The organism is Modestobacter sp. SYSU DS0904, from assembly GCF_054051115.1.
Genome location: NZ_JBJHAQ010000016.1, coordinates 1 through 57,671 on the forward strand (window position 1 = coordinate 1; position 57,671 = coordinate 57,671).

Annotated in this window: 45 protein-coding genes and 1 pseudogene (1 of these 46 running past the window's edge); 19 read left to right on the forward strand and 27 right to left on the reverse strand. The window is 75.0% G+C overall.

The window, feature by feature from the left end; all coding sequences use genetic code 11:
- Positions 1-316: pseudogene (locus ACI79U_RS12040) on the reverse strand (hypothetical protein); the annotation flags it as partial.
- Between the two features lie 148 nt (positions 317-464).
- Between ACI79U_RS12040 and ACI79U_RS12045 the strand changes: the two are divergent.
- Positions 465-845 (forward strand): hypothetical protein, encoded by a 381-nt coding sequence (locus tag ACI79U_RS12045; RefSeq protein ID WP_457066905.1) that lies wholly within the window; start codon positions 465-467, stop codon positions 843-845.
- Between the two features lie 4 nt (positions 846-849).
- Here the strand turns inward: ACI79U_RS12045 and ACI79U_RS12050 are convergent, their stop codons facing one another.
- From ACI79U_RS12050 to ACI79U_RS12095, 10 genes are all read right to left on the reverse strand, one after another.
- Positions 850-1,953 carry a methionine synthase gene (locus ACI79U_RS12050; RefSeq protein ID WP_457066908.1) on the reverse strand — a complete coding sequence of 368 codons (1,104 nt, stop codon included), beginning with the start codon at positions 1,951-1,953 and terminating at the stop codon, positions 850-852.
- A 45-nt stretch (positions 1,954-1,998) separates the two neighbouring features.
- Positions 1,999-3,072: a tRNA 2-thiouridine(34) synthase MnmA gene (mnmA, locus tag ACI79U_RS12055; protein ID WP_457066911.1), complete on the reverse strand. Its 1,074-nt coding sequence runs from the start codon at positions 3,070-3,072 to the stop codon at positions 1,999-2,001.
- Between the two features lie 2 nt (positions 3,073-3,074).
- Complete coding sequence (locus ACI79U_RS12060) at positions 3,075-4,265, reverse strand: cysteine desulfurase family protein (RefSeq protein ID WP_457066914.1); 1,191 nt, start codon at positions 4,263-4,265, stop codon at positions 3,075-3,077.
- Between the two features lie 195 nt (positions 4,266-4,460).
- Positions 4,461-5,423, reverse strand: coding sequence for an electron transfer flavoprotein subunit alpha/FixB family protein (locus tag ACI79U_RS12065; RefSeq protein WP_457066917.1), 963 nt, complete (start codon positions 5,421-5,423; stop codon positions 4,461-4,463).
- A 31-nt stretch (positions 5,424-5,454) separates the two neighbouring features.
- Positions 5,455-6,234, reverse strand: coding sequence for an electron transfer flavoprotein subunit beta/FixA family protein (locus ACI79U_RS12070; protein WP_457066920.1), 780 nt, complete (start codon positions 6,232-6,234; stop codon positions 5,455-5,457).
- A 105-nt stretch (positions 6,235-6,339) separates the two neighbouring features.
- The gene (cds1, locus tag ACI79U_RS12075) at positions 6,340-7,443 is read right to left on the reverse strand and encodes an L-cysteine desulfhydrase Cds1 (RefSeq protein WP_457066923.1); all 1,104 of its coding nucleotides are present in this window, start codon (positions 7,441-7,443) and stop codon (positions 6,340-6,342) included.
- On the reverse strand, positions 7,440-8,225 hold the full coding sequence (locus tag ACI79U_RS12080; protein ID WP_457066926.1) for an enoyl-CoA hydratase/isomerase family protein: 786 nt from the start codon (positions 8,223-8,225) through the stop codon (positions 7,440-7,442). Before ACI79U_RS12080 ends, cds1 begins: the two co-directional genes overlap by 4 nt.
- A gap of 82 nt (positions 8,226-8,307) precedes the next feature.
- Positions 8,308-9,861, reverse strand: a complete 1,554-nt coding sequence (locus ACI79U_RS12085; protein WP_457066929.1) for an NAD(P)/FAD-dependent oxidoreductase — start codon at positions 9,859-9,861, stop codon at positions 8,308-8,310.
- Positions 9,862-9,991: 130 nt separating this feature from the next.
- A complete protein-coding gene (locus ACI79U_RS12090; protein WP_457066932.1) occupies positions 9,992-11,677 on the reverse strand; it encodes a hypothetical protein in 1,686 nt (561 codons plus the stop codon).
- A gap of 15 nt (positions 11,678-11,692) precedes the next feature.
- On the reverse strand, positions 11,693-12,493 hold the full coding sequence (locus ACI79U_RS12095) for an ABC transporter ATP-binding protein (protein WP_457066935.1): 801 nt from the start codon (positions 12,491-12,493) through the stop codon (positions 11,693-11,695).
- Positions 12,494-12,555: 62 nt separating this feature from the next.
- Here ACI79U_RS12095 and glgX point away from each other — a divergent pair, with 62 nt between their 5' ends.
- Complete coding sequence (glgX, locus tag ACI79U_RS12100) at positions 12,556-14,724, forward strand: glycogen debranching protein GlgX (protein WP_457066938.1); 2,169 nt, start codon at positions 12,556-12,558, stop codon at positions 14,722-14,724.
- Between the two features lie 171 nt (positions 14,725-14,895).
- Here the strand turns inward: glgX and ACI79U_RS12105 are convergent, their stop codons facing one another.
- The 5 genes from ACI79U_RS12105 to ACI79U_RS12125 form a co-directional block, all read right to left on the reverse strand.
- Positions 14,896-15,867 (reverse strand): FHA domain-containing protein, encoded by a 972-nt coding sequence (locus ACI79U_RS12105; RefSeq protein ID WP_457066941.1) that lies wholly within the window; start codon positions 15,865-15,867, stop codon positions 14,896-14,898.
- A gap of 214 nt (positions 15,868-16,081) precedes the next feature.
- On the reverse strand, positions 16,082-18,631 hold the full coding sequence (gene glgP, locus ACI79U_RS12110; RefSeq protein WP_457066944.1) for an alpha-glucan family phosphorylase: 2,550 nt from the start codon (positions 18,629-18,631) through the stop codon (positions 16,082-16,084).
- 53 nt (positions 18,632-18,684) lie between these two features.
- A complete protein-coding gene (locus ACI79U_RS12115; RefSeq protein WP_457066947.1) occupies positions 18,685-19,806 on the reverse strand; it encodes an ABC transporter ATP-binding protein in 1,122 nt (373 codons plus the stop codon).
- The gene (locus tag ACI79U_RS12120; protein ID WP_457066950.1) at positions 19,799-21,358 is read right to left on the reverse strand and encodes an ABC transporter permease; all 1,560 of its coding nucleotides are present in this window, start codon (positions 21,356-21,358) and stop codon (positions 19,799-19,801) included. Before ACI79U_RS12120 ends, ACI79U_RS12115 begins: the two co-directional genes overlap by 8 nt.
- 65 nt (positions 21,359-21,423) lie before the next feature.
- Positions 21,424-22,563 carry an extracellular solute-binding protein gene (locus ACI79U_RS12125; protein ID WP_457066953.1) on the reverse strand — a complete coding sequence of 380 codons (1,140 nt, stop codon included), beginning with the start codon at positions 22,561-22,563 and terminating at the stop codon, positions 21,424-21,426.
- A 162-nt stretch (positions 22,564-22,725) separates the two neighbouring features.
- On the opposite strand from ACI79U_RS12125, the gene ACI79U_RS12130 reads away from it, so the two are divergent.
- The 5 genes from ACI79U_RS12130 (at position 22,726) to ACI79U_RS12150 (ending at position 32,771) form a co-directional block, all read left to right on the forward strand.
- Entirely contained in the window at positions 22,726-24,732 is a 2,007-nt protein-coding gene (locus ACI79U_RS12130) for an alpha-1,4-glucan--maltose-1-phosphate maltosyltransferase (protein ID WP_457066956.1), read from the forward strand.
- 99 nt (positions 24,733-24,831) lie between these two features.
- Positions 24,832-26,694 (forward strand): maltose alpha-D-glucosyltransferase, encoded by a 1,863-nt coding sequence (treS, locus tag ACI79U_RS12135; protein WP_457066959.1) that lies wholly within the window; start codon positions 24,832-24,834, stop codon positions 26,692-26,694.
- Positions 26,694-28,064, forward strand: a complete 1,371-nt coding sequence (locus ACI79U_RS12140; RefSeq protein WP_457066962.1) for a maltokinase N-terminal cap-like domain-containing protein — start codon at positions 26,694-26,696, stop codon at positions 28,062-28,064. The genes treS and ACI79U_RS12140 overlap by 1 nt, the downstream gene beginning before the upstream one ends.
- A gap of 57 nt (positions 28,065-28,121) precedes the next feature.
- The gene (gene glgB, locus ACI79U_RS12145; RefSeq protein WP_457066965.1) at positions 28,122-31,268 is read left to right on the forward strand and encodes a 1,4-alpha-glucan branching protein GlgB; all 3,147 of its coding nucleotides are present in this window, start codon (positions 28,122-28,124) and stop codon (positions 31,266-31,268) included.
- Positions 31,269-31,337: 69 nt separating this feature from the next.
- Entirely contained in the window at positions 31,338-32,771 is a 1,434-nt protein-coding gene (locus tag ACI79U_RS12150; RefSeq protein ID WP_457066968.1) for a neutral zinc metallopeptidase, read from the forward strand.
- Positions 32,772-32,822: 51 nt separating this feature from the next.
- On the opposite strand, the gene ACI79U_RS12155 is transcribed toward ACI79U_RS12150, so the two are convergent.
- From ACI79U_RS12155 to ACI79U_RS12170, 4 genes are all read right to left on the reverse strand, one after another.
- The gene (locus ACI79U_RS12155; protein WP_457066971.1) at positions 32,823-33,803 is read right to left on the reverse strand and encodes a tetratricopeptide repeat protein; all 981 of its coding nucleotides are present in this window, start codon (positions 33,801-33,803) and stop codon (positions 32,823-32,825) included.
- Between the two features lie 240 nt (positions 33,804-34,043).
- Positions 34,044-35,735, reverse strand: a complete 1,692-nt coding sequence (locus tag ACI79U_RS12160) for an acyl-CoA mutase large subunit family protein (protein ID WP_457066975.1) — start codon at positions 35,733-35,735, stop codon at positions 34,044-34,046.
- Between the two features lie 49 nt (positions 35,736-35,784).
- Complete coding sequence (locus tag ACI79U_RS12165) at positions 35,785-36,294, reverse strand: MarR family winged helix-turn-helix transcriptional regulator (RefSeq protein ID WP_457066978.1); 510 nt, start codon at positions 36,292-36,294, stop codon at positions 35,785-35,787.
- A gap of 302 nt (positions 36,295-36,596) precedes the next feature.
- Entirely contained in the window at positions 36,597-36,806 is a 210-nt protein-coding gene (locus tag ACI79U_RS12170) for a hypothetical protein (RefSeq protein ID WP_457066981.1), read from the reverse strand.
- Between the two features lie 218 nt (positions 36,807-37,024).
- Here ACI79U_RS12170 and ACI79U_RS12175 point away from each other — a divergent pair, with 218 nt between their 5' ends.
- Positions 37,025-37,342, forward strand: coding sequence for an endonuclease domain-containing protein (locus tag ACI79U_RS12175; protein WP_457066984.1), 318 nt, complete (start codon positions 37,025-37,027; stop codon positions 37,340-37,342).
- A 65-nt stretch (positions 37,343-37,407) separates the two neighbouring features.
- On the opposite strand, the gene ACI79U_RS12180 is transcribed toward ACI79U_RS12175, so the two are convergent.
- From ACI79U_RS12180 to ACI79U_RS12190, 3 genes are read right to left on the reverse strand one after another with little or no spacing between them, the layout of a single operon-like run.
- Positions 37,408-38,880 carry a phytoene desaturase family protein gene (locus ACI79U_RS12180; RefSeq protein WP_457066987.1) on the reverse strand — a complete coding sequence of 491 codons (1,473 nt, stop codon included), beginning with the start codon at positions 38,878-38,880 and terminating at the stop codon, positions 37,408-37,410.
- Between the two features lie 23 nt (positions 38,881-38,903).
- Entirely contained in the window at positions 38,904-39,944 is a 1,041-nt protein-coding gene (gene meaB / locus ACI79U_RS12185; protein ID WP_457066990.1) for a methylmalonyl Co-A mutase-associated GTPase MeaB, read from the reverse strand.
- On the reverse strand, positions 39,941-41,146 hold the full coding sequence (locus ACI79U_RS12190) for an acetyl-CoA C-acetyltransferase (protein ID WP_457066993.1): 1,206 nt from the start codon (positions 41,144-41,146) through the stop codon (positions 39,941-39,943). The genes meaB and ACI79U_RS12190 overlap by 4 nt, the downstream gene beginning before the upstream one ends.
- Before the next feature lie 207 nt (positions 41,147-41,353).
- Between ACI79U_RS12190 and mce the strand changes: the two genes are divergently transcribed.
- The 6 genes from mce to ACI79U_RS12220 all read left to right on the forward strand — a co-directional run bounded on the left by mce (position 41,354) and on the right by ACI79U_RS12220 (position 48,333).
- Positions 41,354-41,818 (forward strand): methylmalonyl-CoA epimerase, encoded by a 465-nt coding sequence (mce, locus tag ACI79U_RS12195; RefSeq protein WP_457066996.1) that lies wholly within the window; start codon positions 41,354-41,356, stop codon positions 41,816-41,818.
- 90 nt (positions 41,819-41,908) lie between these two features.
- Complete coding sequence (ccrA, locus tag ACI79U_RS12200) at positions 41,909-43,240, forward strand: crotonyl-CoA carboxylase/reductase (protein WP_457066999.1); 1,332 nt, start codon at positions 41,909-41,911, stop codon at positions 43,238-43,240.
- A gap of 113 nt (positions 43,241-43,353) precedes the next feature.
- Complete coding sequence (locus tag ACI79U_RS12205) at positions 43,354-44,715, forward strand: hypothetical protein (RefSeq protein WP_457067002.1); 1,362 nt, start codon at positions 43,354-43,356, stop codon at positions 44,713-44,715.
- Between the two features lie 58 nt (positions 44,716-44,773).
- On the forward strand, positions 44,774-46,675 hold the full coding sequence (locus ACI79U_RS12210) for a hypothetical protein (protein WP_457067005.1): 1,902 nt from the start codon (positions 44,774-44,776) through the stop codon (positions 46,673-46,675).
- A gap of 120 nt (positions 46,676-46,795) precedes the next feature.
- On the forward strand, positions 46,796-47,686 hold the full coding sequence (locus tag ACI79U_RS12215; protein WP_457067008.1) for a DUF4397 domain-containing protein: 891 nt from the start codon (positions 46,796-46,798) through the stop codon (positions 47,684-47,686).
- A gap of 11 nt (positions 47,687-47,697) precedes the next feature.
- Complete coding sequence (locus tag ACI79U_RS12220; protein WP_457067011.1) at positions 47,698-48,333, forward strand: class F sortase; 636 nt, start codon at positions 47,698-47,700, stop codon at positions 48,331-48,333.
- A gap of 9 nt (positions 48,334-48,342) precedes the next feature.
- Here the strand turns inward: ACI79U_RS12220 and ACI79U_RS12225 are convergent, their stop codons facing one another.
- The 3 genes from ACI79U_RS12225 to nucS form a co-directional block, all read right to left on the reverse strand.
- Positions 48,343-48,579 (reverse strand): hypothetical protein, encoded by a 237-nt coding sequence (locus ACI79U_RS12225; RefSeq protein ID WP_457067014.1) that lies wholly within the window; start codon positions 48,577-48,579, stop codon positions 48,343-48,345.
- Between the two features lie 106 nt (positions 48,580-48,685).
- Complete coding sequence (locus ACI79U_RS12230; protein WP_457067017.1) at positions 48,686-50,467, reverse strand: 3-hydroxyacyl-CoA dehydrogenase family protein; 1,782 nt, start codon at positions 50,465-50,467, stop codon at positions 48,686-48,688.
- A gap of 89 nt (positions 50,468-50,556) precedes the next feature.
- A complete protein-coding gene (nucS, locus tag ACI79U_RS12235) occupies positions 50,557-51,228 on the reverse strand; it encodes an endonuclease NucS (RefSeq protein WP_457067020.1) in 672 nt (223 codons plus the stop codon).
- Between the two features lie 58 nt (positions 51,229-51,286).
- Here nucS and ACI79U_RS12240 point away from each other — a divergent pair, with 58 nt between their 5' ends.
- The 5 genes from ACI79U_RS12240 (at position 51,287) to ACI79U_RS12260 (ending at position 56,081) form a co-directional block, all read left to right on the forward strand.
- Positions 51,287-52,174 (forward strand): hypothetical protein, encoded by an 888-nt coding sequence (locus ACI79U_RS12240; RefSeq protein ID WP_457067023.1) that lies wholly within the window; start codon positions 51,287-51,289, stop codon positions 52,172-52,174.
- A gap of 73 nt (positions 52,175-52,247) precedes the next feature.
- Positions 52,248-52,976, forward strand: coding sequence for a hypothetical protein (locus ACI79U_RS12245; RefSeq protein WP_457067026.1), 729 nt, complete (start codon positions 52,248-52,250; stop codon positions 52,974-52,976).
- An 18-nt stretch (positions 52,977-52,994) separates the two neighbouring features.
- Entirely contained in the window at positions 52,995-53,726 is a 732-nt protein-coding gene (locus tag ACI79U_RS12250) for a YqjF family protein (protein WP_457067028.1), read from the forward strand.
- A gap of 68 nt (positions 53,727-53,794) precedes the next feature.
- Positions 53,795-54,973 (forward strand): sensor domain-containing phosphodiesterase, encoded by a 1,179-nt coding sequence (locus tag ACI79U_RS12255; RefSeq protein WP_457067031.1) that lies wholly within the window; start codon positions 53,795-53,797, stop codon positions 54,971-54,973.
- Positions 54,974-55,052: 79 nt separating this feature from the next.
- Positions 55,053-56,081 carry a Gfo/Idh/MocA family protein gene (locus ACI79U_RS12260; RefSeq protein ID WP_457067033.1) on the forward strand — a complete coding sequence of 343 codons (1,029 nt, stop codon included), beginning with the start codon at positions 55,053-55,055 and terminating at the stop codon, positions 56,079-56,081.
- Here ACI79U_RS12260 and ACI79U_RS12265 read toward each other — a convergent pair.
- A protein-coding gene (locus ACI79U_RS12265) for a methylmalonyl-CoA mutase family protein (RefSeq protein WP_457067036.1) crosses the window boundary here: on the reverse strand, positions 56,078-57,671 show its 3' portion. The gene runs 422 nt beyond the window's last position; the window shows 1,594 of its 2,016 coding nt (coding positions 423-2,016); the start codon falls outside the window, past its right edge — the gene reads right to left on this strand; the stop codon is at positions 56,078-56,080. The genes ACI79U_RS12260 and ACI79U_RS12265 overlap by 4 nt on opposite strands.

The window sequence follows — 57,671 nt, forward strand, 5'->3', positions numbered from 1 at the left end:
CGATCCGCGACGCCTCGGCCGGCGCCACCCGCACGTGCCCGATCAACCACGACCGCATGCTCTTCAGCGCATCCCGCTCACACGCCTGCGTGCTCTCCGCATGCCGCACCGTGCGGGTCAGCTCGGCATCCAGCCGGTTCCGGGCGGCCACCAGCACCGCCGTCCGATCCAGCACCGCCCGGTCGGACAATCCGTGCAACCCCGGACCAGCCAGCGCATCCAGCGCCGCGGTCAGCTCGTCCAGCCCCGCCGCCGGCAACTCGGCGACCACGTTCGGCGTAGGGGCATCCAGCGTCAAAGAGTCGCGCACGGACACCTCCCGTCATTCGAATGTGTGTTCGAAGTCTAGCGGCACTCGAGGTGTCAGACCAGTCGAATCCCCAGGTCAGACGCTTGTCCACAGATGCGACGCGGACCTTGACGGTGGACGGGCGAGCCGTTCCCCACCGGGCCACCATGGACCCGTGGACGAGCAGTTGACCCGGGCGCTGGCCCGCGTGCTGGCCGACCTGTCGGCGACCGGGGCACCCGTGCCGCGCATCGAGGCCCGTGACTGGCCGGACGACCCCGGCCGGGCCGGCGCGATGCTGTGGAGCGCCGACGGGAGCGGCCAGGGGGTCGCCGTCAGCCTCGGTCAGCCGTACGACCAGCAGGTGGCCGAGGTGGCCGACACCGTGCAGGAGTGGGCCATCGAGGCGCTGTGGGCCTCTCGGCCGACGAACTGGCCGCCCTGCCCGCGGCACCCGGCCACGCACCCGCTCGCCGCCACGCTGCGGGACGGCGAGGCGGTGTGGGCCTGCCCGCGCGACGGCGTCGCCGTGTCCGCCGTCGGTGCGCTCGGCTGAGGGCTCAGTCGGGCAGCAGGAACCTCGCCGCTTCGCGCACGTGACCCATCGCCGTCCGGGCGTAGGCCGGGCTGGCCCCGGCCAGGCCGCAGGACGGCGTCAGGGTCACGGCCTCGTGCAGGTGCTCGACCGGGAAGCCCAGCTCCCGCCACCACGACTGCACCCGGCTGGCGGTCACCTTCGGCGCTCCCAGCGTCGCGTCGGTCCCCGGCACGACCCCGACGAGCAGGTGCGTGCCCGCCTCGACCGCGGTGCCGATGTCGTCGAGGTCCTGCACCATCCCGAGGTCGAACGAGACGGCGGCGGCACCGGCGGCGCGGAAGAGCTCCAGCGGCGCCCGGTTGGCGCAGCAGTGCACGACCACGGGTACCGCGATGCGGCCCACCACGTCGGCGAGCTCCTCCTCGACCACCTGCGCCTCGACCGCGGCCAGCTTGCCGAACCCGCTGACCGTGGGCAGCCCGCCGAGCAGCACGGCGGGTACCGAGGGCTCGTCGAGCTGGACGACGACCGAGGCACCGGGCACCCGGCCGGACACCTCGGCGACGTGCGCGGCGATGCCCTCGGCCAGTGACTGGGCCAGGTCACGCCGGGCCCCGGCGTCGACGACGGCACGGTCACCCCGGGTGCGCTCCAGCCCGGCGGCCAGCGTCCAGGGGCCGGTCACCTGCACCTTGAAGGGGCCGGTGTAGCGGTCGGCGACCTCGTGGAGGGCATCGAGGTCGCGGGCGAGCATCTCCCGCGCCCGGCGCTGGTCGTTCCCGGGGCGCGGCACCAGCCGCCAGCCGGCCGGGGTGAGGTCGACGGCGAGGTCGACCAGCAGACCGGCGGAGCGGCCGATCATGTCCGCCCCGGCACCGCGCCCGGGCAGCTCGGGCAGGTGCGGGAAGTCCGGCAGCTCCCCGAGCGCCACCCGCATCGCCTCGACCGGATCCGTGCCCGGCAGCGACCCGACCCCCGAGGCAGGCCCCCAGGCCGCGGGACCCGCCCCTGCGGCCTGGTCCCCGCCACCGTCCTGGGCGTCCGGAGGGCGGGGTCCTTCTTCAGTCGGCGAGGCCACGCCGCCGACCGTAGCCCGCCCGCGTCCTGGCCCACCGGCCGCCACCACGGCGGGCGCCGACCCGGCCCGCGCGCCGCGCGGGGACGGGCCTGGTCACCCCGCGAGGGAGACGGCGGCCTGGCCGAGCACCCGGTCACCACGGGCCGGGTCCGGCTCGTAGAGCACCGCCGACTGGCCCGGCGCGACGCCGCGCTGGGGGCGCCCGAGCTCGATCCGCAGCCCGCCGTCGTCGGCCGCGGAGACCGAGCAGGGCACGGGTGCGCCGTGGGCGCGCAGCTGGACCTCCGCGGTGAGCGGCAGCGTGGGAACGGCCCCGGTCCACGTCGGCGCCCCGGTGCGCACCTCGCCGACCTCCGCCTGCTCGGCGGTGCCGACGGTCACCGTGCGGCTGACCGGCTCGATGCCCAGCACGTAGCGCGGCCGCTGGTCGCCGGTGGAGATCCCCAGCCCGCGCCGCTGCCCGACGGTGAACCCGTAGGCGCCGGCGTGGGTGCCGACGGTCTGCCCCGTCAGCGCGTCGACCACCGGCCCGGGCTGCTCCCCCAGCCGGCGGGCGAGGAAGCCGCGGGTGTCGCCGTCGGCGATGAAGCAGATGTCGTGCGAGTCGGGCTTGGCGGCCACCGCGTAGCCCCGCTCGGCGGCCAGCTCGCGCACCCGCTCCTTGGTCATGCCGCCCAGCGGGAAGGCGGCGCCGGCCAGCTGCCCGGCGGTCAGCACGCCCAGCACGTAGGACTGGTCCTTCGCCGCGTCCACCGAGCGGCGCAGCTCGCCGTCGGCCAGCCGGGCGTGGTGCCCGGTGACGACGGCGTCGAAGCCCAGTGCCTGCGACCGGTCGAGCACCGCGGAGAACTTGATCTTCTCGTTGCAGCGCAGGCAGGGGTTGGGCGTGCGACCGGCGGCGTACTCGGCGACGAAGTCCTCGACGACGTCCTCACGGAACCGCTCGGCCAGGTCCCACACGTAGAACGGGATGCCGAGGGCGTCGGCGACCCGCCGGGCGTCGTGCGCGTCCTCGACGCTGCAGCACCCCCGCGACCCGCTGCGCAGCTGCTGGCGGTCCGGGGACAGCGCCAGGTGCACCCCGGTGACGTCGTGCCCGGCCTCGACCGCCAGCGCGGCGGCGACCGCCGAGTCCACCCCGCCGCTCATCGCGGCGATGACCCGCACGGTCAGTGCCGCCCGGTGCCGGCCCGGCGGGCCCGCTCGACGACCGGCGCGACCACCTCGAGCACCGCGTCGACGTCGCCGTCGGTGGAGGTGTGGCCGAGGCTGAAGCGCAGCGAGCTACGGGCCCGCGCGGCGTCCGCCCCGGTGGCGAGCAGAACGTGGCTCGGGCGCGCGACGCCGGCGCTGCACGCCGACCCGGTCGAGCACTCGATGCCGCGCGCGTCGAGCAGCATCAGCAGCGCGTCGCCCTCCGCGCCGGGGAAGGACAGGTGCGCGTTGCCGGGCAGCCGGCCCGGCCCACCCGCCACGACGTCGTCCAGCAGCGGCCCGTTGAGCTGCGCGTCGGGCACCTGGGCGACGACGCCGGCCACCAGCCGGTCGCGCAGCGCGGCGATCCGCGCGCCGCGCTCGACCCGGTCTGCGACGGCCAGCTGCGTCGCGGTGGCGAGCCCGACGATCGCGGCGACGTCGAGGGTGCCCGACCGCACGTCGCGCTCCTGGCCCCCGCCGTGCAGCAAGGGGGTGCACTCGGCGTCGCGGCGCAGCAGCAGCGCGCCGGCGCCCATCGGCCCGCCCAGCTTGTGCCCGGTCATGGTCAGCGCGTCGACGCCGCTGGCGGTGAAGTCCACGGCCAGCTGGCCGACGGCCTGCACCGCGTCGGTGTGCAGGGGGACGCCGACGGCGTGCGCCACCTCGGCCAGCGCGGCGACGTCGCTGACCGCACCGATCTCGTTGTTGGCCCACATGACGCTGACCAGCGCCACGTCGGTGCCCGCGCCGAGCGCGTCGGCCAGCGCCTCGGGGGTGATCCGGCCGCTGGGCTCGACGCGCAGCCAGGTGACCTCGGCGCCGTCGTGCTTCTCCAGCCACTCCACGCTGTCCAGGACGGCGTGGTGCTCGGCCGGGCTGGCCACGATCCGGCGGCGCCGGTCGTCGGTGCCCCGCCGCGCCCAGTACAGGCCCTTGACGGCGAGGTTGTCGCCCTCGGTGCCACCGGCGGTAAACAGCACCTCCGAGGGGCGCGCGCCCAGGGCCGCGGCGAGCTGCTCGCGCGACTGCTCGGCCACCCGCCGGGCCTCCCGCCCGCTGGCGTGCAGCGAGGAGGCGTTGCCGACCCGGCCCAGCTGCGCGGCCATCGCCTCGACGGCCGCCGGCACCATCGGGGTGGTGGCGGCGTGGTCCAGGTAGGTCATGGCTGGTCCAGGTAGGTCATGGCACCGGCAAGCGTAGGCGCCGCTGGACGGCCCCGGTCGCCGGGCGCCCGGCTGGTGGAAGCGCACGCGTCGGGCACCGACCCGGGGTCGGTGCCCGACGGCACGCAACATGCTGGAGCGGCCTCGCTCAGCGGCTCGCCGCGAGCTCGCGAGGGGCGAGGAGAGCGAGGTCCTTCACTTGCGGGCGGCGATCTGCTCGGTCGCCGCGGGGACGACGGTGTTCAGGTCACCGACCACCCCGAAGTCGGCCAGCTCGAAGATCGGCGCCTCGGGGTCCTTGTTGACCGCGACGATCGTCTTCGACGTCTGCATCCCGGCCCGGTGCTGGATCGCCCCGGAGATGCCCACCGCGATGTACAGCTGCGGGGAGATGGTCTTGCCGGTCTGCCCCACCTGGAAGGTGTGCGGGTAGAAGCCGGAGTCGACCGCCGCGCGCGAGGCACCCACGGCGCCGCCGAGGGCGTCGGCGAGCCCCTCGATGACGGCGAAGTTCTCCGCGCTGGCCACCCCGCGGCCACCGGAGACGACGATCGACGCCTCGGTGAGCTCCGGGCGGCTGCTCTTCTGCTCCACCACCCGCTCGACCACGCGGGTCTGCCGGGCCTGCTCGGAGACCGAGACCGCGACGGCCTCCTCGGTGCCGGCCGCGGGGGCGGGCTCGGCGGTGACCGAGTTGCCGCGCAGGGTGTAGATCGGCGTCCCGACCGTCACCTTCGAGTGCACGACCGTCGCCCCGGCGAAGGCCACCTGGGTGGCGGTGCCGTCGGCGGCGATCTCGGTGACGTCGGTGAGGAAGCCACTGCCGGTCTTGATGGCCAGCCGGCCGGCGATCTCCTTGCCCTCCGACGACGACGGGATCACCACCGCCGCCGGCTGCTTCTCCGCGACCAGCTGGGCGAGCACCTCGGCCTTCGGGGCGACCAGGTAGTCGTCGACGTCGTCGGACTCGGCGACGTAGACCTTCGCCGCGCCGTACTCGGCCAGCTGCTCGCGCACCGACGCGGCGGTGCCGGGGGCGCCGAGCACCACCGCCGAGGGCTCGCCGAGCGCGCGGGCGGCGGTCAGCGCCTCGAGCGTCGTCTTGCGCGCACCACCACCGGCCGGGTTCAGCTCGGCCAGGACCAGGACCTCTGCCATGTTCCGCTGCTCCTCTTCCTCGGGGTCCGGCTCAGACGATCTTCTGCTCGGCGAGGAAGCCGACCAGCTTGTCGGCGCCGTCGCCCTCGTCGGCGACCTTCACGCCCTCGCCCTTGGGCGGGCGGCCGGCGAAGTCGACGACGGCGCTGGTGGCGGTGGCCAGGCCGACGGTCGCCGGGTCGATGCCCAGATCGGCGAGGGTCAGCGTCTCCACCGGCTTCTTCTTGGCCGCCATGATCCCCTTGAACGAGGGGTACCGGGGCTCGTTGATCGTGTCCCAGGTGGAGACGATCGCCGGCAGCTGCGCCTCCAGGGCCCAGTAGCCGCCGTCGGTCTGCCGCTCGACCCGGGCCGTCGTGCCCTCCACGGTCAGCTTGCGGGCGCCGGACAGCTGCGGGATGCCCAGCCGCTCGGACAGCAGCGCGGGCATGACCGAGACCTGGCCGTCGGTCGACTCGGCACCGCAGAGCACCAGGTCGTACTGCAGCCGGGACAGCGCGGCGGCGAGCACGGCGCTGGTCTGCGGGGCGCAGGCGCCGTGCATCCCCGGGTCGCTGACGTGCACGGCCTTGTCGGCGCCCATCGACAGCGCCTTGCGGATCGCGTCGGTGGCGGTGTCTGGGCCGACGGTCAGCACGGTCACCTCGCCGCCGTGCGCCTCCTTGAGGGTCAGCGCCTCCTCGATGGCGTACTCGTCCATCTCGTTGATGACGTTGTCGGCGGTGGCCCGGGCGACGGTGTTGTCCGCCGGGTCCAGCTTCCGCTCGCTGCCGGAGTCGGGGACCTGCTTGACCAGAACGACGATGTCCATCGTCAGACGACCTCCGCGGTGCTTCGTCGGGGCGCGGGCGGGGCCCGCCTCGCGCCGATCATCGAGGTTACTCACCGGTAACGACGCCGGGGAGGGTGGGCCCCGTCACGTCGGAGGGTGCCACTCCCCCGTCGCGGCGAAGTGCTCGAGGGTCCGGGTGCACGGTCCGAGGTCCAGTCCGCGCTCGGCCACCCACGTGTCGGAGTGGTAGGTGTCGGCGTAGCGCTCGCCGCCGTCGCACAGCAGCGTGACGACGCTGCCGGTGCGGCCCGCGGCCAGCATCTCCGCCACCAGGCCGAAGGCGCCCCACAGGTTGGTGCCGGTCGAGCCGCCCGCCCGCCGTCCGGTGACCCGCTGGAGGTGCCGCATCGCCGCGAGCGAGCCCTCGTCGGGCACGCACACCATCCGGTCGACGATCGTCGGCACGAACGACGGCTCCACCCGCGGGCGGCCGATCCCCTCGATCCGCGACCCGCGCGCGGTGGCGGCCGGGTCGCCGTCCCGCCAGCCGGCGAAGAACGCCGACCCCTCGGGGTCGACGACGGCCAGCCGGGTGGGCAGCCGGCGGTAGCGCACGTACCGGCCGATCGTGGCGCTCGTGCCGCCGGTCCCCGCGCCGACGACCACCCACTCCGGCACCGGGTGGCGCTCCCGGGCCAGCTGGTCGAACACCGACTCGGCGATGTTGTTGTTGCCCCGCCAGTCGGTGGCCCGCTCGGCGTTGGTGAACTGGTCCAGGTAGTGGCCGCCGGTCTCCGCGGCGATCCGGCGCGCCTCGTCGTAGACGCTGCCGGCGTCGGCGACCAGGTGGCACCGGCCGCCGTGGAACTCGATCAGCGCGATCTTCTCCGGGCTGGTGGCCGCGGGCATGACCGCGACGAAGGGCAGCCCGAGCATCCGCGCGAAGTAGGCCTCGCTGACCGCGGTCGACCCGCTGGAGGCCTCCACCACGGTGCTGCCCTCGTGCAGCTGTCCGGAGCAGAGCGCGTAGAGGAACAGCGATCGCGCCAGCCGGTGCTTGAGGCTGCCGGTGGGGTGGGTCGACTCGTCCTTGAGGTACAGGTCGATGCCCCACTCCGGGGGCAGCGGGAAGACCAGCAGGTGGGTGTCTGCGCTGCGGTGCGCGTCGGCCTCCACCAGCGCCACCGCGCGCTCGACCCAGGCCCGGCCGGTGGGGTCGGAGCGGTCGAGGTCGACGGGGACGGTCACCGGCCGGTGAAGGTGGCCTTGCCCGGGCCGTGCTCGAGGAACGAGCGCATCCCGGTCTTCTGGTCCTCGGTGTCGAACAGCTCGGCGAACAGCCGGCTCTCCAGCTCCAGCCCGGCGGCGAGGGAGCCGTCGAGCCCCTCGTCGATCGCGCGCTTGGCCGCGGCCAGCGCCAGCGGCGGGCCGGCGGCGAACTTGCGGGCCATCGCCAGGGCGGTGGCGTACACGTCGTCGTCCGGGACGACGGCGTCGGCCAGCCCCATCTCCAGCGCCTCCTCGGCGCCCACGTGCCGGCCGGTGAAGACCAGGTCCTTGGCCTTGGCCGGGCCGACCAGCCGGGCCAGCCGCTGGGTGCCGCCGACACCCGGGATCACCCCGAGCTGGATCTCCGGCTGCCCCACCTTGGCGCCGCGGCCCATGATCCGGAAGTCGGCGCACAGCGCCAGCTCGTAGCCGCCGCCGAGGGCGTAGCCGGTGATCGCGGCGATCACCGGCTTCGGGATGCGGGCGACCGTGGTGAACGAGTTGGTCAGCTCGCGGCCCCAGGCGACCATGCTCGCGCCGGTCAGCTGCGACATCGCCTTGATGTCGGCCCCGGCGGCGAACACCCGCTCGCCGCCGTAGAGCACCACGGCCCGCACGTCGGGGCGCTCCCCGGCCTCCAGGGCCGCGGCCCGCACCTCCCAGTGCAGCTGCTCGTCGATCGCGTTCATCTTCGGCCGGTCCAGCCGGATCGTGCCGATCGGGCCGTCGACCTGCAGGGTCACGAACTCGGGCGCTGCCATGGGAACCTCCGGGCGTCGGTGGGCGAGGTCGTCGGGGGGAGAGGTCGTCCCCGCACCCTAGGGGTCCGGCGGCCCCGGCCGGTCAGGCGGCGAGGGGTGCCCGCCGCGGCCGGACCGGTGCGGCGCGGCCGGTGCCCCCCGCGGCGCGGGTCCCGCCGGTCGAGGAGCCGCCGGCCCCGTCCCGGTCGGCCCCACCCTGCCCGCCCTCGTGGTAGTCCTCCTCCACGTTGACCGACCAGACGTCGTGGCCGGCCCCGTCCAGGATGTTCTCCACCGTGAGCAGCGCGGTGACCATCGAGTGGTCGGCGTTGTTGTAGCGGTGCATGCCGTTGCGGCCGACCGGGTGCACGTTGGGCGTGGCGTCGGCGAGCCACCGGCGGATCACCTCGACCTGCCGGTCGTAGCCCTCGTCGTACACCGGGTAGGCCTTCGGCATCCGGACGACGTAGCCCCGCTCCACGGCCGCCGCGGGCACCAGGCCCAACCGGTCCAGCTCCGCCGTGGCCAGGCGCACCAGGTCGTCGTCGCCGGACTCCCACAGGTCGTCGCCCTCGTCGACGAAGTACTCCAGCCCCAGGCAGGTGCGGCCGTCCTTGACCAGGTGGGGCGACCAGCTGCCGAAGTTCTGGATCCGGCCCACCCGGACGTCGGGCTCGTGGACGTAGATCCAGTTGTCCGGGAAGCCGTGCTCCTCGGGGACCACCAGCGCCACCGTGAGGAAGTCCCGGTGGGACAGCGCCCGGGCCGCCGTCTGCACCGGCGCCGGCGCCGGTGGGGTCATCGCGAGCACCAGCTCGGGCAGCGGCATGGAGCTGATCACCTCGTCGACCGGGTGGACCGAGACGGTGCCGGCCCCGGGCCGACCGGTCGTGACGTCGACGGCGACGACGCCGGAGGCGTCCCGGCGCAGCCCGGTGACGGCCGCCCCGAGGACCACGTCGCCGCCGGCGGCCCGGACCTGCTCGGTGGCCCGCTCCCACATCAGCCCCGGCCCGGTCTTCGGGTACTGGAATCGGTCGATGAGCGTGGTGACCTCGGTCTGCCCCGCCCGCGGGAAGAGCGCGTTGCGGATCGCGGTCCCCAGCGACAGGTTCTTGATCCGCTGGGCGGCCCAGTCGGCCTGGATCTCGGTGGCCGGCATCCCCCACACCTTCTCGGTGTAGGTCTTGAAGAAGATCCGGTAGAGCCGTGCCCCGAACCGCGCCGACACCCACCCCTCGAAGTGCGACTGGTCCCGCGGCGGGCGCACCCGCGCCCTCAGGTAGGACGCGACGCTGCGCACCGCCTCCACCACACCCAGGTTGACCAGCGCGTTCACCGGCCGGAGCGGGTAGTCGAAGAGCTTGCCGTCGTAGAGGATGCGGGACATCCGCGGCCGGGAGAGGAAGTCCTCGTCCGGCAGCACGTCGTGCCACCACCGCTCGACCGCGGGGACCTTGGTGAAGAAGCGGTGGCCACCGATGTCGAACCGCCACCCCTCCCGCTCGACGGTCCGGCTGATCCCACCGACGACCGTGTCGGACTCGTAGACGGTCGTCCGGACACCTCGCCGGGTGAGCTCGTGGGCAGCGGTCAGACCAGCCGGGCCGGCGCCGATGACGACGACCTCGGGGTGGGGCGCGGGAGCGGTGGGCACGGGGACCTCCCAGGACGGTCCGCCGCCCCGGCGGTGTCGCGGGGCCTGGTCGGAGAGTGCGGAGCGACCCCGCGTGCGGGCGGTGGCCGACCTGTTCCCCCCGATCATCCGGGTCCGCCGCCGGCGCCGCTCAACCGGCAGGCGTGTCCCCCGCGCGCCACACCGAGACGAGGCCGTCCGGTGTGGAGTCGGCCACTTTCCGGAACCCCTCGCGCAGGTCCGCCATGACCTCCACCGCGGCCGGATCGGTGCGCACCCGCTCGGCGGCGTCGTCCCAGCCGACGACCAGGACGTGGTCCAGCCGGCCCGCCGCGGCGGCCAGGTCGACCTGCGGCGGGACGTCCTCCAGGCCGTCCAGCCCCGGGTCGAGAGCGCTGCGCACCGAGGGTTCGGGGAACCGCACCTGGAAGTAGGGGAAGACGGCCTCGTAGTGCCCCACGTCCACCCCGCCGGCGCGGACGGCGATCCTGCTGGAGAGGTGCCGCAGCGGATCCGGACCGGACTCCAGCGGGGCCAGCTGCGCCTCGTAGCGGTCGAACCACAGCACCGCGAAGGTCGAGCCGAGCGGCAGGTCCTCCGCCGCGGAGAGCACCTCCGCGGCGACGCGCTGGTCGTGCGCCTGGGTGGGGAGCCGCACCAGCACCAGCGCGGTGGCCGCCAGGACGAACCCCACGGCCACCGCGGCCCGCACGGCCCGGTGCACCGGCGGGCGGGTGGCGCAGAAGAGCACCAGCAGCAGCGGCGGGAACCAGGCCAGCCGGTCGGGCAGGAAGCCGTACTCGGTGCCCAGCCGCGTCGGCGAGAGGAGGAACGCGGCCGCGGCCAGCACCGTGCCCGCACCGAGCACCCGCCGGTCGGCGCGGGCCAGCCCCTCCGGTGCCCGGCCGGCGCCGGTCCGCCGGGGCGCCAGCGCGACCACCAGCAGCACCCCGAGCAGGACCGCGACGGCCACCGAGGGGACGAGCTCCCAGCGGCTGCCGACGACCAGCGGCCGGTAGAGCGAGAGCAGCCAGCCCAGCCGTTCCCACGACGGCTCACCGACCGCGCCGCCGGGCCGGCCGGCGCTGCTGGCCGCGTAGCCGGCGCTGAGCAGCACGGTGGGGGCCAGCGCCAGGACCGGCGCGACGAGGTGCCGCCGCAGGGCCGCCCCGAGGGGCTCCCCCGCCCACCGCTCGGCGATCAACCGCCCGGCCGCCAGCCCCAGGACGCCGGTGGTCGCGACCAGCCACGGCATCAGGTGCGCCGACCAGGTGAGCAGGGCCACCCCGCTCAGCGCGACCGCCCGCCCGGCCGACCAGCCGGCCCGGGCGCGCAGCGACAGCCCGAGGACCACCAGGGCCAGCGCGACCCCCCAGCAGAAGTTGTAGAACCCGTAGGCGACCAGCTCACCGCCGGCCAGCGGCAGGGCAGCCACCGCCAGCCACCCGCTCCGGCGGTCGACACCGCGGAGCGCGTACCCGAGCCCGGCCACCAGCAGGAGCACCAGCCCGGCCACCACGACCTTCTCGGCGACGTCCGGCGGCACCACGGCCAGCAGCCCGCGCAGCACCAGGGTGGTGAGCATGTTGGGCACCGGGGTGAGGTCGACCGCGTAGTGCCTGCGCAGCAGCTCCCCGAGCGCGTCGTCGTCGCCGTGCTGCTGGAGCACCCACGCCCCGGCGACGTGCGCCGGGCCGTCCTGGGTGAGCACGACCGGCCAGAGGACGACCGGCGCCAGCTGGATCGCGACCCCCAGCGCCAGCAGCCAGCCGAGGGGACCGACCCGGCGGCGGCCGGTGACCCGCGGCGCGGTGTCGGCGCGTGTCGAACCGCTCACCGGTGACCGCGGGGGTCAGGCAGCGCGGCGGGCGGCGAACCGGCCGCGGTCCAGCTGGACGTCGAGCCCGACGCCGAAGGCCTCCGACAGCAGCGGCGCGGTGAGCACCTCGGCCATCGGGCCGGCGGCGACCACCTCCCCCGCGCGCAGCAGCAGCGCGTGGGTGTAGCCGGGTGGGATCTCCTCGACGTGGTGGGTGACCAGCACCTGGGCCGGGGCGTAGTGGTCGCGGGCCAGGCCGGTGAGCCGGGTGACCAGGTCCTCGCGGCCGCCCAGGTCCAGCCCGGCGCCCGGCTCGTCGAGCAGCAGCAGCTCGGGGTCGGTCATCAGCGCCCGGGCGATCTGGGTGCGCTTGCGCTCACCCTCGCTGAGGGTGCCGAAGGGCCGGTGCGCCATCGGGGCGATGCCCCACTGCTGCATGAGCATCGCCGCGCGGGTCAGGTCGTGGACGTCGTAGCGCTCGCGCCACCGGCCCACCACCGCGTAGCCGGCGCTGACCACCACGTCCCCGACCCGCTCGCCCGGGGAGATCCGCTGGGCGAGGGCGGCGCTGGTCAGCCCGATCCGCGGGCGCAGCTCGAAGACGTCGACGGCGCCCAGGGTCTCCCCCAGCACCTGCACCTCACCGCGGGTCGGGTGCATCTGCGCACCCGCCAGCTGCAGCAGCGTCGTCTTCCCCGCCCCGTTGGGGCCCAGCAGCACCCAGCGCTCGTCGGCCCGGACGGTCCAGTCGACCGCGCGCAACAGGTGCGCCTGGCCTCGGACGACGTCCACACCCCGGATCTCGACGACGGGCTCGCTCTCCACGGAGACCATCCAACCAACCCGCCGGGCGTCGCGACGACCGGGCCGGGGCCGTGTCGGGCACCATGCTCGGGGTGAGCGGTCAGACGGGGGCACGGTGGTCCGGCGGTGCGGCGGAGGTGTGGCCGGGCAGGCCGGCCCCGCTCGGGGCGCACTGGGACGGCACGGGGACCAACTTCGCCCTGTGGTCGGCGGGCGCGTCGGGGGTCGACCTGTGCCTGTTCGACGCCGACGGCACCGAGCACCGGCAGCGGCTGCGGGAGACCACCCACCAGGTGTGGCACGGGCGCGTGCCCGGCGTCGGCCCCGGGCAGCGCTACGGCTACCGGGTGCACGGGCCGCACGACCCGGCGTCCGGCGCCCGGTACAACCCCGCCAAGCTGCTGCTGGACCCCTACACCCGGGCGGTCGACGGTGAGCTGGTCCTCGACGACGCCCTGTTCGGGCACGACCGGCACGACCCGAACCTGGCCGACCCGCGGGACTCCGCGCCGTTCGTGCCGCGCGGCGTGGTCACCCACGACTCGTTCCCGTGGGACGGCGACACCCGGCCGGACACCCCCTGGTCGGACACCCTGATCTACGAGGTGCACGTCAAGGGCGCCACCCAGCTGCACCCCGACGTCCCCCCGGCGCTGCGCGGCACCTACGCGGGCCTGGCCCACCCGGCCTTCGTCGAGCACCTGGTCTCCCTCGGCGTCACCGCGGTGGAGCTGCTGCCGGTGCACCACTTCGTCAGCGAGCCGCACCTGCTGCGGCGCGGCCTGACCAACCACTGGGGCTACAACACGCTGGGCTACTTCGCCCCGCACGCCGCCTACAGCTCGGTGGGCTCGCGCGGCGGGCAGGTCACCGAGTTCAAGGCGATGGTCAAGGCCCTGCACGCCGCGGGCATCGAGGTGATCCTCGACGTCGTCTACAACCACACCGCCGAGGGCGACCACACCGGCCCGACGCTGTCGTTCAAGGGCATCGACAACGCCGGCTACTACCGGCTCGGCGGCTTCGGTCTCGGTGACGACCTGTCCCGCTACACCGACTACACCGGCTGCGGGAACACCCTCGACGTCCGTCGTCCGGCCGTGCTGGGCCTGCTGATGGACTCGCTGCGCTACTGGGTCACCGAGATGCACGTCGACGGCTTCCGCTTCGACCTCGCCTCGGCGCTGGCCCGCTCGATGCACGACGTCGACCGGCTGTCGGCGTTCTTCGACGTCGTGCACCAGGACCCGGTGGTCAGCACCGTCAAGCTGATCGCCGAGCCCTGGGACATCGGCGAGGGCGGCTACCAGGTGGGCAACTTCCCGCCGCCGTGGACCGAGTGGAACGGCAAGTACCGCGACACCGTGCGCGACGTGTGGTCCGGCGCACGGGTCGGCGTCCGGGACCTCGCCTACCGGCTCACCGGCTCCTCCGACCTGTACCGCTCCGACGGCCGCCGCCCGTTCGCCTCGGTCAACTTCGTCACCGCCCACGACGGCTTCACCATCGCCGACCTGGTCACCTATGAGACGAAGCGGAACGAGGCCAACGGCGAGGGGAACCGGGACGGCGAGAGCCACAACCGGAACTGGAACACCGGCGTGGAGGGCCCCACCGACGACCCGGCGGTCACCGAGCTGCGCGGCCGGCAGATCCGCAACCACCTGGCCACCCTGCTGCTGTCCACCGGCGTGCCGATGCTCACCGCCGGTGACGAGCTGGGCCGCACCCAGCGCGGCAACAACAACGCCTACTGCCAGGACAACGAGATCTCCTGGATCGACTGGGGCGCGATCGACGCCGACCTGTGGTCGTTCGTCGCGCACGCGGTCGGCCTGCGGCGGGCGCACCCGGCGCTGCGCCAGGAGGCGTTCTTCGAGGGCGCCGAGGTGGCCGGCACCGGCGGCACCCGGGACCTGGCCTGGTTCTCCCCCGCCGGCACCCAGCTGACCAGCGGCGACTGGTTCGACACCGGGCTGCAGACGGTGGGCATGTACCTCGACGGCCGGGGCCTGCGGCACCGCGACCAGCGCGGCCGCCCGGTGGTCGACGACTCGTGGTTGATCTGGCTGCACGCCGGCGCCGACGCGGTCGACGTCGTCCTGCCGGGCGCCCCGTGGAGCGACGGCTACGAGCTGCTGCTGGCGACCGAGTACCCGACCGGCCAGCCCCCGCGGCCGACCGCGGTGGCCCCGGGCCCGGTGCAGCTGCCCGGCCGCTCGGTGTGGGCGCTGCGCGTGCTGCGCACACCGCGACCCTGACGGGCCGCACCGCGATCAAGAGCCGTCCCCGGCTCCGCTGAGCCGTTTCGTCGCTCGGTCGCGGGACCCTCCGGCCCCACTCCTCACGATCCCCAGCGGTGACCTGCTCCGGGACGTGACACGGCCCCGTCCCCCAACAGGAGGACGGGGCCGTGGGGGCGTGCGGCTGGGTTACTCCGCGGCCTGCTCGAAGGTGATGACGGTCCAGCCCAGCAGCAGGCGGTCGCCGTCGGCGAGCACGTGCGGCACACCCGGCTCGAGCTGGGTCCACTCGGTGGCCTCGGGGCCGGCGACGTGGGTGCCGTTGAGCGAGCCCAGGTCGATCAGCGACACCTCGCGGCCGGCACGCTGGATGGCGGCGTGCGCGGAGGAGAGCACGTTCTGCGTGTCGGCGATCGGCACGGGGCGCGCTGAGCCGCTGGTGACCAGGTCGTGCCCGTCGGGACGGCGACCGAGCACCAGGTCCTCGTCGACGGTGACGACCATGCCGTCGTCGAAGCGGAGCACCGGGGCCGCCGGCGCGTCCGGACGCCAGAACGCGGTCGACTCACCCACCTGGGCGACCGACCCGGAGGCAACCCGGCCGGCGCCGCTGCTGAAGCCCGCGTCGGTGCCGGCGGTGAACGACTCCGCGCTGGGCAGGCCGGTGGACCGCGGGACGGCGACGGCGGGCGGCACGGTGGCGGCCAGCTGCAGCAGCGCGCCGGAGCCGGGGACGGTGCCCTCGACCAGGTCGAGGGCGACCCCCGGCGGCATGGCCGCGGCCGGCTGCCCGGGGCCGACGTAGAGCGTCTGGCCCAGGGCGAAGCCCGCGGCCAGGGTGCAGCCGTCGGCGGCCGCCCCGGAGACCGGGACCCCGTCGACGGCCGGCTGACCCTTGCCCGACCACAGCGCGACGCCGGAGCCGGCGCCCTCCGCGGTGTCGGCGAGGACCAGGGCGAAGGAGACGGGGCCGTCGGAGAGCCGGTTCACCTGCCCGGCGACGGCGGCGAGCACACGGTCGGCGCCGGGACCGCTGACGCCGAGACAGGCGTGCAGCGCGGCGACCAGGGCCGGTGAGCCGGGGGCGTCGACCCACAGCAGGCCGCCGCCGCGGCGGGCGACGACAGAGTCTCCGGGGAGCACCTCACAGCGGTCGGGCATGCAGGTCAGCGTAACGACGACCGGGCACATCCGACCGCCCCCCACCGCGTGCCGCGCCGCGATCTGGACCCGTTGTGCACGGCACGTACCAACGGTCACATCCGCACCACCGCGACCGCCACGCTTCGCAGCTGCCGACGGACTCAGCGTAACTCCCGGCTGTGCTGGGGGGCCCGCGCCGAGCGTGCGCGGCGCGGGGGCAGCAGGGTCGCCCTCAGGCGTTGACCACGACCCCCAGCTCCGCCGGGGTGGCCAGCAGCTCCGAGTGCGGCAGCACCCGGACCGTGTAGCCGAAGGCGCCGGTGCGCTCCAGCGGCACGGTGCCGGTGAACCAGTGCCGCGACCCGTCGGCGCCGTCGTGCCGCAGCTGGAGCGTGGTGACCTGGTGCAGCCCGTCGGCATCGTCGACCCGACCGTAGGCCGCCTCGACCAGGACGTCGGTGGGGGTGAGCCCGGGCAGCTCCACCTCGGCCCGCAGGTCGATGCCCCCGCCGATCTCCGGGGTCTCGCCCACGCCGGTGGCCTCCACGTGGGCCACGCGCACCCCCGGCCAGTGCTCCAGCAGCTGCGCCCGCCAGGCCGCCTCCGCACGGGCCGGCTCGTAGCCGCCCGCGGCCATCGCCCGGGCGGCGCCGGCGGCCGGCACGTAGAGCTGCTGCACGTAGTCCCGCACCATCCGGGTGGCCAGCACCTTCGGGCCGGTCTCCCGCAGGGTGTCGCGGACCATCTCCACCCAGCGGCTGGGGACGCCCTCCCCGTCGACCTCGTAGAAGCGCGGGATGACCTGCCGGTCCAGGAGGTCGTAGATGGCCTGCGCCTCGACGTCGTCCCGCCGCTCCGGGTCCTCGACGCCGTCGGCGGTCGGGATCGACCAGCCGTTCTGGCCGTCGAACCACTCGTCCCACCACCCGTCGCGGATGGACAGGTTGAGCCCGCCGTTGAGCGCGGACTTCATCCCCGACGTGCCGCAGGCCTCCAGCGGCCGCAGCGGGTTGTTCAGCCAGACGTCGCAGCCCCAGTACAGGTAGCGGGCCATCCCGATGTCGTAGTTGGGCAGGAAGGCGATCCGGTGCCGGATGTCCGGGTCGTCGGCGAACTTCACCATCTGCTGGATCAGCTGCTTGCCGCCGTCGTCCGCCGGGTGGCTCTTGCCGGCGATGACCAGCTGGACCGGCCGCTCGTCGTCCATCAGCAGCGCCTTGAGCCGGGCGGGGTCGCGCAGCATCAGGGTCAGCCGCTTGTACGAGGGCACCCGGCGGGCGAAGCCGATGGTCAGCACGTCGGGGTCGAACGCGGTCTCGGTCCAGTCGAGCTCGGCCTCCGCCGCCCCGCGGGACCGCGCGGTGGCCCGCACCCGGCGGCGCACCTCCTCGACCAGCCGGGCACGCAGCAGCCGGCGGGTGCGCCACAGCTCCGCGGCGGGGACCCGGTCGACGCCGTCGAAGTGCACCTCGTCGTCGACCTCGAGCGGGTCGCCCTGGCTGGTGGTCTGGGTGCCCAGCTCGAGCAGCTCGCGTGCGGTCCAGGTCGGGGCGTGCACGCCGTTGGTGATCGACCCGATCGGGACGTCCTCGGGGTCGAAGCCCGGCCACAGCGGGCCGAACATGTCCCGGCTGACGTGGCCGTGCAGCTGGCTCACCCCGTTGGCCCGCTGCCCCAGCCGCAGCCCCATGTGGGCCATGTTGAACTTGCTCGGGTCCTCCTCCGCACCCAGCGGCAGCAGCTGGTCGACCGGGACGCCGAACCCGGCGAAGTAGCGCTCGATGAGGGCCTTGGGGAAGCGGTCGATACCCGCGGGCACCGGGGTGTGGGTGGTGAAGACCGTGCCACCGCGCACCGCCTGCAGCGCCTCGGCGAAGGACAGGCCGTGGGACTCGGTGAGCTCCCGGATCCGCTCGACGCCCTGGAAGCCGGCGTGCCCCTCGTTGGCGTGGAAGACCTCCGGCTGCGCGGTGCCGGTCAGCGAGCAGAAGGCGCGCAGCGCCCGGACCCCGCCGATGCCGAGCAGCATCTCCTGCCGCAGCCGGTGGTCCTCACCGCCGCCGTAGAGCCGGTCGGTGACCCCGCGCTCGGCCGGGCTGTTCTCCTCGATGTCGCTGTCGAGCAGCAGCAGCGACACCCGGCCGACCTGCGCGCGGTAGACGTGGGCGTAGAGCGTGCGGCCCTCGGGCAGCGGCACGGCGACGACCACGGCGTTGCGGTCGGCGTCCCGCAGGAGCTTCAGCGGCAGGCCGTGCGGGTCGAGCGCCGGGTAGTGCTCCAGCTGCCAGCCGTCGGCCGACAGGCCCTGGGAGAAGTACCCGGACCGGTAGAGCAGCCCGACCCCGATCAGCGGGACGCCGAGGTCGGAGGCGGCCTTGAGGTGGTCACCGGCCAGGATGCCCAGCCCACCGGAGTACTGCGGCAGGACCTCGGTGATGCCGAACTCCGCGGAGAAGTAGGCGATCGTCGTCGGCGCCTGCTCCCCCAGCGACTGGTACCAGTGCGGGGCGTCGAGGTACTCCCGGAGGTCGTCGGCGACGGTCTGCAGCCGCTGCAGGAAGGCCGGGTCGGCGGCCAGGGTGGCCAGCCGGTCGGCGGAGACCTCGCCGAGGACCCGCACCGGGTCACCGCCGCAGCTCGCCCAGAGCTCGGGGTCCAGCGCCTCGAACAGGTCGCGGGTCTCCGGGTGCCAGGACCAGCGCAGGTTCGTCACCAGCTGGGACAGGGGGCGGAGTGCCTCGGGCAGCGAGGCTCGGACGGTGAGTCGACGGAGGGCTCGCACCCGACGACCCTAACCGCCTCAGGCCCCACACACCGGGTCGATCGTGTGCCCGCTCACAGCGGCCCGCCGGTTCGGCGCAGCGCGGGAAACGCTCGCCCCGTCCCTGTCACGCCGACCCGCACCCGGTCTCCCGGCAGCCGGTCGGCCGAGCGTTCCCGCACGGTGACGGTCTCGCGGGTGCCGCCCGAGCCGTCCCGGACGGTCCCCTCCGTCACCCCGGACAGCTCGACGGTGACCACGGTGTCGGCGCCCTGGAACTCCGAGGCGACCACCCGTCCGGGGACGCCGCCGGCCGGGACACCGACGCCGGGATCGCTCTCCAGGGAGAGCTGCTCGGGGCGCAGCAACACCGAGACGTCCGCACCCGGTGCGGGCGGCGAACCGCTGACGGGGAGTACGCCCAACGCCGTCCGCACGCCGGCGTCCAGCGCCGTCCCGGGCAGCACGACCGACTCACCCACGAAGCACCCGACCCCGAGGTCGACCGGCGCGCGGTAGAGGACCGCCGGCGCCGCCGCCTGCACCACCCGGCCGTTCCGGAGGACGGCGACGAGGTCGGCGGTCGACAGCGCCTCCTGCTGGTCGTGGGTGACGAGCACCGCGGTGGCCCCGTCGGCGCGCACCGCCGACCTGACGTCGGCGCGGAGCTCCGCGCGCAACGCCGCATCCAGGGCGCTGAAGGGCTCGTCGAGCAGCACCAGGGCCGGCCGCGGTGCCAGCGCGCGGGCCACCGCGACCCGCTGCTGCTGTCCACCGGACAGTTCGTGCGGCATCCGGGTGGCGAGGTCCGCCAGCCCGACCAGGGCGAGCACCTCCCGCACCCGGTCACCGCGCCGCTGCGCGCGGGCCAGACCGAAGCCGACGTTGTCCTGCACGGACAGGTGCGGGAAGAGCGCGCCCTCCTGAGGAACGACGCCGACGCTCCGCTTCTCGGGCGGCACATGGACACCCCGGCCGGCGACCTGCCGGCCACCGACGGCGATCGATCCGGACGCCGGCCGCTCGAAACCGGCGACCAGCCGCAGCAGCGTCGTCTTGCCGCACCCCGAGGGTCCGAGCACCGCCGCGAATGTGCCGACCGGAACCGTCAGGTCCGTGTCACGCAGCACGGGCGGGCCGTCGTAGGCGTGCGCCAGGCCGGTGAGCACCAGCCCGGGTGGCGTCGGCTCACCCACGGCCGGCCGCTCCTGCCCGGGCGACAAGCCAGCCGGGGACGGCGGCCAGCAGCACGATGAGCGCGGCGTACGGGGCGGCGGCGGCGTACTGCCCCACGCCCGTGGTCGTCCAGAGCCGCATGGCGAGTGTCTCCGATCCGGTGGGGTGCAGCACCAGCGTGGCGGTCAGCTCCTTCATCCCGGTGAGGAAGACCAGCAGCCCACCGGCGGCGATCCCGGGGGCGGCCAGCGGCACCGTGACAGCGCGCAGGACCTGTCCGGGGGTGCGCCCGAGGGAACGGGCGGTCTCCTCCAGCGCGGGCGGGCACTGGGCGGCCGAGGCCCGCACCGCCCCGACCGCAAGCGGAAGGAAGAGCAGTGCGTAGGCGAGCACCAGCAGCGGCGGGGTGAGGTAGACGGCCGGGACGTGCCGGACGGCGAGCACCACCAGAGCGAGGGCCACGACGATCGCCGGGACCGCGTGCGAGAGCCAGCTCAGCCCCTCCACGGCCCGCGCCGGCCGGCCGGGGTGCCGGGCCGCGAGCAGCCCGATCGGCAGGGCGAGGACCAGGGTCAGCAGGGCGCCACCCGCCGCGTACCCGACCGAGGCCGTGGCCGCCGACGCCAGCCGCGGCAGGTCCCAGCCGCCCGACCGGCCGATCGCCAACCACCAGGCGAGGCTGGCCAGCGGAACGCCGAGCGAGGCCCCGGCGACCACGCCCAGCACCGCGGGCGCCACTGCCCGCGCCGGCCCGGCCAGGGGCCTGCGGGCCGGCCGGCGGGCGGCGCCGGCGCCGATCCGCGCGTGCCGGGCCCGCCCGCGGCTGCGGAGTTCACCGACCACCACCAGCGCGGTGACCGCGACCAGCAGCAACGACAGGGTGACCGGCACCAAGCGGCTGAAGCTGTTGTCCAGTGCGACGGCGATCGACCGGGTCAGCGTGTCCACGCGCAGGATGGACACCGAGCCGAAGTCGGCGAACACGTAGGTGGCCACCAGCAGCGCACCGGCGGTCATCGCCGGCCGCAGCTGCGGGAGGGTGATCCGCCGGAACGCTGCCCCGGGGCCGCAGCCGGCGGACCGGGCCACTTCCTCCCACGCCGGGTCCATGCCGGCGAGGGTCGCCGCGACCGGGAGATAGACGTAGGGGTAGCAACACAAGGTCAGCACGAGAGCTGCACCCGCGAAACTGCTCACCGCCGGGACGGCGGACAGCCAGGTGTAGGCGGCGACGTAGGACGGCACAGCCAGCGGGAGCGCCGCGAGGACAGCGAACACCCGCCGGCCGGGGAACGCGCATCGTTCGACGAGCCAGGCGGACCCGACGCCGAGCACCAAACTCGCCACGCTGACCACGGCCGCGAGCGCCACCGTCGTCCCGAGCAGCTGGAGCGTGCGGGGCCGGCTGAGCACCCCGGCCATCTCCGCGGCGTTGGAGCCGGCGGCCACGACGGCCAGGTACCCGAGGGGCAGCAGGGCCACCGCACTGGCCAGCAGCGCGGCCAGCAGGAGCGCCCGGGGCGGGCGTCGCCGCCGACCCCGGGCGACCGGTGACCGCGCACCGTCGACCACCCCGGCCCACGGGCCGGGGTGGTCGACGGCGGGGTCGGCCGGCGCGGGCGCCAGCCGCAGCGTGCTCAGGTCAGACCCACCCGGTTGAGCAGGTCGAGGGTGGCCGACAGCGAGGCCATGTCGTCGAGGTCGATGTCCGGCGCCTGCAGCTCGGCCAGCGCCGGCAGCTCCGATTCGGCCGGCACCGACTCGATCATCGGGTACTCGAAGGTCTCCCCGGCGAAGTACTGCTGTGCCTGCTCCGACAACAGGAAGTCGACCAGGCCGACCGCGTCCTCCTGGCGGTCGCTGGAGCTGACCACGCCGGAGCCACTGACGTTGACCAGGGAACCGGAGGCGCCGTCCTGGAGGTAGGCCAGCTCCGCGGTCATGTTCTCCGCGCCGACCTCGGCCGCCTGCTCGAACCAGTAGTAGTGGTTGATCAGCCCCATCGGCAGCTGCCCGGAGTCAACCGCGTCGAGGATCGCACCGTTCTTCTCGAAGGTCTGCACGTCGTTGTCGACCAGCCCCTGCACGAACTCCTCGGCGGCCTCCTCGCCCTCCAGCACCCGCAGGGTGGTGATGAAGGCCTGGAAGGAGGCGTTGCCCGGTGCGATGCCGAGCTGCCCGGCGTAACGCGGGTCGACCAGGTCGGCGGTGTCCTCCGGCAGGTCGGCCTCGGCGATCAGCTCGGGGTTGTAGACGAGGACGCGAGCCCGCCCGGTCAGCGGCACCCACCGATCGTCCTCGTCGGCGTAGTCGGCGATGGGCTGCCCGGTCAGCTCCTCCGGCAGGTCGGCGAGACAGTCCGCGTCACCCAGCGCGCCCAGGGCACCGGCGTCCTGGAGCAGGACAACGTCGGCCGGGCTCTGGTCCCCCTCGGCCAGCAGCTGCGCGGTGATCGACGAGGTGGAGCCGTAGCGGACCGACAGCTCGACCCCGGACTCCTCGCTGTAGGTCTCCAGCAGCGGCCCGACGAGCTCCTCGTTGCGGCCGGAGTAGACGACCAGCGCCTCCTCGTCGACCGGCGTCTCGACCTCGGGGTCGACCTCGCCGTACTCGACCGCGCCGGCCTGGCAGGTCGTGTCGGCGACCGCCTCGCCCTCATCGGCGTCCGAGCTGGGCGCGCCGCAGGCGGTGATGGTCAGGACCAGGGCGGCCGCGGCACCCAGGGCGGTCCGGGCGCCCCGCGGTCGGCGGGACGGGGCGAGGGCGGGGCGGATCATCACGGGACTCCATTGCTGAGGACAGGCAGTGCTGGGTGAGGTGAGGCTAACCACATTTGTCCGCACTGTCCGCACCGCCCTCCAGCGCCGGACTACCCCTCCCGGCTGAGCGAGATCACCGTCGAGGTGCCCACCAGCGCGGATGTGGATAGCGTTGCCGCGATGACTGGCCGCGCAGACCTCCGCCTCGGCATCACCGATGTCGCCCCCGTCGTGTCGTGCGGGTCGTTCTCGACCCGTGCCGTGGTCGGTGAGCACCTGCCGATCACCGCCACCGTCTTCCGCGAGGGCCACGACGCCGTGGCCGCCACCGTGGTGCTCACGCCCCCGGCAGGCAGCGCGGGGACACCGTCCGCCACCCGGATGCGGAAGTTCGGGCCCGAGCCCGACCGCTGGACCGCCACCGTCGTCCCCGACGGCGAGGGCCTGTGGACCTACCGGGTCGAGGCCTGGGACGACCCGCTGAGCACCTGGCACCACGACGTCGAGGTCAAGGTCGAGGCCGGCCAGGGCGCCGACGAGCTCGCCAACGACCTGGAGTCCGGCGCCCGGCTGCTCGAGGAGGTGGCCGCCACCGCCCCCGAGGAGCACCGCCCGGCGCTGCACGACGCCGTCGGGGCGCTGCGCGACGAGAACCGGGAGCTCACCGCCCGGATCGCCCCGGCGTTCGCACCGGCGCTGCAGCGGGTCCTCTACGAGCACCCGGTGCGCCGGCTGGTCACCGCGACCCAGGAGTACGAGCTGTGGGTCGACCGCCAGCGGGCGCTCTACGGCTCCTGGTACGAGTTCTTCCCGCGCTCGGAGGGCCCGGTCGTCGGCGACCAGGCCACGCACGGCACGTTCGCCCAGGCCGCCGAGCGGCTGCCGGCGATCGCCGAGATGGGCTTCGACGTCGTCTACCTGCCGCCGATCCACCCGATCGGCAAGGTCAACCGCAAGGGCAAGAACAACACCCTGGTCGCCACCCCCGAGGACGTCGGCTCACCGTGGGCGATCGGCAGCGACGAGGGCGGGCACGACGCGGTGCACCCGCAGCTGGGCACCCTCGACGACTTCCGGGCGTTCGTCGGCCGCACCCGCGAGCTGGGCATGGAGGTCGCCCTCGACCTCGCGCTGCAGGCCGCGCCGGACCACCCGTGGGTGCGCGAGCACCCGGAGTGGTTCACCACCAAGCCCGACGGCACGATCGCCTACGCGGAGAACCCGCCGAAGAAGTACCAGGACATCTACCCGATCAACTTCGACAACGACCCCGAGGGCATCTACGCCGAGGTGCTGCGGGTCGTGCGCCACTGGATGGACGCCGGGGTGCGGGTGTTCCGGGTCGACAACCCGCACACCAAGCCGCTGAACTTCTGGCACTGGCTCATCTGGGAGGTCAAGAAGACCGACCCGGACGTGCTCTTCCTCGCCGAGGCGTTCACCCGGCCGGCGATGATGCACCAGCTCGCCCGGATCGGCTTCACCCAGAGCTACACCTACTTCACCTGGCGCACCGAGAAGTGGGAGCTGGAGGAGTACGGCCGCGAGCTGGCCGCCAACTCGCACTACATGCGGCCGAACTTCTTCGTCAACACCCCGGACATCCTGCACGAGACCCTGCAGGTCGGCGGTCCGCCGATGTTCAAGATCCGTGCCGTGCTGGCGTCGATGATGAGCCCGACCTGGGGCGTCTACTCCGGCTACGAGCTCTTCGAGCACGTCGGCCTGCGCCCGGGCAGCGAGGAGTACCTGGACACCGAGAAGTTCCAGCTGCGCCCGCGCGACTGGGCCGGCGCCGAGGCCAGCGGCCGGAGCCTGTCGCCCTACCTGCGCCGGCTCAACGAGGTGCGCCGGGCGCACCCGGCGCTGCAGCAGCTGCGCACGCTGCGGTTCCACCACATCGACAACGAGAACCTGCTCTGCTTCTCCAAGACCGACCCCGGCTCGGACGACGCGGTGCTCGTGGTGGTCTCCTTGAACAGCAGCTACGCCCAGATCGGCACCACGTCCCTGGACATGCCGGCCCTGGGGCTGGACTGGTCCGACCGGTTCTCCGTCACCGACGAGATCACCGGCGCGCACTACGACTGGGGCCAGCACAACTACGTCGAGCTGGACCCCTACCGGGAGCCGGCCCACGTGTTCACCGTGCACCGCAGCCTGGCCGCACCCGTCGACCCGCAGTGAACAAGGACTGCCTGCCCCCCTCCGCTCGCGCGCTCGCGGCGGGCCCCTGCAGGCAGGCCGCAATCCGTCACGCACGCTGAACCTCTAGGACTCCCCTTCATGACCCTCCCCGTCCCCACCCAGTCGACCTCCGGCGCGGGCGAGCAGTCGACGCTCCCCACGCCGGGGAGCGACCCCGAGTGGTACAAGCGCGCCGTCTTCTACGAGGTCCTGGTCCGCGGCTTCGCCGACAGCAACGCCGACGGCGTCGGTGACCTGCGCGGCATGATCGGCAAGCTCGACTACCTGCAGTGGCTCGGCGTCGACTGCCTCTGGCTGCCGCCGTTCTTCGCCTCCCCGCTGCGCGACGGCGGGTACGACGTCAGCGACTACACCGCGGTGCTGCCGGAGTTCGGTGACATCGACGACTTCAAGGACCTGGTCGAGGCCGCCCACTCGCGCGGCATGCGCATGATCATCGACTTCGTCATGAACCACACCTCGGACCAGCACCCCTGGTTCCAGGCCAGCCGCAGCGACCCCGACGGGCCCTACGGCGACTTCTACGTGTGGGCCGACGACGACACCGGCTACGCCGACGCCCGGATCATCTTCGTCGACACCGAGTCCTCCAACTGGACCTTCGACCCGGTGCGCAAGCAGTACTTCTGGCACCGGTTCTTCAGCCACCAGCCCGACCTGAACTTCGAGAACCCCGCCGTCCAGGAGGCGATCCTCGACGCGCTCCGGTTCTGGCTGGACCTGGGCATCGACGGGTTCCGCCTGGACGCCGTCCCCTACCTGTTCGAGGAGGAGGGGACCAACTGCGAGAACCTCCCGAAGACCCACGCCTTCCTCAAGAAGGTGCGCAAGGTCGTCGACGCCGAGTACCCCGACCGGGTCATGCTCTGCGAGGCCAACCAGTGGCCGGCCGACGTCGTCGAGTACTTCGGCGAGGACGGCGACGAGTGCCAGATGGCCTTCCACTTCCCGGTCATGCCGCGCCTGTTCATGGGCGTGCGCCGGGAGCAGCGCTTCCCGATCTCGGAGATCATGGCGCAGACGCCGGACATCCCGGAGAACTGCCAGTGGGGCATCTTCCTGCGCAACCACGACGAGCTGACCCTGGAGATGGTCACCGACGAGGAGCGCGACTACATGTGGGGCGAGTACGCCAAGGACCCCCGCATGAAGGCCAACATCGGCATCCGCCGCCGGCTGGCCCCGCTGCTGGACAACGACCAGGACACCCTCGAGCTGTTCACCGCCCTGCTGCTGTCGCTGCCGGGGTCGCCGGTCATGTACTACGGCGACGAGATCGGCATGGGCGACAACATCTGGCTCGGTGACCGCGACGGCGTCCGCACCCCGATGCAGTGGACGCCGGACCGCAACGGCGGCTTCTCCACCGCCGACCCGCAGCGCATGCACCTCCCGCTGGTCGCCGACCCGGTCTACGGGTTCCAGGTGACCAACGTCGAGGCCCAGCTGCGGAACTCGAACTCGCTGCTGCACTGGACCCGCACGATGATCGCCGTCCGCAAGCAGCACCCGACGTTCGGCGTCGGCAGCTACAGCGAGATCGGCTCGCGCAACCCCACGGTGCTCTCCTTCGTCCGCGAGTTCGGCGACGACGTGGTGCTGTGCGTGAACAACCTGTCCCGGTTCCCGCAGCCGGTGGAGCTGGACCTGCGGCGCTTCGAGGGATACACCCCGGTCGAGTTGACCGGGCGGGTGCAGTTCCCCCAGATCGGGGTGCTGCCGTACATGCTGACGCTCGGCGGTCACGGCTTCTACTGGTTCGAGCTGCAGAAGCCCGTGGCGACGGCGGCCGAGGAGGAGGAGGACTGGGAGAGCACGACGAGCAGCAACGTCGCGCGGTCCCTGCTCGACTCCGGCCTGGTCTCCGAGGGCGCCCCGGCGGGCAGCGGGGGTCTCGGCGACGAGGCCTCGACGACCACCGACCCTGAGGGAGAGGCCTGATGACTGCAGTGACCGATCTGCTGGCCGGCTGGATGCCGGGACAGCGCTGGTTCGGCGGCAAGGGCCGTGAGTGGGCCGAGGTCAGCGACGAGGGGTTCTTCCTCGACCAGTCCGACCCGGTCCTCTCCGTCCACCGGGTGCAGGTGACCTACACCGACGGGGCGACCGACACCTACCTGGTCCCGCTGTCCTGGCGCGAGGCGCCGGCCGAGGAGCTGTCCGGCGCCTTCATCGGCGCGGTGACCGGCGCCAACGGCACGGAGAACTACGCCTACGACGCGATGCGCGACCGGGACGCCACCGTGCCGTGGCTGACCCACCTGGTGGCCGCCTCCACCGTCGGCCCCATGCACTTCCACCCGGCGGGGGTCGCCCACATCCCCGAGGGACTGCCCGGCGACATCATCTCCACCGAGCAGAGCAACACCTCGCTGGTCTACGGCGAGTCCGCGATCCTCAAGCTGTTCCGCCGGCTGGAGCCGGGGCTGAACCCGGACGTGGAGATCCACGACGCGCTGCGCCGCGCGGAGAACCCGCACATCGCCGGGCTGCTGGGGCACATCGAGATCGACGGCGCCCCCGGCGACGAGCCGGCGACCGTCGCGATGCTGCAGACCTTCGTCCCCAACGCCAGCGACGGCTGGCGGCTGGCCACCTCCAGCGTCCGCGACCTGTACGCCGAGGGTGACCTGCACGCCGACGAGGTGGGCGGGGACTTCGCCGGGGAGAGCGAGCGGCTGGGCGAGGCGACCGCCTCGGTGCACGCCGACCTCGCCCGGGTGCTGCCGACCGAGCCGGCCGACCGGGACTGGTACCGCACGCTGGCCGAGCAGATGACCCAGCGGCTGGAGTCGGCGCTGACCGTCGTCCCCGACCTGGCCGAGCACGCCGACGAGCTGCGGGCGCTGTACGCCGCGGTGGCCGACACCGAGGAGCCGGTCACCCGCCAGCGCGTGCACGGCGACCTCCACCTGGGCCAGGTGCTGCGCACGACCAGCGGCTGGATCGTGCTGGACTTCGAGGGTGAGCCGGCCCGGCCGCTGGCCGCCCGGCGCGAGCTGGACACCCCGCTGCGCGACGTCGCGGGGATGCTGCGCAGCTTCGACTACGCGGCCCGGCACATGCTGGTCGAGCAGCCCGACGACCCGCAGCGGGCCTACCGCGCCCAGGAGTGGGCCGAGCGGAACCGCGCCGCCTTCTGCGCTGGCTACTCGGCCGCCGGCGGTGGGCAGTTGTCCACCGAATCGGCGTTGCTGCGCGCATTCGAGGCCGACAAGGCGGTCTACGAGTGCGTCTACGAGGCGCGGAACCGGCCGCACTGGTTGATGATCCCGCTGAGCTCGTTGTCCCGGCTGACCTCCGGCGACTGACGCCGACGGCACGGCCTGAGACGACCACGGACCACCGAGAAGCACCTGGAGACACCGATGAGCACCGAGGACACGCAGGGCCGCTCCCCCGACGCGGAGCCGGCCGGCAGGGACGAGCTGCTGCGCCGGGTCGAGGAGAAGACGGCCGCCGTCCAGGAGGCCGCCGCCACCGACGACACCGCGACCGAGGCAGCCGCGCCGGCCAAGAAGGCCGCGCGCAAGACCGCCGCCAAGAAGGCCCCGGCCAAGAAGGCCCCGGCGAAGAAGGCCGCTGCCGCCGCCGGCGACGCCGGTGAGCAGACCGAGCTCGCCACCGAGGCGGCGCCGGCGAAGAAGGCCGCCAAGCGGACGACGAAGAAGGCCGCCGCGGCCGCCGACGGCGACGCCGCCCCGGCCAAGCGGACCCGGAAGGCCGCGGCCAAGAAGGTCACCGCGGCTCCGGTGGTCGCCCCGGCGCCGATCGCCGAGCCGGGCGACCCGAGCGCCCCCCCGGCTCCCCAGCCCGAGCCGCCGAGCCCCGACCCGGCCGAGCCGAGCACCCCGCAGGCGCCCGAGGACGGCGAGCACGCCGGCACCGGCGGCAGCTCCCCGGCCGAGACCGCCTCCGAGCCCGGTGCCGAGCTCGCGCCGGACACCGTCGACGCCGGGTCCCCCACGGCCGAGGCCCCCGCAGCCGAGACCCCCGCGGCCGAGAACCCGACGCCGCAGACCGACGGGTCGGCGGCCGAGCCGACGACGGCGGAGACGGCCACCGCGGACCTGGTCGTCGGCGAGGTCACCGACCTGCCCCCCGCCCCGAGCGAGGTCCCCGAGCCGGCCGCCACCGACCTGGTCGCGGCGCTGCCCGACGGGGAGACGCCGGTGAGCACCTCGGTGCCGGCGGACGCCACCTCCGCGGGCCGGGAGGTGTCCGGCGAGGAGCTGCGCGCCATCGTCGAGGGCTGGTCCTACGACCCGCACGGGGTGCTCGGCGCCCACCGGCTGCCCGAGGGCTGGGCGGTCCGCACGCTGCGCCCGGAGGCCGTCGCCGTGGTGGTCGTCGACCAGGACGGCACCCGGTACGAGGCGCACCAGCTGCACGGCGGCGGCATCTACGAGGCCCGCCTGCCCCAGCAGCCCGGTGACTACCGCATCGAGGTCGTCTACCCCAACGGCGAGGGCGGCACCGACACCTACACCGTCGACGACCCCTACCGCTGGCTGCCGACGCTGGGCCAGCTCGACCAGCACCTGCTCCGCGAGGGCCGGCACGAGAAGCTGTGGACCGTCCTCGGTGCGCACGTGCGCCACTACGACACCCCCGGCGGCCCGGTCGACGGCGTCTCCTTCGCCGTCTGGGCGCCCAACGCCCGGGGCGTGAAGGTCACCGGCGACTTCGACTACTGGGAGGCGCGCGCCTACCCGATGCGGTCGCTGGGCTCCTCCGGCGTCTGGGAGGTCTTCGTCCCGGGCGTGCAGGTGGGCACCCGCTACCGGTTCCACGTGCTCGGTGCCGACGGTCAGTGGCGGGTGAAGAGCGACCCGATGGCGTTCGCCACCGAGGTGCCGCCGGCGAACGCCTCCGTGGTCACCGAGTCCGCCTACGAGTGGGGCGACGACGAGTGGCTCGCAAGCCGCGCCGAGGGCCGCTGGCACGAGCGGCCGATGAGCGTCTACGAGGTGCACGCGGCGTCCTGGCGGCAGGGCCTGTCCTACCGCGAGATGGCCGATGAGCTGGTCGCCTACGTCAAGGACGCCGGGTTCACCCACCTGGAGTTCATGCCGCTGGCCGAGCACCCCTTCGGCGGCTCGTGGGGCTACCAGGTCACCTCCTACTACGCCCCGACCTCGCGCTTCGGCAGCCCCGACGACCTGCGCTACCTGATCGACGCCGCCCACCGGGCCGGCATCGGCGTCATCGTCGACTGGGTGCCGGCGCACTTCCCCAAGGACGAGTGGGCGCTGGCCCGCTTCGACGGCACCGCGCTGTACGAGCACGCGGACCCGCGCCGCGGCGAGCAGCCGGACTGGGGCACCTACGTCTTCGACTTCGGCCGGCCGGAGGTGCGCAACTTCCTGGTCGCCAACGCGCTGTTCTGGGCGCAGGAGTTCCACGTCGACGGCATCCGCGTCGACGCGGTGGCCTCGATGCTCTACCTGGACTACTCGCGCAACGACGGCGAGTGGACGCCGAACGAGTACGGCGGCCGGGAGAACCTCGACGCGGTCGCGTTCCTGCAGGAGATGAACGCCACCGTCTACCGCGAGGTGCCCGGCGTCATCACCATCGCCGAGGAGTCGACCGCCTGGCCGGGCGTCACCCGGCCCACCTACCTGGGCGGCCTGGGCTTCGGGTTCAAGTGGAACATGGGCTGGATGCACGACTCGCTGGGCTACATGGCCAACGCGCCGGTGTACCGCAGCTACCACCACGGCCAGCTGACGTTCTCCCTGGTCTACGCGTTCTCGGAGAACTACGTGCTGCCGATCAGCCACGACGAGGTGGTCTACGGCAAGGGGTCGCTGCTGCGGAAGATGCCCGGTGACCGGTGGCAGCAGCTGGCCAGCCTGCGCGCCTACCTGGGCTACATGTGGGCCCACCCGGGCAAGCAGCTGCTGTTCATGGGCTCGGAGTTCGGGCAGCTCTCGGAGTGGGCGGAGAGCCGCTCGCTCGACTGGTGGCACCTCGACGACCCGGCGCACCGCGGCGTGCTCGACCTCGTCCGCGACCTCAACACGGTCTACAAGGACACCGAGGCGCTGTGGTCGCAGGACGTCGACCCGGCCGGCTTCCAGTGGATCGACGCCAACGACGCCGGCGGCAACACCCTGACCTTCCTGCGCTTCGGCAAGGACGGTCAGGTGCTGGCCTGCGTCGCCAACTTCTCCGGTAACCCGCACCACGAGTACCGGGTCGGTCTGCCGCGCGGTGGCCGCTGGCGCGAGCTGGTCAACACCGACTCGGAGGGCTACGGCGGCTCCGGGGTGGGCAACCTCGGCGGCGTCGACGCCGTGCCCGAGGCCTGGCACGGGCAGCCGTGGTCGGCGACGCTCACCGCGCCGCCGCTGGCCACCGTGTGGTTCGTGCACGAGGGCCCCGAGCCCGAGCTGCCCGACTCCGGCACCCCGGCCGACCAGGCGCAGATCGCGGCCGCCGAGGCCTCCGGCGACGCCGAGGGCCCGGGCACCGGGCTGGAGCCGGCGCAGACCGGTCCCCAGGAGTGATCCGGAGGGGGCGGCGGTCCCGCGGGGTGGACCGCCACCGGCCCCGGTGGCCTGGACGACAGGGAACCGATGTCCGTCTCGTGGCGCCGGACCGCCGGCGCCGTGCTGGCCACGGCGTTGGGGACGGCAGCGCTCAGCGGGTGCGCGGTCACCTTCATCGAGGGCACCGCGACCCCGCCGGCCGGCGCGCGCGGCGACGTCAGCCCGGAGGAGTTCCCGATCACCGGGGCCGCCGACACCCAGGTCGACCGGATCGCCCGGAACGCGCTGGCCGACCTCAACACCTGGTGGGCCGGGCAGTTCGGCCCCGTCTACCAGCAGCAGTTCACCCCGCTGAGCGGCGGCTACTACTCCGTCGACCCCGCGGACATCGACCCCGCCGCCTACCCCGGCGGCGAGATCGGCTGCGGCGAGCCACCCGAGGCGGTGGAGGACAACGCCTTCTACTGCGGGCCCAGCCAGCAGTACCGCAACAGCGACGCGATCCAGTACGACCGGGCCTTCCTCGACGAGCTGGCCTTCGGCACCGGCGGGTCGGAGGGCTACGGCCGCTTCATCCCCGCGCTGGTGATGGCCCACGAGTTCGGCCACGCCGTGCAGGGCCGGGTGGGCTACCCGTTCCAGGCCTCCATCGCGATCGAGACCCAGGCCGACTGCTTCGCCGGCGCCTGGACCCGGTGGGTCGCCGACGGGGAGGCGCCGCACAACTCGATCCGCCCGGCCGAGCTGGACGACGTGCTGCGCGGCTACCTGCTGCTGCGCGACCCGGTGGGCACCGGGCTGAACGCCGGCGAGGCGCACGGCTCCTACTTCGACCGGGTCTCGGCGTTCCAGGAGGGCTTCGACGACGGCCCGACGGCCTGCCGCGACGGGTTCGGCCCGGACCGCCCGTACACCCAGGGCGCCTTCCGCGACGACGACGACGCGCTCTCCGGCGGCGACGCACCCTACGAGCAGACCGTGGGCCAGTTCCTCCCGGAGGGCCTGGGCGAGTTCTGGCAGCAGGTGTTCGCCGAGCGCGGGGAGGTCTTCCGGCCACCGACGCTGGAGCCCTTCTCGGGCCGGGCCCCGTCCTGCGACGGCGCGGGAGCCGACGTCGACCTGGTGTACTGCCCCGGCGACGACACCGTCGCCTTCGACGAGGCGCAGCTGACCGAGCCGCTGTACGCGGCGGAGGAGGGCGGCGACTACGCCGTCCTCACCGCCGTGGCGATCCCCTACGGGCTGGCCGGCCGCGACCAGCTCGGGTTGTCCACCGAGGGCGAGGAGGCGCTGAGCTCGGCGGTCTGCCTGTCCGGGGCGTTCACCGCATCGGTGCTCAACGAGGAGAGCACGGTGCTGAGCATCTCCCCCGGCGACGTCGACGAGAGCGTGTCGTTCCTGCTCGAGTACGCCACCGACCCGCAGGTCCTCCCCGACGCCCAGCTGACCGGCTTCCAGCTGGTCGACGTCTTCCGCACCGGGGTGTTCGAGGGGCCGGCAGCCTGCGCCCTCGACCGCTGACGCCGGCCTCTCCTCAGCGGGTGATCAGGTCACCCGCTGAGGAAGGCGGGTTCAGTAGAGAGCGAGGGTGAGTGCGCGGCGGGCGGCGCCGACCCGGGGGTCGTCGTCGCCGACCACGCCGAAGAGCTCCACCAGGTGCTTGCGGGCCAGGTCGCGGTCCTCCCCGGCGGTGCGGCGGACGACGTCCAGCAGCCGGTCGAAGGCGGCGTCCACGTTGCCGGTGCCGAGCAGCAGGTCGGCGGCGCGGAGCTGCGCGTCGACGTCGTCCGGCGCGGCGTCGGCCGCGGTCAGCGCATCCGGTCCGGCCTCCTCGGCCCGGCGGAACAGCTGCACCTGGCGCAGCGCGAGCCCGGCGACCGGGTGCTCGGGCTCGGCGTCGAGGATCGCCTGGTAGGCCGCCTCGGCCGCGGCGAGGTCACCCCGGTCCAGCGCGGCCTCGGCCTCGTCCAGCCGCGGGTCCTCCGGCTCGGCGGGGGCGTCGCCCTCGGCGCCGGGTGCCGCTCCCCCGGTGGTGGCGGCGACCAGCTCGGTGATGAACTGGCGGGCCTGGTCCTCCGGGATGGCCCCGGTGAACTCGGCCACCAGCTGGCCCTGCCACACCGCCTTGACCGCGGGGATGCCCTGCACCCGCAGGCCCTGGGCCAGCGCCTGGTTGGCGTCGACGTCGACCTTCGCCAGCACCCACGAGCCACCGCCCTCGGTGGCCAGCTTCTCGAGCACCGGCGACAGCTGCTTGCAGGGGCCGCACCACTCGGCCCACAGGTCGAGGACGACCGGCACCTGGAAGGAGCGGTCGAGGACCTCGGACTGGAAGGTGTCCTCGGTGACGTCGACGACGGCGCTGCCCGGAACTCCGGCCGGCGTGCTCGCCGACGGCGGCGGCGCGGTCTGCGCCCGGGCAGCGGCCTCGCTGCGCGCCTTGACCGCGGCGAGGTCGACGGCACCGGCCAGGGAGGCGGCCACCTGCGCCTGCTGGGCGGCGGCACGGGGGTCGCGCGGGGCGGCGGGACGAGCAGGGCGGTTCGGCTGCATGCCCACGATCATCCCACTGTTCTCACTGTCGCCCTACCGGGCTCCCACCGCGGCCAGGTGCCGTGCCCCGGCTGCGCTGAGCCGTTGCCCGTGATCCCGGCGGGAGCCTCCGGCCCCGCGCCGGGAGCACGGACCGTCCTCGCGGACGGGTCATCCGTACTCGTCCCCGGCCCGGTTCGTCCCCGGCTCGGCCGCGATCCCGGCTCGGCCGCGATCCCGGCTCAGCCCTCCGGGCTTCGCTCAGAAGCGGGCGGGCTCGGTGTAGGTGCCCCACTCGGCGCGGAGGGCGTCGCAGATCTCACCGAGGGTGGCCTCGGCGCGGGCGGCGTCGAGCATCGCCGGGACCATGTTCTCCTCGGTGCGGGCCACCTCCACCATCCGGGCCACCGCGGCGCGGGCGGCGGCGTCGTCGCGGGCCTGCCGCCGCGTCTCCAGCTCGGCCCGCTGGTCGAGCTCGACCTGGTGGCTGACCCGGAGGATCTCCAGCTGGTCCCCCTCCTCGACCGAATCGGTGAGGGTGTTCACCCCGACCACCTTCTTCTCGCCCTTCTCCAGCGCCCGCTGGTAGGTGAACGCCGCCTCCGCGATCTCCCCGGTGAACCAGCCGTCCTCGATGCCCCGCAGGATGCCGCTGGTCATCGAGCCGTCGGAGCCCATCTCCCGGATCCGGGCGAAGACCTCCTCCGCCTCGGCCTCGAGGGCGTCGGTGAGCGCCTCGACGTACCAGGAGCCGCCCAGCGGGTCGGCCACGTTCGCCACCCCGGTCTCCTCGGCGAGCACCTGCTGGGTGCGCAGCGCGATCTGCGCCGCCTTGGCACTGGGCAGCGCGAGCACCTCGTCCAGGGCGTTGGTGTGCAGCGAGTTGGTGCCGCCGAGCACCGCGGCGAGCGCCTCGACCGCCGTCCGCACGATGTTGTTCTCCGGCTGCTGCGCGGTCAGCGAGACGCCGGCGGTCTGGGTGTGGAAGCGCAGCTGCTGGGCCCGCTCGGTCCGGGCGCCGTAGACGTCGCGCAGCCAGCGGGCCCAGATCCGCCGGGCGGCCCGGAACTTGGCGATCTCCTCGAAGAAGTCGATGTGCGCGTCGAAGAAGAAGCTCAGGCCGGGCGCGAAGACGTCGACGTCCAGGCCGCGCGAGAGCCCCAGCTCGACGTAGCCGAACCCGTCGGCCAGCGTGTACGCCAGCTCCTGCGCGGCCGTCGAGCCGGCCTCCCGGATGTGGTAGCCGGAGACCGAGACCGGCTTGTAGGCGGGGATCTCCGCGGCGCAGTACTCCATCAGGTCACCGATGAGCCGCAGGTGGGGCTCGGGAGCGAACAGCCACTCCTTCTGCGCCGTGTACTCCTTGAAGATGTCGGTCTGCAGCGTGCCGTCCAGCCGGGAGATGTCCGCGCCCTGCCGCTCGGCGGCGACCAGGTACATGCAGAACACGGGGACGGCGGGGCCGCTGATCGTCATCGACGTCGTGGTGTCCTGCAGCGGGATGCCCTCGAACAGCGCGTCCATGTCGGCGGCGGAGTCGACCGCGACCCCGCAGTGCCCGACCTCACCGAGCGCGCGGGGGTCGTCGGAGTCCCGGCCCATCAGGGTCGGCATGTCGAAGGCGACCGACAGCCCGCCACCGCCGGCGGCCAGCAGCGACCGGAACCGCTCGTTGGTCTGCCGGGCGTTGCCGAACCCGGCGAACTGGCGGATGGTCCACAGCCGGCCGCGGTAGCCGGTGGGGTGCAGCCCGCGGGTGAACGGGAACTCCCCCGGCCAGCCGATCCGCTCGAACCCCGGGACGGCGCGTTCGTCGGCGGGCCCGTAGGCCGGCTCGACGACCATCCCCGAGAGGGTGGTGAAGTCCGCCTCCCGCACCCGCCCGGCGCCCAGCGCCGACTCGTACCGCTGCTGCCAACGCTGGCGGGCATCGCTGCCCGCGGGCTCGGTCATGCACAGATGCTAGGACGTCCAACTACTTTCTGGCCACCCTCCGGGCGGGTCAGTCGCCGGCGACGTCCCCCGCGCCCAGCCGCACCTTCTTGAGGATGGCGAAGAGGGTGTCCAGCTCGTGCTCGGGCAGGTCGGCCAGGCCGAAGTCCTGACCGGTGAGCGCCTCCGTGGCCAGCGGGACGACGTCCCGGCCGGCGTCGGTGATCGCGGCCAGCACCCCACGGCCGTCGGCCGGGTTGGGGCGCCGTTCGACGTAGCCGGCGGCAACCAGCCGCTCGATCGCGTTGGTGACGCTGGTGGGGTGCACCATCAGCCGGCTGCCGATCACCTTCAGCGGCAGCTGCCCGGTCCGGGAGAAGGTCAGCAGCACCAGCACCTCGTAGCGGGCGAAGGTCAGCCGGTGCGGGCGCAGCGCCTCGTCGAAGCGGGCCAGCAGGATCTGCTGCACCCGGAACACCGACGTCGCCGCGCGCATCGATGCCGCCGGACCGAACCGCTCCGCCCAGGTCTGGGCCGCGCGCTCGATCGGGTCGAAGGGCAGCCCCAGGGGTCGGACCATGACCGCAGAGCGTAGTTCCGGGCCCCGGCCACCGACCGCGCCCGTCGAGTGCCGAGCTGCCGACGCCTGTCGACGAGGTGACATGTCGACTGGTCGACACCCGGCGAGCGCTCACGCCGGGGCTGTGGACAGCGCGGACGGTCGGGACGCACGATCGGCCAGGCTCGCCCGGTGGTCGTCCCCGCGCACCGTCCGCCCGAGCTGCGCGGACGGGTGTTCCGCGGCACCACGGCGGTCCGGGCCGGCCTGGTCACCCGACGGCAGCTGGACAGCCGCGCCTGGCGACGGCTCTTCCGGGACGTCTACGCCTGCGCCGACCTGGCCGTCACCCACGAGCTGCGGGCGGTGGCCGCCGCGTCGGTGCTGCTGCCGGGCGCGGTCGTCACCGGAGCCAGCGCCGCCGTCCTGTGGCGCCTGGACGCGGCCGGCCCGGAGGACGACGTCGAGCTGACCGTGCCGCCCGGGACGCCGACCAGCGTGGTGGCCGGGGTGCGGGTCCACCGGGCGCGCACCCGCCCCGAGGACCTCACCCGTCGACGCGGTGTCGCGGTCACCACACCCGAGCGGACCGCGGTGTCGCTGGGCGCCGAGCGCCCCGTGGACGAGGCCGTCGTGCTCATCGACCAGCTCGCCGCCGCCGGCCTGGTCGACCTCGGGGACGTCCGGGCGATGGCCGCGGCGACCAGCGGTCGAGGATGCCGGCGGGCCCGGGCCGCCGTCGCGCTGGCCGATGGCCTGGCCGGTTCACCCCCAGGAGACCCGGCTGCGGTTGCTGCTGCACCGCTCCGAGCTGCCGAGCCCGGTCGCGCAGCACGCGGTGCACGACGGGCCGGTGTTCGTGGCCCGGGTGGACTTCGCCTGGCCGGCGCAGCGGCTGGCGCTGGAGTACGACGGGCTCTGGCACGCCGAGCCCGGCCAGTTCGCCGCCGACCGGCGCCGGCTGAACCGGTTGCTCGCCGCCGGCTGGCGGGTCCTGTTCGTCACCGCGGCCGACCTGCACCGACCCGAGCAGCTGATCGCCCGGATCGCCGCGGAGCTCACCCGCTGAGTGTCGACATGTCGCCCCCTCCGACCGGGTCGACATGTCGACGACTCGACACTCGGCGCAGCAGGTCAGGCGGCCGGCGCGGGGCGCAGCGGCGGGGCCTGCCGGACGCCGAACACCTCGCGCAGCGCCACCCGGGCGGCGTTGTCCCCGCAGTGCCCGTGGACGGCGGGGCCGGGCGGGGTGGCCGCACCGGCGAGGTAGACCCCGGTCATCGGCGTCTTGTAGGTGTTCCAGCGGGGCACCGGCCGGAACAGCATCTGCCGCAGCGACGCCTCACCGTTGGAGATGTCCCCGCCCACGTCGTTGGGGTTCCAGTGCTCCATCTCCCCGGCGTGCATGGTGTGCCGGGCCAGGATCGTGTCCCGGAAGCCGGGCGCGAACCGCTCGACCTGGGCCTCGATCACCTCGGTCATGTCCACCGTCGAGCCGTGCGGCACGTGCACGTACGCCCAGAAGACGTGGCCGCCCTCGGGCGCCCGGGAGCGGTCGACGACGGTCGGCTGCACGGCCAGGACGTAGGGCCGGTCGGTGATCCGGCCCGCGGCGGGGGCCGCCTCCCCCGCGATCGTCTCCTCCATGGTGCCGGCCACGTGCACCGTGCCGGCCCGCCGGACGTCGGGGTTGGTCCACGGCACCGGCTCCGACAGCGCCCAGTCGACCTTGAAGACGCCCGGACCGTGCCGGTACCGGTGCACCCAGCGCCGGTAGCCGTCGGGGACGCTGTTGCCGGCCATCGCCACGAAGGCCCCGGGTGTGGTGTCCAGCAGGACGGCGGGCACCCCGGCGAACTCGCGCAGGTCGGTGACCTCGTGCCCGGTGACGACCTCCCCGCCCTGCTGCTCCAGGGCGGTGACCATGGCGTCGGCGAGCACCTGGGAGCCGCCCTCGACCACCGGCCAGCCGCGGTGGTGGGCCAGCATCGCCAGGATCATCCCGAGCCCGGCGGTCAGCGGGCGGGAGAGCTCCAGCATGCCGTGGGCGGCAGCCCCGGCGATCAGCGCGCGCGCCTCCTCGCCGTCGAACCTGGCGCGGGCCAGCTGCCCGACGCTGGGCAGCGCCTGCAGCCCGAAGCGGGTGATCCCGGTGATCCCGCGGGTGGGCAGGCGGCGGAAGGCGGAGGTCAGGAAGAAGTCGACGATCTCGGGGGCCTGCCGCAGCAGCGGTCCGAACAGCCGGCGCCACGCCGCGTCGTCGACGCCGAGCCCCGCCGCGGTCTCCGTCAGCGACCCGACCGACACCGCCGCCCGGCCGCCGTCCAGCGGGTGGGCGAAGGCGACCTCCGGCTGCAGCAGCCGCACCCCCCGGGTGGGCAGGTCGAACTCCTCGAAGAACGGGGCGGCGGCCGCCATCGGGTGCACCGTGGAGCAGATGTCGTGCCGGTAGCCGGGCAGCGTCACCTCCTCGGTGCGCAGCCCGCCACCGGGCTGGTCACCGCGCTCCACCACCCGCACGGACAGACCGGCCGCGGCCAGGCGCAGGGCGGCGGCCAGCCCGTTCGGGCCGGCTCCGACGACGACGGCGTCCGGGGTCCCGTTCACGCCGCCATCCTGCCCGTCGGGTCCTAGAGGTGCGCGATGAGCTGGTCCGCAGCTTGGTACGGGTCGGTCTCCCCCGCCACCACCCGCTCCGCCAGGGCCGGCAGCGCGGCCGAGCCGCCGACGTCCCCCATCCGCTCGCGCAGCCCGGCGACGGCGATCGCCTCGACCTCGCGGGCGGCCCGGGTGACCCGGCGGCGGTGACCCTCGCCGGAGGACTCCAGCCAGGCGGCGTGCTCGTCCAGGCGCGCCACCACGTCGTCCACCCCGTGGTCGCCGTCCGGGGACGTCACGGCCCGGCTGGCCACGGTCTTCACGATCGGCGGCCGCCACGCCCCGGCGTCGGCGTGCCGGCCGCCCAGGGAGAGCATCGCGCGCAGGTCGCGCACGGTCTGGTCCGCGCCGTCCCGGTCGGCCTTGTTCACCACGAAGACGTCGGCGACCTCGAGGATCCCGGCCTTGGCCGCCTGGATGCCGTCGCCCATCCCCGGCGCCAGCAGCACCAGCGTGGTGTCCGCGAGCGAGGCGACCTCCAGCTCCGACTGCCCGACCCCGACCGTCTCGACCAGCACGACGTCGCAGCCGGCCGCGTCGAGCACCCGCAGCGCCTGCGGGGTGGCCCAGGCCAGACCGCCCAGGTGGCCGCGCGAGGCCATCGACCGGATGAAGACCCCGGGGTCGCCGGCGTGGTCCTGCATCCGCACCCGGTCGCCGAGCAGGGCCCCGCCGGAGAACGGGGAGGAGGGGTCGACGGCGAGCACCCCGACCCGCCGTCCGGTGGCCCGGAAGGCCCGCACCAGCGCCGTCGTCGTCGTCGACTTGCCGACCCCGGGCGGCCCGGTCAGCCCCAGCACCCGGGCCCGCCCGGTGTGCGGCGCGAGCGCGGCCGCGACCTCGCGCAGCAGCGGGCTGGCGTCCTCCACCAGCGAGATCAGCCGCGCCACCGACCGGGCGTCGCCCTCGCGGGCGCGGGCGACCAGGGTGGGGACGTCGGCGGCCCGCCGGCCGCGCCGGCCGAGCGCCCCGGTGGCCGGGGCGGCGACCGCGGTGGCCTCGGGGTCGCTCACGCCGCGGCGGGGACCCTGAGCACGAGCGCGTCACCCTGACCGCCACCACCGCACAACGCGGCCGCCCCCACCCCGCCCCCGCGGCGGCGGAGCTCCAGCACCAGGTGCAGCACGATCCGGGCCCCGCTCATCCCGACCGGGTGGCCCAGCGCGATCGCCCCACCGTTGGGGTTCACCCGCTCCGGGTCGATGCCCAGCTCGCGGGTGGAGACGATGCCGACGGCGGCGAACGCCTCGTTCAGCTCGACCAGGTCCAGCTCCGCCGGGTCGATCCCCTCGCGGGCGCACGCCTTGGCGATCGCCCGGGACGGCTGGGTCTGCAGGGTGGCGTCCGGGCCGGCGACGACGCCGTGCGCGCCGATCTCGGCCAGCACGGTGCAGCCGAGCTCGGCGGCCTTGGCCGCGGACATGACCACGACGGCGCAGGCGCCGTCGGAGATCTGCGACGCCGACGCCGCGGTGATGGTGCCGTCGGGCGCGAACGCCGGCTTGAGCCGGGCCAGGCTCTCGGCGGTGGTGTCCGGCCGGATGCCCTCGTCCTCGCGGAACTCGATCGGGTCGCCCTTGCGCTGCGGGATGAGCACCGGGGTGATCTCGTCGTCGAACAGGCCGTTCTTCTGCGCGGCCGCGGCCTTCTGGTGGCTGGCGGCGGCGAAGGCGTCCTGCTCCTCGCGGGTCAGCCCGTACCGGCTGTTGGCCTGCTCGGTGAGCGCGCCCATGGCGACCTGGTCGAAGGTGTCGGTGAGGCCGTCGTGCGCCATCGCGTCGACCAGCGTGGCGTCGCCGTACTTCGTGCCGGTGCGCGAGCTGGGCAGCAGGTGCGGCGCCCGGGTCATCGACTCCATGCCGCCGGCGACCACGACGTCGAACTCCCCGGCCCGGATGAGCTGGTCGGCCAGGGCGATGGCGTCGATGCCGGAGAGGCAGACTTTGTTGAGCGTGAACGAGGGCACCGACATCGGGATGCCGCCGGCGACCGCGGCCGGCCGGGCGGGGTTCTGCCCGGTGCCGGCCTGGATGACCTGGCCCATGATCACGTAGTCGACCTGGTCGCCGGTGATCCCGGCGCGCTCGAGGGCCGCCTTGATGGCGACGCCGCCGAGGTCGGCGGCGCTGAAGTCCTTCAGCGAGCCCAGCAGCCGGCCCATCGGCGTGCGGGCGCCGCCGACGATCACGGAGCGGGTGGGTGCGGGCTGGCTCATCGGGGCCTCCAGTGGCTCCGGCCGCCGCCGTTGGCGGCCTGCTCCGAGGTGGCGGCGCAGCCTCACCGCGCCGCTGCGGGTGCCGTCGAGGATAGGGCCCCCGGCCGGTGCCCCGGCACCACGCGGGCACCGGGCCCGCCCGCACCGGACGTGACCCCGGCCACAACCAGGTCCCGCAGGGGTGGGTGTCCCGGCAGGATGCGCCGCATGACCGATGCCGTGCCCGACGACGCGCACAGCCGGCTGCCCGCCGGGATGTTCACCACCATCGACCACGTGGGCATCGCGGTGCCCGACCTGGACGCGGCGATCGCCTTCTACGCCGCCACGTTCGGCGTGCACTCGGTGCACGAGGAGACGAACGAGGAGCAGGGCGTCCGGGAGGCGATGCTCGCCGTCGGCGACGGGGAGACCCGGATCCAGCTGCTCGCCCCGCTGACCCCCGAGTCGACGATCGCGAGGTTCATCGGCCGCTCCGGACCGGGGCTGCAGCAGCTGGCCTTCCGGGTGACCGACGTCGAGGCCGCCGCCCGGACGCTGCGCGAACGCGGCCTGCGGCTGCTCTACGACGCACCGCGCCGCGGCACCGCCGGCAGCCGGGTGAACTTCGTGCACCCCAAGGACGCCGGCGGCGTGCTGGTCGAGCTGGTGGAGCCCGCCGCCGCGCACTGACCGACCGCGCCACCGCACCACCCACAACTGCACACCCCGCCATCACCGCACCTGCACCTACCGAGCCAACGACGACCCGGGAGAGCACGCATGGACGAGATCAGGGACGCCGTCCTCGGCGACCACCTCGACGCGATCGGAGGGCTCCCCGTGCCGGGGTCCTACCGCGGCGTCGTGGTGCGCGAGGACGAGCAGGGGATGTTCGAGGGCCTGCCCACCAGGGACAAGGACCCCCGGAAGTCGCTGCACGTGCAGGAGGTGCCCACCCCCGAGCTGGGACCGGGCGAGGCGCTGGTGGCGGTCATGGCCTCCGCGGTCAACTACAACACCGTCTGGACGTCGATCTTCGAGCCGGTCTCCACCTTCGGGTTCCTCCGGCGCTACGGCCGCGTCTCCGACCTCACCAGGCGGCACGACCTGCCCTACCACGTGGTCGGCTCGGACCTGGCCGGCGTCGTCGTCCGGGTGGGCCCGGGCGTGAACCGGTGGGAGCCCGGTGACGAGGTGGTCGCCCACTGCCTGTCGGTGGAGCTGGAGGACCCGGCCGGGCACGACGACACGATGCTCGACCCGCAGCAGCGGATCTGGGGGTTCGAGACGAACTTCGGCGGCCTGGCCGAGCTGTCGCTGGTCAAGAGCAACCAGCTGATGCCCAAGCCCGCGCACCTCACGTGGGAGGAGGCTTCCAGCCCAGGGCTGGTCAACTCCACCGCCTACCGGCAGCTGGTCAGCCGCAACGGCGCCGACATGAAGCAGGGCGACGTCGTGCTGATCTGGGGCGCCTCCGGCGGGCTCGGCTCCTACGCCACCCAGCTGGCGCTCAACGGCGGCGCCATCCCGGTCTGCGTGGTGAGCAGCCCGGAGAAGGCCGAGATCGTGCGCTCAATGGGCGCCCAGCTGGTCATCGACCGCTCCGCCGAGCAGTACCGGTTCTGGCGCGACGAGCAGACGCAGGACCCGCGGGAGTGGCAGCGGCTGGGCGCGAGGATCCGTGAGCTGACCGGTGGCGACGACCCGGACATCGTCTTCGAGCACCCCGGGCGGGAGACCTTCGGCGCCAGCGTCTACGTCGCGCGCAAGGGCGGCACGATCGTCACCTGCGCCTCCACCACCGGGTTCCAGCACGAGTACGACAACCGGTACCTCTGGATGAACCTCAAGCGGATCGTCGGTTCGCACTTCGCCAACTACCGCGAGGCCTGGGCGGCCAACCGGCTCGTCCAGCGGGGCCTGGTCCACCCGACGCTGTCGCGGACCTACGCCCTGGACGACGTCGGCCAGGCCGCCCTCGACGTCCACCGCAACGCCCACCAGGGCAAGGTCGGGGTGCTGGCCCTGGCCCCGGAGGAGGGGCTGGGCGTGCGGGACACCGCCCTGCGGGAACAGCACCGGGCGGCGATCGACCGCTTCCGCGAGCGCTGACCGGTCCGCCCGGGGGCCCGGCTGCGGGCCGGGCCCCCGGCTCCCCGGGAGTTGGCTGCGGAGCGGCCGGGGACACGCTGACCCGGGGCCGGTTCTCTGCGAGGATGAGGCCCATGAGCGACCCCCGTGACGACTTCTTCCGCGACGGCGGCCCCGGCTTCGACGTGGTGCGCAAGGGGTACGACCGGGAACAGGTGCACGAGACCCTCTCCGGGATGGACGCCGACCTGCGGGTCGCCATCGCCGACCGGGACGCCGCCGTGGCGCGCTCGTCCGACCTGGCCCGCCAGCTGCAGGCCCTGCACGGCGAGGTGGAGTCGCTGCGCCGCCGGGCCGCGAGCGCCAGCGCGCCCACCTTCGAGAACATGGGCGAGCGCATCTCGAACATGCTGCGGCTGGCCGAGGAGGAGGCCGCGGAGATCCGCCGGGCCGCCCAGGAGGACGCCGCGCAGCTGCAGGCCGCGGTCGCCGCCGAGGTCGAGGCGGTCCGCGAGCGGATCACCGGCGAGGAGCGGGCGCTCGGGGAGCGTTCGGCGGCCAGCCGGGCCGAGGCCGAGCGGCTCGTCGCCGAGGCGCGGGCGCACGCCGAGCAGGTCGCGGCGAAGACCCAGGCCCGCGCCGACGAGCTGGTCACCAAGGCCCAGGAGCGGGTGGCCCGCCTCGACGCCGACTCGCAGACCCGCCGCACCAAGGCGGAGGAGGACTTCGAGATCGCGATGCGCATCCGGCGCACCGAGGCCGCCCGGCTGGAGGAGGAGCGCGAGCACGCCTCCGTCGCCACCGCCCAGCAGCGCCTCACCTCCGCCGAGGAGCGGGCGCGCCGCACCGTGGCCGAGGCGGAGGCCTCCGCGGCCGCCGTCCGGGCGGTCCGGGACGAGCTCGCGCAGCGGCTCGCCGAGGTGCGTTCGCTGCTGGAGCAGCTGCCCGACCTGGGCGACCGCCCGGCGCAGGCCGCTCCGGCGGCCCGACCGGCCGAGAAGCCCGGTCCGCAGACGGCGGCGCACGCAGCTCCGGAGGAGCAGGCGGCTCCGCAGCAGGGCCCGGCGCCCGACGCCCCGCAGGCACCGCGGCACGCCCAGCCGGTCGCCGAGTCCCCGACCGCCGAGCCCGCGGCCGCCCGCACCCAGTCGCTGCGGGTACCGCCGCGCCCGGAGGAGCAGGGCCCCGCACCCCAGGCCCCCGCCGCCCAGGCCCCCGCACCCCGGGCCGGGGCGGCCCCGTCCGACGCGCCGCAGACCGACGCACCGCAGACCGCGCCGACCCCCGCCGCCGAGCAGTCCGCTGCGCCGGCCGGCAGCGCGGAGCGGCCCACCGCCGAGCAGGAGTCCGCGCGCCCGGCCGCCGCGCCGCGCCACACCCCGCCGGTGCCGCCGCGGAGCACGCAGTCCCGCGCCCAGCAGGCCGCCACACCGCCGGTGCCCGCCGGCACCGGCAGCGCGCAGGCCACCGGATCGACCGAGTCCGGCCGCAGCTGACCGGGGCCGGCGCCGGGTCGCCCCGCGCCGGCCGGCCCACCTGACGAGGACCACGACCGTGCCGGACCCGAGGCCGCCGGCCGGCCGTCGCCGCCCGGGCAGCCGGCGGGCCCGGCACGCGGCGACGTCCCCGGCGCGTCCGCGGGCCGGCGTCCTCTGGCCGCTGACCGCGCTGGCGGTGCTGGCCGCGGTCGCCGCCCGGCGGCTGTCCGGTCCCCGGCTGCCCGGCGACGACGCGCTGGCCGCACCGGCGGCCGCCCTGCTGCGCGGCGACGGCGACCTGGCGCTGCTGTCACCCGACGGCCTCGGGGCGCTGCACACCGCCGTCTACGCCACCGTCACCCGCGCGTTCGCCCGGCACGACACCCTGCTGGGCGCCGAGCGGGAGCTGCTCGCCGTCGTCCTGCTGGCCACCGGGGCGCTGCTGTGGCGCACCGGCCGGCGGCTGGGTCTGAGCGACGTCGGGGCCGCCCTGGCCGTGCTGGGGCTCGCGGCGGTGCCGGCGCTCGCCCCGCTGTCGGCCGCCGCGTCGCCGTCCTGGCTGGCGCTGCCCTGGCTGCTGCTCGCCGGCTGGCTGCTGCTGTCCGGGCGCCCCTCCCCCGCGGCGGGCGTCGCCGCCGCGGTGGCCGCCCTGCTCGGCGTCCTCCTCGCACCGGACGCGCTGGTGCTCCTCGTCGTCGGGATCGCCGCGGGCGCCGCCGCCCGGACGCCGTGGCGCCGGCTGCGCGGACCGCTCCGCGCCCGCCCGCGGGTGGCCCAGGCGCTGGCCGTGGGTGGGATCGTCCTAGCCGCCGTCGCCACCCGGCTGCTGGTCGGCAGCTGGTACCCGCAGCCCGGCGACCCGGCCCGGTGGGGCGCGGACACCACCGGGCTCGTGCTGCTCGGCGCCGGGCTGCTCGCCGTGGGGGCGCTGACCGTGGCCCGGCTGCCGCGGCTGCGCGGACCCGGTGCGGCGCTGGTGGCCGGGACGCTGCTCGGGGTCCTCCCGCCCGGTGACCGGCTGCCGGCCCTGGTGACCTGCCTGCCGCTGGCCGCGCTGCTGGGCGCGGTGCTGGTCACCGGCCTGGCCGACCGGCTCGCCGCGGCGCGGCCCGAGCTCGGTCGGGTCGCCCGGCCGGCCGCCGCCGGCGTCCTGGGGGTGCTGCTCGTCGCCGCGCTCGCCGCGGCCCTGACCGCCCCCCGGGGCGACCTCGGGGCCCGGGCGCAGGCCCAGCTGGTGGCGTGGGCCGGCGAGCACCTCCCCGACGACGCGGTGCTCGCCGCGGGTCCTCGGCTGGCCGCCGAGCTGGTGCACGCCGGTCTCGACGCCGACCGGCTGGTCCCCCCGGGCGACCAGGTCACCGCCGCGGCCGGCGACCCGCCGCTGCGCCTGCAGGTCGGCACCGGCGACGACCCGGCCGGCGACGCCCGTCTCCTGGCCCGCTTCCCGACCGGCCCGCCCCCGGACGACGCCGCCCCGGACGACGCCGCCCCGGACGACGCCGCCCCGGACGACGCCGCCCCGGACGACGTCACCCTGACCGTCGCCGACCCGGACCCGGCCGAGCCGACGGCGGAACAGCTGGCCGCCCGGCGTGCCCTCGGCGCCGCGCTGCTGGCCAACCCGGCGACGACCGCGCCACCGGCCGCCGCCGACCTGCTGCGCTCCGGCGCCGTCGACCCCCGGACCCTCACCCTGCTCGCCGGCCTGGCCGCCCGGTTCGGTGTCGGGCTGGCCGACCTCCCCGCGGTGCCCGGCGAGCTCCCCGGGGTCCCGGTCCACCAGGCCGTGCTCGGCTCGGTCAGCGGCGAGCCGTTGCCCGGGGACTCCGCGGCGGCCGACCGCCTGCGCGCCTGGCTCGCGGCACAGCGCGCTCCCTACCGGCCGGCCCAGGTGACCCCGGTCGAGGACGGGCTGCTGCTGACCTGGCCGCTGGCCCCGGACCCCGACGCGCTGGTGACCCCGGGCGGAGGAGGATGACCCACATCTCGATGACCCACACCTCGATGACCCAGCGCCACGGCCTGGGAACCGCGCGTGCAGATGCCGGCCGGGATGGGTAGGGCCGGCCGAGCACCCCGAACCCACAGGAGGACGCCGATGTCCCGGCTGACCCGAGGCCCGCTGCTGCTCCTGCTGAGCGCCGGGCTGTGCGCGCTGGGCATCACGCCTGCCGCCGCCGCACCGGCCGGGGAGACCGGTCTGGTGCGGATGATGCACCTGTCCCCCGACACCCCGTCGGTCGACGCCTACATCGACGCGGTGTCGTCGCCGGGCACCGGGGTGGTGCTCCCGGCGGTCACCTACGGCGACGTCTCGGACTACCGGGCCGTGCCCGCGGGCACGTACACGGTCAGCGCCCGCGCGGCCGGCGCGGACCCGGCCGGCCCGCCGGTGCTGGCCACCACCGTCACCGTCGCACCGGGCAGCGCCACCACGATCGCCGGCGTCGGGTACTTCGCCGACCTGGGCTTCGCCGTCCTGCCCGACGACCTGTCGCTGCCCCCGGCCGGCCAGGCCCGCGCCCGGGTGGTCAACGCCGCGGCCGGCGTCTCCCCCGTCGACCTCGCCCTGGCCGACGGCCCGCAACTCGCCTCGGACCTGGAGTTCGCCGGCAACACCGACTACCTCGACGTGCCCGGTGGCCCGGCCACGCTGACCGTGACGACGGCGGCCGGCGAGCCCACCGAGCTGCCGGTCGACCTCGCCGCGGGGTCGGTCTACAGCGTGCTGCTGCTGGACCGCAGCGACGGCGGGGTCACCGTGACGACCGCGCTGGACGCCGCCAGCCCCGGGGTCGTCCCGGTCGGCGGCGTGGAGGCCGGTGCGGGCGGCAGCGCCGATGACGGCGTCCCGGCGGGTCGCCTGGCGCTGGCCGTCGTCGCGGTCTCCGCCCTGCTGCTCGCCGTCCTGGGCCGGGTCGGCCCCCGCGGCCACGCATCCCGGCACGCGGCGTCCCGGCACGCGGCGTCCCGGCACGCGGCGTCCTGACCGGGAGCGGGGTGACCGACCGGATGACCGAGGGCAGGCACCGGCGTCCGCGGTCGCGGGCGACGGCCCGGGTGCGGCTCGGGCTGGCCGCGGTCGGCGTCACCGCGGGCGCGGTCGCGCTGCTCTCCCCCACACCGGCCGCCCCGGCCCGGGCCGCGGCGCCACCGGCGCCGGTCGTGGTCGCGGAGACCGCCACCGCCACTGCGCCCGCCCCGGTGCGGGTGCGGGTGCCGGCCATCGGGGTGGACAGCCCGCTGCCGGCGATCGGGGTGGACGGCGACGGCGCGCTCGTGCCGCCCGCGGACTTCACCCGGGCCGGCTGGTTCGCCGCCGGGCCGGCCCCCGGGCAGCCCGGGCCGGCGGTGCTGGCCGGCCACGTCGACGACCGCAGCGGCCCGGCGGTGTTCTTCCGCCTGGAGGAGCTCACCGCCGGCGACCGGGTGCTGGTCGACCGGGCCGACGGCAGCCAGCTGACGTTCACCGTCACCCGGGTGGCCGCCTACCCCAAGACCGACTTCGCCACCGCGGAGGTCTACGGCCCGACCCCCGACCCGCAGCTGCGGCTCATCACCTGCGGCGGCGAGTTCGACCGCGAGCGCCGCAGCTACACCGACAACGTGGTGGTCTACGCCCGGCTCGCGGCCTGAACCCGGGGCTCAGCGCCGCCGGCGGCGGCTGTCCCAGCAGGTCCGGTGCCAGTGCCGGCGCAGGTCGGCGGCCGACTCGGTGTCCCAGGGCTCCAGGTCGGAGTCGCGCACGTAGGCCGGCCAGGTGACCACGTGCGGCGTCCCGGGCCGGATCTCCTGGTCGCACCCCGGGCAGCGGTAGCTCTTCCCCCCGGCCGCGCCGGTGAGCGGGCGCACCGCCCAGTCGCCGTCGGCGGCCTCCTCCACCGGCGTCGACCGGGGGAAGGGCCGACGCGGGGACGACCGGGAGCCACGACCGGCCGGGGACGACCCGGCCCGGTCGCGGCGGGAACCACCGCGGCGGGGCACCGCCCTACCGGTTCGCGTGGTCGCGGAACCCGCGGCCGGCCTTGCGCCCGAGGTACCCGGCGGTGACCAGGTGCTCCAGCAGCGGGGCCGGCGCGAAGCCCGGCTCGCGGAACTCGGCGTAGAGCTCGCGCTCGATCGCCAGCGAGACGTCCAGGCCGACGACGTCGAGCAGCTCGAAGGGGCCCATCGGGTAGCCGCAGCCGACCTTCATCGCCGCGTCGATGTCATCGGCGCTGGCGTAGTGCGCCTCGAGCATCTTGACCGCGTCGTTGAGGTAGGGGAACAGCAGCGCGTTGACGATGAACCCGGCGCGGTCGGCGCAGGAGACCGCGGTCCTGCCCAGCCGCTGGCAGAGCGCGTGCCCGGTGGCGGCGACGTCCGGCGCGGTGGCGATGGTGGAGACCACCTCGACCAGCTTCATCACCGGCGCCGGGTTGAAGAAGTGCAGACCCACCACGTCGGCCGGGCGGCCGCTGGCCCGGGCGCACTCGATCACCGGCAGGCTGGAGGTGGTGGTGGCCAGCACCGCCCCGGGCTTCGCGACCCGGCCCAGCTCCGCGAACAGCTCGTGCTTGACCGCCAGCTCCTCCACCACCGCCTCGACCACCAGGTCGGCGGCGGCGAGATCGGCCAGCGACGTGCTGCCGGTGACCCGGCCCAGCACGGCGTCCCGCTCGGCTCCGTCGAGCCGGCCCCGGTCCACCTGCTTGCCCAGCGAGCGGGCCAGCGCATCACGCACCGCCTGCACCTTCTCCTCGGTGCGGGCGACGACGGTGACGTCGCAGCCGCCCGCGGCCAGGACCTCGACGATGCCGGTGGCCATCGTCCCGGAGCCGATGACGCCGACCGACTGCACCGGGCGGGCGCCCTGCACGGCACCCCCGGGGACCGGGGTCCGCGCGTCGGGCGCCACCTCGGCGGAGTCGCGGCCGGCGTAGGTGTAGAAGCCCCGGCCGGTCTTCCGGCCCAGCAGGCCGGCGGTCATCATCTGCTTGATCACCGGGCTCGGCGCGTGCAGCCGGTTGCGCGACTGCTGGTACATCGTCACGAGGATCTCGTGGGCGGTGTCGATGCCGATGAGGTCCAGCAGCGCCAGCGGCCCCATCGGCAGGCCGCAGCCCAGCCGCATGGCCGCGTCGAGGTCCTCGCGGCTGGCGTAGCGGTTCTCGTACATCGACACGGCGTGGTTGAGGTAGCCGAACAGCAGCGCGTTGGCGATGAAGCCGGCGCGGTCGCCGATGGTGACGTCGACCTTGCCCAGCCGCGCGCAGAGCGCCTCGACGTCCTCGACCACCGACGGTTCGGTGACCACGGTCCGGACGACCTCGACCAGCTTCATCACCGGCGCCGGGTTGAAGAAGTGCATCCCGATGACCTTGCCCGGGCGGCCGGTCGCGACCGAGAGCTCGGTGACCGACAGGCTGGAGGTGTTGGTGGCCAGGATCGTCCCCGGCGGGCAGACCCGGTCCAGCGTCGCCAGCACCTGCGCCTTGAGCTCCAGCCGCTCGGGGACGGCCTCCACGACGAGCTCGGCGACGGCGAGGTCCGCCATCGCGGTGGTGAACCGGATCCGGGACAGGATGACGTCCCGGTCGGCGGGGTCGAGCTTCCCCCGGGCGACCGCCTTGTCCGTGGAGGTCACCACGTGCTCCCGGCCCCGCTGCAGCGCCTCGTCGGTCACCTCCACCGCGGTCACCGACAGCCCCGCGCGGGCGAGCACCTCGGCGATGCCGGCACCCATGGTGCCCAGCCCCACCACCCCGACCTCGGTCAGTTCTCTGGCCACGCCGCCGTCCTCCCGTCGTCCGGTGATGCCGGAGTGTCCCAAACGACGGGCCGGGCGCGCCGCCCCGGGTTACCCGCCGGTACGGCGGTTCAGAAGAGCCGGGCGGAGGGGTCGTCGGTGCCCTTCAGCACGGCGTAGTCGACCGTCAGGCAGGAGATGCCCCGGTCGGTGGCGAGCACCCGGGCCTGCGGCTTGATCTCCTGGGCGGCGAACACGCCCTTGACCGGGGCGAGCAGCGGGTCGCGGTTGAGCAGCTCGAGGTAGCGGGTCAGCTGCTCCACGCCGTCGATCTCGCCGCGGCGCTTGATCTCGACAGCGACGGTGGCGCCGTCGGCGTCCCGGCAGAGCAGGTCGACCGGGCCGATCGCGGTGGGGTACTCCCGGCGCACCAGCGACCAGCCCGCGCCGAAGGTCTCCACGTGCATCGCCAGCAGCCGCTGCAGGTCGGCCTCGACGCCGTCCTTCTGCAGGCCGGGGTCCACGCCGAGCTCGTGCCGGGAGTCGTGCTCCACCGACTCGATGGTGATGATCAGCTGCTCGCCGGCCTTGTTGGTCACCGTCCAGGTACCGGAACCGTCGACCAGCTCGTCCTTGAGCGAGCACGGCGGGCTCATCCAGTTCAGCGGCTTGTAGGCCCGGTCGTCGGCGTGGATGGACACCGACCCGTCGGCCTTGACCAGCAGCAGCCGCAATGCCGGTGGCAGGTGGGCGGTGAGCCGCCCGATGTAGTCGACGGAGCAACGGGCTATGACCAGGCGCACGGGCGCCGACGCTACCGGTCGGTGGAACCCGACGGCCGCCCCCTGCGTCGTACCTGGTGTGCGCCTGACTCCCGTGCTCCGCGCGACCGCCCTCGCCGGCCTGCTGGCCGTGCTCGCCGCCTGCGCGCAGGGGGGCAGCACCGCAACGCCGTCCCCCGCGCCGACCACCTCTGCCCCGGAGCTCCCCGACGCCGCCGACGCGCTGGTGCTGTCGGTCGAGCACACCGGCGGGTTCACCACCCCGGAGATGCTCGCCGCCCGGCTGCCGGTGGTGGCCGTGTACGCCGACGGCCGGGTGTTCACCGAGGGCCCGGTCGTGGCGATCTACCCGGGCCCGGCCTGGCCCAACGTGCAGCTGCAGCAGATCGACCGGGACGACGTCCGCACGCTGGCGCAGCGGGCGCTGGACGCCGGGCTGGCGGAGGACGGCGACCTCGGCTCCCCGCCGGTCGCCGACGCCACCAGCACCCGGTTCACCCTGCAGACCGCCGACGGGACGTTCGTCCGGGAGGCCTACGCCCTGACCGAGGGGCGGGACTGGCCCGACAGCGGCCTGACCGAGGATCAGCAGGAGGCCCGGGCCCGGCTCGCCGAGCTGCGCGACGACCTCACCGACCTGCCCGCCACCCTCGGCCCGGAGGCGGTGGGTGAGACCGAGCAGTACGAGCCGGCCGCCGTGGCCGCGCTGGTGCGGCCGTACACCGAGCCGGCCGACATGCCGGGCCCTCCGGAGCTCCCGTGGCCGGGTCCGGCGCTGCCGGGCGAGCCGCTCGCGCCGGGGGTCACCTGCCTGACCGCCGAGGGCGAGCAGGCCACGGCGGTGGCCGCCGCGGCGCGGGAGGCCACCACGCTGACCCCGTGGGTGGGCGCCGACGGCGCCCGGTGGGCGATCACGTTCCGCCCGCTGCTGCCGCACGAGCAGGGGTGCGGCGACCTGACGGCGTGACCTCGGCGGCAGCCCGGCCGGCGCGCGGGCGTGTCGGGGGTGCCCGCCCACCGCGGGCTGCCAGGGTCAGCCCGTGCGGCGACCGACGACCCCGCTGGACGGGTCCCGCCACCAGCAGCTCCTGCTCGGCGGGCTCCTCGTCCTGCTGCTCGCCGTCGTCCCGCTCGCGGCGCTGCTCGCCGACCCGGCGCTGGCCGCCGTGGTGACCGCCGGCCCGGCCGTCGTCGGGCTGCTGGTCGCCTACGCCGGGGCGCCGGCCGGCCGCGGCCCGGCCGGGGGGTGGGCGGATGCCCGCACCGCACCGGACCCGACGGCGCCGGCCGTGTCCGTCCGGGTGGCCGACGTGGCGGCCTCCCGTGGCGACGGCGACGTCCGCTTCGAGGTGCTGCTGGAGGTGGAGAACCACGGCGCCACCCCGGTGGTGGTCGAGCCGGGCCGCGCCTCCCGCGGCCGGTTCCGGGAGCCGGGGTCGCTCGCCCTGCCGCCGCGCCGCGGCGGTGCGCACCCCGGTCCGCACGTCCGCTGCCTGACGCTGCAGCTGGTGGTGCCGGCCGCCGAGGTGGCGGCGGGGCTGGCCGGCTGCACCGGCCGGCGGTTCGGCTGGACCGGGGTCACCGTGACCCTGCTGGCGCACAACCTGGGTCGCACGGTCACCGACGAGCTCCGGCTGGCGTTCGACCTGCAGCCCTTCACCCGCACCCCCGACGGCGGGTGGGGGTGGACCGATGCCCTGCTCACCGACGACGGCGGCTGGGGCTGGCTCGCCGGCCGGTCCCACCGGGACCTCCACCTGCCGGCCTGACCCGGCAAGCTGGACGGCATGGCCGACCCCGAACCGTCGACACCGACCAGCCCGCGCCCGGTCCAGCGCGGGATCTCCACCCAGGGCTGGCGTGACCTCGCCTTCCTGCACTGGGCGGTCGACCCCGCCGTCGTCGCGCCGCTGCTGCCGGCCGGCACCGTGCCCGACGTGCACGAGGGCGCCACCTACGTCGGGCTGGTGCCCTTCCGGATGTGGCGCATCGGCATGTTCGGCAGCCCGGGGCTGCCCTGGCTGGGCACGTTCGCCGAGACGAACGTGCGGCTGTACTCGGTCGACGCCGCCGGCCGCCGGGGCGTGGTCTTCCGGTCGCTGGACGCCGAGCGGCTGCTGCCGGTCCTCGCCGCCCGCTGGGTGGCCCGGCTGCCCTACCTGTGGTCGCGGATGCGCGTGGAGCGCGCCGGGGACCGGGTCCGCTACACCTCGGCCCGCCGCTGGCCGGGTCCGCGCCCGGCGGAGAGCCGGATCGAGCTGCGGATCGGTGCGCCGCTGACCGGCGACGACCCGCTGGCCCGCTTCCTCACCGCCCGCTGGGGGCTGCACCGGCCGGGGCGGCGCGGGCCGGTCTACTGGCCCAACGAGCACCCGGAGTGGCCGCTGTGGCACGCGGAGCTGGTCTCCCTGGAGGAGTCGCTGCTGGCCGCGGCCGGGCTGCCGGGCATCACCGGCGCCCCCGACAGCGTGCTCTTCTCCCCCGGCGTCGACGTCCGGTTCGGCCCGCTGCTGCGCTGAGCCGGGCGCCACGACCCCCGACAGTCCGAGAAGTTCCGCAACCGCGCCCGCTCGGGCACCATCGCGGTGTGACCTCGAGCACAGCACCGTTCGCCACCAGCTCCGACGACTGGGTGCGCCGCCTGCTGGACGCCGCCCGTGAGCGGCTGGGCATGGACGTCGCCTGGCTGTCGGTGTTCACCGAGGAGACCCAGGAGATCCGCGTGGCGACCGGTGCCCTGGACGAGATGGGGGTCCGGCAGGGGATGCACGCCGCGCTGGAGGGCAGCTTCTGCGTCCGGGTGCTCAGCGGCCAGCTCCCTCCGGTGATCACCGGCGCCCGGCGGGATCCCCGGACCCGGGACCTGGCGGTGACCAGCGACCTGCACATCGGCTCCTACGTGGGTGCGCCGGTCCGGTCGCCGGAGGGCCGGCCGCTCGGGATGCTGTGCTGCCTCAGCCGGGACGACGGGGCGCACCTGGACGGCGAGGCCGCCCGCACCCTGGAACTGCTGGCCGAGCTGATCGCCGACCGGCTGACCGCCACCCTGCCGTCGCCGGACGATGCCCGGGCCCGGGAGGACCGGGTGCGGCGGGTGCTGGCGACCGGCACGGTCGTCGTGCACCTGCAGCCCATCGTGGAGCTGGCGACCGGCCGGCCGGTTGCGCAGGAGGCCCTGGCCCGGTTCCCCGACGCCGCCCGGGGCGGCCCGGCGAGCCTGTTCAGCGACGCGGCCGCCGTCGGGCTCGGCATCGAGCTGGAGGAGCTCGCGGCCCGGGCAGCGCTGGCGGTCGGGCCGCGGTTGCCCGCGGGCCAGGGGCTGGGCCTGAACCTCTCCCCCCAGGCGCTGCTCTCCCCCTCCGTGCTCGGCCTGCTGCTGGATCACCGCCACCTGCCGCTCACCGTGGAGGTCACCGAGCACGCCCCGGTCGACGACTACGACGCGCTGGTCGGTGCGATCGCCCGCCTGCGGACGGCGGGGATCCGGCTGGCGGTGGACGACGTGGGGGCCGGGTACGCCAGCCTGCGGCACGTGCTCCGCCTGCGGCCGGACGCGGTGAAGCTGGACATCGCCCTGGTCGCGGGGGTGCACGAGGACCCCGCGAAGCAGGCCATGGTCACCGCACTGGTCGCCTTCAGCGGTCAGACCGGTGTCCGGCTGGTCGCCGAGGGCCTCGAGGACCCCGCCGAGCGCGATGCGCTGCAGGACCTCGGCGTCGGGTACGGGCAGGGCCACCTCTTCGGCCGGCCTGCTGCCCTGCCCTGACCGGGAGCGAGCCGGCAGGACATGATCACCGGCAGGACCCGACCGAGGACGAGGGTCGCCGAGGCAGGGAGTGCACGAGATGGAACCCGTACGGTTCGGACTGGTCGGCTACGGCTTCGGCGGCCGGTACTTCCACGCGCCGCTGCTGGCCGCCGCCGCGGAGGTCGACCTGGTCGGCGTGGTCACCTCCTCGGCGCAGCGACGGGAGCTGGTGGCCCGCGAGCACCCCGGGACGGCGACGTTCGGGTCGCTGGGCGAGCTGCGTGCCGCCGGCGCGGAGGCGGTGGCGATCTCCACGCCCGCCGGCACGCACAGCGCCCTGACCGACGAGGCGCTGGACCTCGGCCTGGCCGTCGTGTGCGACAAGCCGTTCGCGCTGGACGCCCCCGCCGCGCGGGCCAGCACCGAGCGGGCCGAGCGGCTGGGCCTGCCGCTGGCGCCCTACCAGAACCGGCGCTGGGACTCCGACTTCCGCACCGTCCGGGCGCTGGCCGAGGCGGGGACGCTGGGCACGATCACCCGGTTCGAGTCCCGGTTCGAGCGCTTCGCCCCCGAGCCCGGCCCCGGGGCCTCCGGCGGGGGCACGCTGCTGGACTTCGGCAGCCACCTGGTCGACCAGGCCCTGGTGCTGCTCGGCCCGGTCACGGCGGTGTACGCCGAGTGGCGGGTCCGCGAGAACGGCCTGGACGACGACGTCTTCGTCGCGCTCACCCACGCGAACGGCGCCCGCTCGCACCTGGCCGGCAGCTGGAGCGAGGGCGCGCCGGGCGACCGCTTCCGGGTCACCGGCACCGCCGGCAGCTACGTCGTCGGCGGACCGATGGACGGCCAGGAGGCGGCGCTGGTCGCCGGGCACACCCCGGCCACCCTGGGCGCCGACTGGGGCGCCGAGCCCGAGGACCGCTGGGGCCGGGTCCGCCGCGGTGACCACGAGGACCGGGTGCCGACGCTGCCCGGCGCCTGGGACACCTTCTACCCGGCGTTCGCCGCGGCGGTGCGCGGCCTCGGCCTGGTGCCGGTGGAGGCCCGGGACGCCGTCGCCAGCCTCACCGTGCTCGACGCCGCCCGGCGCAGCGCCACCGCGGGCACCGTCGTCCGGCTCCCCTAGGCCGGCGCCGGGACGTCGGCGGGCAGGCCGTTCGCCGCGCGGACGACGTCGACGAGCCGGCCCATGATGGCGGTGATCCCGACGTCTTTCGGGGTGAACACCCCGGCCACCCCCAGCTCCCGCAGCCGGCGGGCGTCGGCCTCGGGGACGATCCCGCCGACGACCACCGGGACGTCGTCCAAGCCGGCCGCGCGCAGGCCCGCCAGCACGGCGGGCACCACCTGCAGGTGCGAGCCGGAGAGCACCGACAGCCCGACGACGTGGACGTCCTCCTCGACGGCGGCGGCGACGATCTGCGCGGGGGTCAGCCGGATGCCCTGGTAGACCACCTCGAAGCCGGCGTCGCGGGCGCGAACGGCGATCTGCTCGGCCCCGTTGGAGTGCCCGTCCAGCCCCGGCTTGCCGACCAGCAGGCGCAGCCGGCCGCCCAGCTCCTCCCCGGTGCGCCGCACCCGCTCCCGCACGTCGGCCAGGTCGCCGTCGGCCGCACCGGCACCGGCCGCGGCCACCCCCGTGGGCGCCCGGTACTCACCGAACACCTCCCGGAGCACCCCGGCCCACTCCCCGGTGGTCACCCCGGCCCGGGCGCAGTCCAGGGTGGCGGGCACCAGGTTGGCGTCGGTGCCGGCCGCCTCGCGGAGCGCGGCGAGCGCGCGCCGCACCGGCTCCGGGTCGCGGGCCGCCCGCCAGGCGCGCACCGCCTGCTGCGCGGCTGCCTCCACCGCGGGGTCGACGGTCTGGATGGCGGCGTCCAGGTCGGCCAGCAGCGGGTTGGGCTCGGTGGTCCGGAACCGGTTCACCCCGACGACGACGTCCGCACCGCGCTCCAGCCGGCGCCGGCGCTCGGCCAGCGAGGCGACCATCCGGCCCTTCATGTAGCCGGACTCCACCGCGGCGACCGCACCGCCCAGCTCCTGCACCCGGGCCATCTCCGCACGGGCGCCCTCGACCAGCTCGGCGACCTTGGCCTCCACCACGACCGACCCGGTGAACAGGTCCTCGTACTCCAGCAGGTCGGTCTCGTGGGCCAGCACCTGCTGGAGGCGCAGCGACCACTGCTGGTCCCACGGCCGGGGCAGGCCCAGCGCCTCGTTCCAGGCCGGCAGCTGCACGGCGCGGGCCCGGGCGTCCCGGGAGAGGGTGACCCCGAGCATCTCCAGCACGATCCGCTGGACGTTGTTCTCCGGCTGCGCCTCGGTCAGCCCGAGGGAGTTGACCTGCACGCCGTACCGGAACCGGCGGTGCCGGGGGTCCTGCACGCCGTAGCGCTGCAGGGTCAGCTCGTCCCAGAGCCGGCCGAAGGCGCGCATCTTGCACATCTCCTCGACGAACCGGACCCCGGCGTTGACGAAGAAGGAGATCCGCGCGACGACGTCGCCGAACCGCTCGGGCGGCACCTGCCCGGAGTCCCGCACCGAGTCCAGCACGGCGATGGCGGTGCTCATCGCGTAGGCGATCTCCTGCACCGGCGTCGCCCCGGCCTCCTGCAGGTGGTAGCTGCAGATGTTGATCGGGTTCCACCGCGGCATCGCCGTCACCGTGTAGGCGACGACGTCGGTGATCAGCCGCATGCTCTGCGCCGGCGGGAAG

Excerpts from the sequence above, each read along its gene's own strand:
- ACI79U_RS12205 (WP_457067002.1), top strand. The coding sequence starts at position 43,354 with ATGAGCGACCCCCGTGACGACTTCTTCCGCGACGGCGGCCCCGGCTTC.
- ACI79U_RS12155 (WP_457066971.1), bottom strand. The coding sequence starts at position 33,803 with ATGCAGCCGAACCGCCCTGCTCGTCCCGCCGCCCCGCGCGACCCCCGT.
- ACI79U_RS12175 (WP_457066984.1), top strand. The coding sequence starts at position 37,025 with ATGGCCTGGCCGGTTCACCCCCAGGAGACCCGGCTGCGGTTGCTGCTG.
- ACI79U_RS12095 (WP_457066935.1), bottom strand. The coding sequence starts at position 12,493 with ATGGTCTCCGTGGAGAGCGAGCCCGTCGTCGAGATCCGGGGTGTGGAC.
- ccrA (WP_457066999.1), top strand. The coding sequence starts at position 41,909 with ATGGACGAGATCAGGGACGCCGTCCTCGGCGACCACCTCGACGCGATC.
- ACI79U_RS12190 (WP_457066993.1), bottom strand. The coding sequence starts at position 41,146 with ATGAGCCAGCCCGCACCCACCCGCTCCGTGATCGTCGGCGGCGCCCGC.
- ACI79U_RS12215 (WP_457067008.1), top strand. The coding sequence starts at position 46,796 with ATGTCCCGGCTGACCCGAGGCCCGCTGCTGCTCCTGCTGAGCGCCGGG.
- ACI79U_RS12165 (WP_457066978.1), bottom strand. The coding sequence starts at position 36,294 with ATGGTCCGACCCCTGGGGCTGCCCTTCGACCCGATCGAGCGCGCGGCC.
- ACI79U_RS12065 (WP_457066917.1), bottom strand. The coding sequence starts at position 5,423 with ATGGCAGAGGTCCTGGTCCTGGCCGAGCTGAACCCGGCCGGTGGTGGT.
- ACI79U_RS12150 (WP_457066968.1), top strand. The coding sequence starts at position 31,338 with ATGTCCGTCTCGTGGCGCCGGACCGCCGGCGCCGTGCTGGCCACGGCG.
- ACI79U_RS12160 (WP_457066975.1), bottom strand. The coding sequence starts at position 35,735 with ATGACCGAGCCCGCGGGCAGCGATGCCCGCCAGCGTTGGCAGCAGCGG.
- ACI79U_RS12070 (WP_457066920.1), bottom strand. The coding sequence starts at position 6,234 with ATGGACATCGTCGTTCTGGTCAAGCAGGTCCCCGACTCCGGCAGCGAG.
- mce (WP_457066996.1), top strand. The coding sequence starts at position 41,354 with ATGACCGATGCCGTGCCCGACGACGCGCACAGCCGGCTGCCCGCCGGG.
- glgB (WP_457066965.1), top strand. The coding sequence starts at position 28,122 with ATGAGCACCGAGGACACGCAGGGCCGCTCCCCCGACGCGGAGCCGGCC.
- ACI79U_RS12260 (WP_457067033.1), top strand. The coding sequence starts at position 55,053 with ATGGAACCCGTACGGTTCGGACTGGTCGGCTACGGCTTCGGCGGCCGG.
- ACI79U_RS12130 (WP_457066956.1), top strand. The coding sequence starts at position 22,726 with ATGACTGGCCGCGCAGACCTCCGCCTCGGCATCACCGATGTCGCCCCC.
- ACI79U_RS12105 (WP_457066941.1), bottom strand. The coding sequence starts at position 15,867 with ATGCCCGACCGCTGTGAGGTGCTCCCCGGAGACTCTGTCGTCGCCCGC.
- ACI79U_RS12080 (WP_457066926.1), bottom strand. The coding sequence starts at position 8,225 with ATGGCAGCGCCCGAGTTCGTGACCCTGCAGGTCGACGGCCCGATCGGC.
- ACI79U_RS12125 (WP_457066953.1), bottom strand. The coding sequence starts at position 22,563 with ATGATCCGCCCCGCCCTCGCCCCGTCCCGCCGACCGCGGGGCGCCCGG.
- ACI79U_RS12140 (WP_457066962.1), top strand. The coding sequence starts at position 26,694 with ATGACTGCAGTGACCGATCTGCTGGCCGGCTGGATGCCGGGACAGCGC.
- ACI79U_RS12060 (WP_457066914.1), bottom strand. The coding sequence starts at position 4,265 with ATGACCTACCTGGACCACGCCGCCACCACCCCGATGGTGCCGGCGGCC.
- ACI79U_RS12250 (WP_457067028.1), top strand. The coding sequence starts at position 52,995 with ATGGCCGACCCCGAACCGTCGACACCGACCAGCCCGCGCCCGGTCCAG.
- treS (WP_457066959.1), top strand. The coding sequence starts at position 24,832 with ATGACCCTCCCCGTCCCCACCCAGTCGACCTCCGGCGCGGGCGAGCAG.